Origin of the sequence: Streptomyces sp. NPDC057616, from assembly GCF_042800575.1 — a bacterium.
In the GTDB taxonomy this organism is placed as follows: domain Bacteria; phylum Actinomycetota; class Actinomycetes; order Streptomycetales; family Streptomycetaceae; genus Streptomyces.
Genome location: NZ_JBHVGU010000050.1, coordinates 14075 through 61211, shown reverse-complemented (window position 1 = coordinate 61211; position 47137 = coordinate 14075). Strand labels below are relative to the sequence as shown.

The following is a 47137-nucleotide window of genomic DNA, read 5'->3' as shown; positions in this document are numbered from 1 at the left end:
GGAGGGACGGCGTCGAGGCCGCCCCATCTACGGTGGCCCCGGTCTCTGCCCTCGCCCACGCAGGCGGCGATCGGCCGTCGGCCGCGCTCAGGGCCCGGCCGTCGCGTGCAGGGTCCGCAGCACGTCGTCGTCCGTGAGCTGGTCGAACTCCTCGTAGCAGTTGCCCACGGCCAGGAAGGCGGGCGGGCGCTGCAGGCAGAGCACCTCGTCGGCCTCGGGCCGCAGGCGGTCGGCCGCGTCCGGTGAGCCGACGGGCACGGCCAGGACGAGGCGGGCGGGTTCCCTGCGCCGTACGAAGCGCAGGGCCGCGCGGGCCGTCGAGCCGGTGGCGAGCCCGTCGTCCACGACGATCACGGTCCGGCCCTTGAGCTCGGGCGCGGGACGCCCCTCCCGGTAGAGGTCCTCGCGGCGGTGGAGCTCCTCGCGCTCCCGCTCGACCACCGGGGCGAGTTCCGCGTCACCGAGGCCGAGCTCGCGCAGGGACTGCTCGTCGTAGAGCGGTTCGTCGTCGCCGACGATCGCGCCGACGCCGAGTTCCTCCTCGTACGGGACGCCGATCTTCCGTACGACCAGGACGTCGAGCGGCGCTTCGAGCGCCGACGCCACCTCCTGGGCCACGGTGACACCGCCGCGGGGCAGGGCGAGGACGACGGGATCGCACAGCATGCCCTTCTCCTGCTCGATCCGCAGTCTCGCGGCCAGTTCCCGCCCGGCCTGTTCACGGTCATGGAACTGCATCTGGGTCGCCGCTCCCTTCCCGTCCGTTCGCGCTGGATCATCTTTCGGCTCCGGTCGTGCGGGTACCCGCACGGAGTGAAGTACCTCTGCAGATGATTCCAAGGATCCGCGAAGATGAACCCGTGCCTACCGCGCCGGCGGCCGGACCGCCCTGGTCACCGGCGCCGCCACGGCAGCACCGCCGGGGCGGTCTCGGTGCCCTCGGCCCGGTGCAGGGCGTCGCTGATGGCCTCGCCGATCTCCGCGAACTGCCGCACCTGTTCCGGACTGAGGGCGTCGAACACCGCCCGGCGAACGGCCTCCACATGGCCTGGAGCGGCGCGTTCCAGCAGAGCGCGCCCCGCGTCGGTGAGGACCGCGAGCTGACCGCGCCCGTCGGCGGGGTCCTCGCGCCGGTCCACGAGGCCGAGGTCGCGCAGCCGGTTCACGGCGTGTGTCAGCCGGCTGCGGGTGATCTTGAGCCGCTGGGCCAGTTCGGACATGCCGAGGGAGCCGTCGGGCGCCGCCGACAGATAGGCGAGCAGGCTGTAGTCGGCGTGCGTCACGCCCGCGTCGCGCCGCAACTGCCGGTTCAGATGGTCGCCGAGCAGGGTGGAGAAGTCGACGTAGGCCAGCCAGGCCCGTCGCTCCTCCGCGTTGAGCCAGCGGGGCGTGGTCGACATGGACCCACTTTAGCGCGAGCGAGTTTGAACCTTCAATCACAACCGGCCGGACCGCACCTTGCCGCCCCGCGGTTCACAGGGGGTGCGCCTGGGCACGGATCGAGGCTGGAACTGCACGGGACGAGCCGTACAGATATGGCCAGATTCAACAGCTCATCGTGTGCGGAGTGACATTGTTCGGTCACTGGGCGCTTCTACCAGTGTCGAGTATTTTCGACGGCATTAGGGAGGGATGCGTGTGGGACATCGGGGAGGGATGCGTGTGCGCAAGTCGGGAGGGGTGCCAGTGCTGAGGCGCAAGACGTTGCGGCTTCCCCGGCATCCGGCCTCGGTGGGGCTGGCCCGGTACCGGGTACGCCAGCATCTGGCCGCGTGGGGGCACGCGACGGGGGACGAGATCACGGAGCGGGTGGTGCTGCTGGCCTCGGAGCTGGCGGCGAACGTCGTGCGCCACGGGCCGATCATGGAGCGCGAGTTCGAGATGGCGGTGACGGCGCGGGCCGACGGCTCCTGCTTCATAGCGGTCTCCGACGAGAGCGCGGAGAACCCCGTCCTGCACGAGATACCCACCGCGGAGGACGAGCGCGGCAGGGGCCTGCACCTCGTCGACCAGCTGGCCCAGAACTGGGGCGTACGGCACCGGGGACGGCACGGCAAGACGGTGTGGGCGGTGGTGCGCCACCAGCGTCCGCACGGCGCGGCCCAGACGGCGCAGAAGCGGCAGCACAAGTAGGGGCCCTCCCGGCACGCCCCGGGCTCCGGTTCCCGCGGCGCGGCAGGTGCGCGGGGGGGGGGCGTCGCCGCCGCATGCGGCGGCCGGTCCGGCGGCGGAGCGAGCACCGGGCCGCGCCCGGTACGGTCCTGTTCGCCCTCCGCAGGCGCAGACCGCGCCCGTCCGCCCCACCCACCGCACAGGACCTCGCCCCATGACCGTGTTCCGCATCAGCCCCGCCGTCGCCGACTCCTTCCCCGACGCCCTCGTCGCCCTGGTCACCGCCACCGGCCTGCGCGGGCACGAACCCTGGCCCGCCACGACCGCCGCCCTCGACGATCTGGAGCGGCAGCTCGCCGACGGCGCCTGGCAGCCGGCCGACGAGGGCGATCCCCGTATCGAGGCGTGGCACACCGCCTACCGCTCCTTCGGCACCAACCCCCGCCGCATCCGGCCCAGCGTCGACGCGCTCGGCCGCCGTATGGCGAAGAAGGGCTCGCTGCCGCGCATCAACCCCGCCGTGGACTCGTACAACTCCGTCTCCGTCCGCCACGGCCTGCCGGCCGGCGCCTTCGATCTCGACCAGGTCGCCGGGGACGTCGCCCTCCGGCATGCCGACGGCAGCGAGGAGTTCGTCCCGCTCGGCGAGCCCGGCACGGTGGAGAACCCCAGGCCCGGCGAGATCGTCTACGCGGACGCGGACGGCGTCCTCACCCGGCACTGGAACCACCGCGACGCCCACCGCACCCGGGTCACCGAGGACTCCCGGCGCGTCGCCTTCGCCCTGGAGACCCTGCACGCCACCCGCGACGGCGACCTCCTCAGGACGGCGGCGGACGACCTGCGGTCCCTGCTCGCCCCGCACGCCGAGCAGGTGGCGGTGCACCTCCTGAGCGCCGACCGGCCGGACGTCGACGTCTGACCGGCAGGGCGCCGGAGCCGGCCCTACTGCGCCAACTGCGGGTACAACGCGGCCAGTTCGCCGGACAGTCCCGCCTTCACCTGGCGTGAGACGTCGTCGGCCAGCACCTCGTGGGCTCCGGCCTCGACACCGTCCAGGGCGAGTGAGGCGACCGTGCGGGGGTCCGACTTGGGGGCGTCGATCCGCGTGGTCAGGTCGGTGTCCACGTAGCCCACGTGCAGGCCGGTGACCGCGATGCCGCGCGGCTGCAGCTCCAGGCGCAGGGAGTTGGTCTGCTGCCACAGCGCGGCCTTCGAGGCGCTGTAGGAGCCGGCGCTGCCGAGCCAGGACAGCACCGAGTGGACGTTGAGGATGTGGCCGCCGCCGTTGCGCTCGATGATCGGGGCGAAGGCGCGCGTCACCAGCAGCGGGCCGTAGAAGTTGATGTCGAACTCGCGGCGCACGTCCTCCACGGGCGTGTCCAGGAAGCTCCCGCCGACCGAGTTCCCGGCGTTGTTGATCAGGACGGTGACGTCCTGCGCCTGCTCGGCGGCGGCCGCCACCGAGGCGGGGTCGGTGACCTCCAGTGCCAGCGGGACGGCGTCGGGGTGCGTCACCGTCCGCGGGTCGCGCGCAGTGGCGTACACCTTGCCCGCGCCACGGGCGTACAGCTCCTCCACCAGGGCCTTGCCGATGCCCCGGCTGCCGCCGGTGACGAGGACGACGGCGTTCTTGATAGCGGTCATGACAGAGTCCTTCCAGGGACAGGAAACCGATCGGTTTCACCCTCATGGTAAACCGATCGGTTTCCTGCGCTCAACCCGTCCTGGGTGCCGTCCTCGGCCTCCGCCCGTCCGCCGCCCTCAGCGCCTGTGCGTCCGGCCGATGGCGGCGCGCTCGCCGAGTCTCTTGAGGGCCGTCTCGCTCCAGCGGAGGTTCGCCCGCTCGTAGGCGATCCCGCCCTGCAGGGTCAGGTACGGGCCGATGCGCTCGGCGGTGGCGAGGTACTCCTCCTCGTCGCGCCCGTCGAGCATGCGCTCCTGCATACGCAGATAGCGGGCCAGTTTGGCAGTCGCCCGCTCATGGCGCTCGGCGACCGCGGCCCGTACGGCATCGAACTGCTCGCCCTCCACGATGTCGACGCACTGCACCTTGACCATCAGCTCGTCCCGCATGGCCGGCGGCTTGTCGGGGGCCGTGGCGACGTAGTCGCGCAGAACCCGAAGGCCCGCCTCGGTGAGCGAGAACAGCCGTTTGTTGGGCCGGCGTTCCTGCTGGACGACCCGGGCGGAGACCAGCCCCTCCTGCTCCATCCGCTCCAGCTCGCGGTAGAGCTGCTGCGGGGTGGCCATCCAGAAGTTGGCCACCGAGGCCTCGAAGCCCTTCGCGAGGTCGTATCCGGACGCCTCACCCTCCAAAAGCGCGGCCATCACCGCGTTGCGCAGAGCCATGCGCTCAACGTATCAGCGTGTTGATTAGTCAACAGGTCGACTAGAGCGGTCGCGTGGGGCCTACGACGCCCCCTCGGCGAACGCCGTCACCGGGAGCAGTGCGGGCCGCTTGGCCCGGCGTCCGTCGCCGGACGAGCGACCCCGGACCCGGCGCACGAGCCAGGGGCCCAGGAAGGCGCCCAGCCAGCGCAGTTCGTCGCCGGCGGCCCGCAGTCCCGTGCGCCCCGACAGGTCGGCGGGCAGCGGCCGCGTCCAGCTGTCGTCGCTGCCCGGCACCTCCAGCGCGTGGGCGACCGCGGCGGCGATGCGCGCGTGACCGGCCGGGCTGGCGTGCAGCCGGTCCGCGCTCCAGAAGCGGGGATCTGTCACCGCCGCGTGCGGCGCCGAGTCGGCGACCACGACGTCGTGCCGGCGGGCCGCCTCCCGGATGCGGGCGTTGAGCGCCACGACGCGCGGTGCGAGCGGCCGGGCCAGCGGTGCGATCCGGCCGATGTCGGGGAAGGTGAGCGTCGCGACGCGGGCACCCTGTCCGGTGAGCGCGGCGAACGCGGCCTCCAGGTGGCCGGCCACCTCGTCCGGGTCGAACCGGGGCCGCAGCACGTCGTTGATCCCGGCCACGACCGTGGCCAGGTCGGGCTTCAACTCCAGTGCGGGCGCGAGCTGTTCGGCGCGCACCTGCCCGGCCAGCCGGCCGCGCACGGCAAGATTGGCGTACAGCAGGCCCGGGCTGTCCTGGGCGAGCTGCTCGGCGAGCCGGTCCGCCCAGCCGCGCAGGCCCCGCCCCTCGTCACCGTCGCCGAGCCCCTCGGTCTGGCTGTCCCCCAGGGCGACGTAGCGCAGATATCCACTGGCTGCCACGGCTCGACCGCCTTCCGCCGTCATCACGCACAGGCACCGACTGACCGACTTATTGTTTATTCGCATTGTTGACTATACAGCCGGGAACGCATCTATGCTCCTGCGCATGGTTGAGCATCGCGAGATCGGCGTGAACGGCATCCGTCTGCACATCGCGGAGCAGGGCGAAGGTCCCCTGGTCGTGCTGCTGCACGGCTTCCCCGAGTCGTGGCACTCCTGGCGGCACCAGTTCGGCCCGCTGGCCGAGGCGGGCTTCCGCGTGGTCGCCCCCGACCAGCGCGGCTACGGCCGCAGCGAGCACCCCGCCGACGTGGACGCCTACAGCATCCTGCACCTGGTCGGCGACGTCGTCGGGCTGATCCACGCGCTGGGCGAGGAGAAGGCGTACGTCGTCGGACACGACTGGGGCGCCCCGGTGGCCTGGCACACCGCGCTGCTGCGGCTCGACGTGGTGCTCGGCGTGGCCGGTCTGAGCGTGCCGCCGCCCTTCCGCGGCTCCGAGCCGCCCCTGGCCGCCATGGACCGGCGGTTCGACGGCCGCTTCTACTGGAACTGGTTCAGCCGGCCCGGAGTGGCCGACGCCGAGTTCGCCCGGGACACCCGCACGACGCTGCGGAAGTTCTTCCACATGGGCTCCGGCGACGCGCCCGGCGCGGGCACGGGGCGGCAGCCGCTGATCGAGCCCGGCCAGGGCTGGCTGGAGACCCTGCCGGACCCCGAGGCGCTGCCGGAGTGGTTCACCGAGGACGATCTCGACGCGCTCACCGAGAGCTTCTCCGGAGGCTTCACCGGGCCGCTCAACTGGTACCGCAACATGGACCGCAACTGGGAACTGACGGCCCCGTGGCACGGCGCCGTCGTCACCTCGCCCGCCCTGTACGTCTACGGCGACCGCGACCTGGTGCCCGCCTTCCCCGGCACGCCCGACCTCATCGCCGCCCTGCCCCGCCTGATGCCGAACCTGCGCCGCAAGCCGATCGAGCTGGCGGGCTGCGGCCACTGGACACAGCAGGAACGTCCCGACGAGGTGAACGCCGCGCTCGTCGACTTCCTCACCGAACTCCGGGACGACCCTGCACAGTGACGGCCCCGGCGGCTTCCCGGTACCGGCTGCCGAGCTGCCGGGGCCGCCGTGTCAGTGCACGGACAGCCCGCCGTCGACGAAGACGGACTGCCCGGTGACGTAGGCGGAGGCGCGGCTCGCCAGGAACACGGCGGCGCCCGCGAAGTCCTCGGCCAGGCCGTTGCGGCCGACCATCGTGCGGGCGGCCAGCTCCGCCACCTTCTCCGGGTCGGAGGACAGCCGCGCGTTGAGCGGCGTCATCACGAAGCCCGGCACGAGCGTGTTGCAGGTGACTCCGTACGGCGACCACGCCTCGGCCTGTGAGCGGGCCAGCGACTCGAGCGCGCCCTTGGAGACCCCGTAGGCCCCGCTCTGGACGAACGCGCGGTGCGCCTGCTGCGAGGTGACGTGGATGATCCGCCCGAAGCCGCGCTCGGCCATGCCGGGGCCGAACCGCTGCCCCAGCAGGAAGGGCGCCTCCAGGTTCACCGCCATCGTGGTGTCCCAGACGTCCTCGCCCAACTCCCCCATCGGGGGCCGCAGGTTGATGCCCGCGCTGTTGACGAGGATGTCGGGCTCCCCGAACGCCTCGGCCGCCTGCTCCGCGGCGGCGCGCACGCCGTCGCGGCTGCCCAGGTCGCCCCGCACCCAGGCCGCCCGGCATCCGTCGGCCGTCAACTCGTCGACCGTGGCGGTCAGTTCCGTCTCCCGGCGGGCCACCACCACGACACTCGCCCCGGCACGCGCGAGGGCGCCGGCGATGGCGCGGCCGATGCCGGAGCTGCCGCCGGTCACCACCGCGACCCGGCCGTCCAGCGAGAACAGTTCGGAGAGATACGTCTGCGAGGTCATGCCCGCACCCTAGATCGCCCGTGCGGCCGACCGGATGGCGGCATGGCCGATCACGTGGCGGTGTAGCCGAGCTGGCGCCTCATGTACGGCGTCATCAGCGTCTTCGCCTTGGCCAGCACGGACGTACGGCCGCCGAGGACCGCGCTCTCACCGCCCGGCACGGGCAGCAGGGTCAGCCCGTCGCCCGCCCCGAAGGGCACGATGAGCGGGGTGCGGTGCATCGCCCGGTAGAGGCGCAGCTGCTTGCGGTGCCGGCCCGAACTGGTCAGGTGGGCGCGGATGTTCCAGGCCGCGAGGTCCGCCTGGGCCAGCGCGGCGGGGGTGATCTTGAGTTCGGTGGCGTCGTTGACGTCGCCGACGGCGAACACGTCGAGCCGCCCCTCGACGCGCAGCGTGCGGTCGACCTTGACGTGCCCGGTCTCGTTCAGCCACGCGCCGTGGCCGCCGAGCCGCATCCAGAGGGTGTTGGGCGTGGTGCCGGTCGCCCAGAAGGACAGGTCCGCCTCGATGATCTTGCCGTGGCCGTCGCGGTAGGTGCCGAAGTCGTTGCCGGGCGACATGAACGAGTCCAGGCGTACGTCGACGTCGTGCGACTCCAGCCAGTCGCGCGCCCTGCGTCCGGCGCGCTCGACGCCGGTCGAGTGCAGCAGTGCCGGGCCGGCGTGCGCGAGGGTGACCCGGGCGTCGGGCCGTGCGAGGCGTATCTCCGCGCCGAGTTCCACGCCGGAGGGGCCTCCGCCGACGACGAGGATGTGCTCGGCGGTGGCGATCTTCTGCTGGTGCCCGGCGAGGGCCTTCACCGCCTCGTCGGTGGTGGTGCCGGTGAAGCGGGCCGGTTCGGGGTAGTCGGCGCCGCTGGCGATCACCACCACGTCGTACGGCAGCCGGTCGCCCGTCGCCAGTACGACCTGTCGCTCGGCGGTGTCGATGCGGACCGCCTTGCCCACCACCACACGGCCGTGGCGCAGCAGCCGGTCGTAAGGGATGAAGGGGGTCACCGACCACTCGGGGCGCACGCCCGCGCGCAGGGACGCGATGCGGTGGAAGAAGACCTCCTTGCGGTCCACCAGGCTGACCCGTGCGACCGGGTCCAGCCGCCGGGCCAGCCGGACGCCCGCGTACCCGCCACCGATCACCACTACGTCGCCGTCGTGCACCTCGGGTCTCCCGTGCCTGCGCAGGGAGCGGCGCGAGGTGGACGCACTCGGCCGCTCGGACTGGGGCCGAGCGTAGCGCTTGAAACCTAAAGTTCACCCGGGGGTGTGTGGGCATTCTGTGAAGCGTGGGTCCGGCCCGGACGTCCGCCGCGCGTCAGCCTTCCTCACGGCACAGGCAGAAGGGGTGCCCGGCCGGGTCGAAGAGCACGCGCACGTTCTGCTGCGGCTGGACCGGCGCGAGCACGGCTCCCCCGGCGACGGCGTCGGCGACGGCCTCGTCCAAGTCGCCCACCTGGAAGTCGAGATGCATCATCGGCCGCTGCTCCCCGTCGCCGGGTGGCCACGCGGGCGACCGGTATCCGTCGGCCTGCTGGAAGACGAGGTAGACGGCCCCCTGCGGCGGGGCGACGACCGCCGTCCCGGGCTCCTCGTGCACGATCGGCCACTCCAGAAGCTCCGCGTAGAAGCGGGCCAGGGCTGCGGGGTCCGGCGCTTCGATCGCGGTGCCCCACCACATGCCGCTCGCTCGAGATCGCATACCTGACCTTATCCGGGGCGTCTCGCCGGGCGTGGCGGGTGCAGGCCCTGGTCGGGCAGCCGCTCCAACGTCGCCGCGATCCCCGCCTGTTCGACCGCGTCGATGAGGGCCTGGCCTATGACCGAGACCGGTTCGCGGGCCGGGAGGACCAGGCCGATGCGTTCCGTGCGGACGGGGCGGACCAGGGGGACCGCGTGCATGCCCGGCGGGACGCCGAAGACGTGGAGCCAGGCGTGCGGCACGATGCTCGCCCACTGCCCGGAGCGGACCTGCGCGAACAGGGACGCGATCGAGTCCGTCTCCACGCGGGGGGTCACGGAGACGCCGACCGCTTCGAAGGCCGCCTCCAGGACCTGGCGCCCCTGCATGCCGGGGTGCAGCAGGCAGAGCGGGTGCTGGGCCGCGTCCTCCCAGGAGATCTCCTCCAGGCGGGTGTCGCGGGCGGAGCGCTGGATGAGGAGGACGTAGCGCTCCCGGTACAGCGGCACGAACTTGAAGCCGTGCTCCACGACGGTGCTGTGATAGGTGACGGCGGCGTCGAGCTCGTAGGACCTGAGGCGGTTGACGATGTCCACGGACTGCAGGTCCGCGAAGACCTGGACCGTGGCCAGCGGGTTGGCGGCGCAGAACGGCTGGGTCAGCAGCGCGACCGCCGTGGCCGCGGTCGGCACGGTCCCGATGCGCAGCCGGCCGCTGAGCCCGGCCTGCAGCGCCTGGATCTCGTCCTGCATGGCGTCGCGGTCGGCCAGGATACGCCGGGCCCACAGCACGACACGCTCGCCCTCGGGCGTGAAGCCCTCGAACCGGCGGCCCCGCTGCACGAGCGGGATGCCCAGTTCCTCCTCCAGTTTCCGGATGCCTTCGGACAGGGCCGGCTGGGAGACGTAGCAGGCCTGCGCCGCCTTCGCGAAGTGGCGGGCGCGGGCGAGGGCGACGAGGTACTCGAGTTGGCGGAGCAGCACCCTCCAATGATCCACCGCGGCGCGCCGACCGGCACCGGTGCCGTCCCCGGCGCACCCGTCGCCCCGCGCGGATCGCCCACGCAGCCGTCATCGGTGCCGCCTCTCAACCGATAAGAACTTCCGCTTTGACCTGGGCCGACGCCCTGCCGAAGAGTGGACGCGACGCATGGGCGAGACCGGGGCCCGGCACGGAGAGGGCGTGGTACTCGATGCGGGACTTCGACGAACCGGACGAGGGCGAGCTGTCGGTCTCGGCCCCCAAGACGTGGGCCACCGGCGCTCCCGCCGTCGTCCACGCCCTGAAGTACGCCCTGGGCCAGACCTCGCCGAAGCGGACCGCGCTGACCCTGCTCAGCATCAACCAGGCCAAGGGCTTCGACTGCCCCGGCTGCGCCTGGCCCGAGCCGGCCCCCGGGCAGCGCCACCGCAACGAGTACTGCGAGAACGGCGCCAAGCACATCAGCGACGAGGCCACCTCGCGCCGGGTGACCGCGGAGTTCTTCCGGCAGCACTCGGTCGACGAGCTGAGCCGCAGGTCGGACTACTGGCTCAACCAGCAGGGCCGGCTGACCGAGCCGATGGTGCTGCGCGAGGGCGCGACCCACTACGAGCCGATCGGCTGGGACGAGGCCCTGGACCTGCTCGCCGACGAACTGCGCGCCCTTGACCACCCGGACGAGGCCCTCTTCTACACCTCCGGCCGGCTGGCCAACGAACCCGCCTTCCTGCTCCAGCTGTTCGCGCGCGCCTTCGGCACCAACAACCTGCCCGACTGCTCCAACATGTGCCACGAGTCCAGCGGTTCGGCCCTCGGCGAGACCCTGGGCATCGGCAAGGGCAGCGTCAGCCTCGACGATCTGTACGACTCCGACCTGGTGTTCGTCGTCGGGCAGAACCCCGGCACCAACCACCCGCGCATGCTGTCCGCCCTGGAGGAGACCAAGCGCCGCGGCGGCCAGGTCGTCGCCGTCAACCCGCTACCCGAGGCCGGGCTGCTGCGCTTCAAGCACCCGCAGAAGGCGCGCGGTGTCATCGGCCGCGGCACGGACATCGCCGACCAGTTCCTGCAGATCCGGCCCGGCGGCGACCTCGCCCTGTTCCAGGCCCTGAACCTGCTGCTGCTGGAGGCCGAGGACAAGGAGCCGGGCACCGTCCTGGACCGTGAGTTCATCGAGGCGCACACCACCGGCTACGACGCCTTCGCCGAGCAGCTGCGCGCCACGACGTCCTGGGACGCGGTCCTCCAGGCCACCGGGCTGAGCCGGGACGAGATCGAGCAGGTCCACGAGCGCGTGCTGAACAGCCGCAGCGTCATCGTCTGCTGGGCGATGGGCCTGACCCAGCACAAGCACGGCGTGCCGACCATCCGCGAGGTGGTCAACTTCCTTCTGCTGCGCGGCAACATCGGCCGGCCGGGCGCAGGCGTGTGCCCGGTACGCGGGCACAGCAACGTCCAGGGCGACCGCACCATGGGCATCTGGGAGCGCATGCCGCAGGCGTTCATGGACCGTCTCGGCGCGGAGTTCCGCTTCACCCCGCCCACCCGCCACGGCCTGGACTCGGTCGACTCCATCCGGGCCATGCGCGACGGCCGGGCCAAGCTCTTCGTCGGCGTCGCCGGCAACTTCGTCCGGGCCACGCCCGACAGCGACGCCACCGAGCGGGCGCTGCGCAACTGCCGTCTGACCGCGCACATTTCGACCAAGCTCAACCGCTCGCACGCGGTGTGCGGCCGCGTCGCGCTGATCCTGCCCACGCTCGGCCGCAGCGACCGCGACGTCCAGGCGGGCGGCGAGCAGTTCATGACGGTCGAGGACTCCATGAGCGAGGTGCACGCCACGCGCGGCCGCCTCGCCCCCGCCTCGGAGCACCTGCTGAGCGAGGTCTCCATCATCACCCGGCTCGCCCGGCGGGTGCTGGGCTCCCGACCGGACATCCCCTGGGCGGACTTCGAGGCCGACTACGACCTCGTACGGGACCGCATCGCCCAAGTCGTCGAAGGGTTCCAGGACTTCAACGAGCGGGTACGGCAGCCGGGCGGATTCCGCCTGCCCAACCCGGTCAACGAGCGGGTGTTCCGCACGCCCAGCGGCAAGGCCGTCTTCACCGTCAACGACTTCACCATGCTGGAGGCGCCCAAGGGCCACCTCGTGCTGCAGACGCTGCGCTCGCACGACCAGTGGAACACCATCCCGTACGCGATGGACGACCGCTACCGGGGCATCAAGGGCGGCCGGCGCGTCGTGCTGGTCAACCCGGCCGACCTCGCCGACCTCGGGCTCACCGACGGGGGGCTGGTCGACCTGGTCAGCATCTGGTCCGACGGCTCCGAGCGCCGCGCGGAGGGCTTCCGCCTCGTCGGCTACCCCACTCCCCCGGGTTCGGCCGCCGCGTACTACCCGGAGACCAACGTCCTCGTCCCGCTCGACAGCGTCGCGGACATCAGCAACACGCCGACGTCGAAGGCCGTGATCGTGCGCCTGGAGCGGGCGGAGGAGCGGGTCACGGCCTGACGCGAGGCTTGGCCCCTGGAGGCCGGCCGTCAGGAGTCGAGGTCGTCGGCGAAGTGCCGGTAGCCGTGACGCGTGCGGTGCATGTCCCACAGCGTGTCCGCGAGCACGGCCGGGTCCTTGCGGTGGTGTCCGGGGATGATCGCGCCGGGGATGATCAGCTGCCCGACGTGGATGCCCTCGCCGGCGAGCGTGTCGTGCAGCAGATGGCCGTAGGCGCTCTCGGCGGCGAAGGCGATGGACGTGCCGGCCCGGTCGGCGTGCGGCACGACGGCGCTGCCGCCGTTCACGAACAGCACGGTGCCGCGGCCCAGGGCCCGCATGCCGGGCAGCACCTGCTGCACGGCGGCGACCGGGCCGTAGACGGAGAACTCGATCGGCCCGATGAGGTCGATGTGCGTGGTCTCCAGCACCGGCAGCATGAACTCCCGTTGCGGGACCGGGCTGTACTGCAGGACCTCGATCGGGCCCAGCTCGGTGTGGGCCGTGTCGAGTGCGGCCGCCAGGGCCTTCGGATCGCGTACGTCGGCGGCGAAGCCGCGTGCCGTGATGCCCGCGTCGGCCAGTTCGGCGGCGAGGTCGTTCGCCCGCTGCTGACTGCGGGAGACGAGCGCCACGTCGAATCCCTCACGGCCGAAGCGGCGGGCGGTGGCAGCGCCGAGACCCGGTCCGGCTCCGATGACGGCGATGGTGGTCATGGCGGCACTTCCTTCGTCCGGACGGCTGCGACTGCGGGATCCCACCCGTCCAGCACACCACTTGCCGCACGAGCCCGCTCCCCCGTCACGACATCCGGCACCTGACCGGCACGGATCAGCGACGCACGCGGTAGCGGATGTGGGTGGCCTCCGGGGTGTCGATCACCTGGACGATCTCCAGCTCGACCTCGGACGTCAGCACGTCGAAGAGCCGCCTGCCGCGGCCGAGCAGCACGGGGATCTGGTGGATCTGCACCTCGTCCAGCACCCCGGCGTCGAGCGCGCGCTGCGCCGTGTACGCCCCCCGGACCTGCACGTCCTTGTCGCCCGCGGCGGCCTTGGCCTGGGCCATGGCGCTCTCGATGCCGTCGAGCACGTACGTCACGAGCGGATAGCCCCAGCGGGCGGCGGGTCCGGGCGGGCGGTGGCTGGGCACGAAGATGGGCAGGCCGCCGTGGTCGCCGCCCCAGTGGTCCATGAGTTCGGCGGTCCGCCGGCCGGCGAGGACCGCGCCCGCCGCCGACCATTCGTCCTGGAACCGCGCGGCCACCTCGGACAGCCGTCCGGAGGCGTCGTCGGCGTCCGCCCACTTGTGCAGGCGTTCGCCGTCGTCGCCGCCGAGGAAGTCGTCGGGGTCGGCGATGTATCCGTCGAGTGATACCGACATGTCGAGCACTGAGATGGACACTCCGGCCTCCTGGGTCGTCGATGCGGGTCGTGCGGGCTGTTGTCGTGTAGACCGTCGGCGGCGCCTCAGTTCATCGGCGGTCGCTGTCGGGCCGTCGTCAACCACGCGCCCCGTGCACCACGAGCCCTCACGCACCGCGTCAGCCATTCGGCCGATCCGCCCGGTGGGCGCCGCCCCCTAGGCTGCGCCGGGTGGCGTCGACGACGTCCGGGGCCGACAGCCCTACGGGGCGGGCCGGTTCAGCCGAGCGAACCCGAAGGATCAGCGAACGTGCCGTCGAAGAACAGTCGTCTCCTGCTCGCCTCCGTGGCCCTCGTCGTGGCGGCCTCCGGCCTGACCACGGCGGGACCCGCCAGGGCGGCGACGCGGCAGGCGGCCCCGGAAGCCGCCTCCCCGCCGCAGGTGCGGACGCCCGCCGCACCCCGCCACTACGTGGACGGGCCGGCCGGCTCCCTCCGGGCCGACGGCGAGTGGCACGCGTTCCCGGTCACGTACCGCAACGACTCGGCGGCGGACCGGACGGTCGCCCCGCAGCTGCTGATGGTGTCGCCGGACGGGGGCCCGTATCTGGCCCCGTCGGACATCGTGCTGGAGCGCCTCACGGCCGACGGCTCCTGGGAACCGGTGCGGGTCGGCTCCCGCACCGGCACCCTCTTCACCGACCTCCCCGGCGCCCGGCGCACCCTGCACCCGGGCGAGCGGCTCACCGAGGTCTACCGCCTCACCGTCGTCGCCCCGTCGGCCGAGGGCACGGTCCAGCCGAGGACGGCGCTCTACGACTGAGTCCGGCCGCGTCCACTAGCTGCGCAGGTGGCGGCTCACATCGCCCACCAGGTGGATGCGGACCCGGCGTTCGGCGAACCGCCACCGCCCGTCGCGGCGCACGAAACGGTCGTGGTAGCGGCCCGCGGCGATGGACTGCAGCGGCAGGTCGGGCACGGCCTGGAAGACGGTGACGTAGGAGCGGGCGGCGGCGGTGCCGGTGGCCTCGTCGACCTCCACGGCGATGTTGGTGGTGACGTGGTGGGTGCGCGGCGTGCCGTCCTCGTAGAGGATCACCGTGTCCCGGAGCATCCGCTCGACGGCCGCGCCTCCTTCCAGCGGCGCCCCGCTGCCGACGAACACGGCGTCGGCGAACAGCGCGCCGACACCGGCGAAGTCGCCGGTGTCGACCAGTTCCGCGTACAGGGCGATCAGGTTCGTGACGGCGGAGGTGTCCGCGGCTGCGCTCATGACCTGTGAGGATAGGCGCCCGGGTTCACGAGGGCCGTCCGCCGAACTGCCAGTCGTGGACCTCGACGGCGGCGTACCGGTCCGCCGCCAGGACCGCCCGCGCCGCCTTCTCGTCCGGGGCCCGCAGCAGCGCCGCCGTACCGAGCCAGGTGGCACCGTCGTCCGACAACAGGGGCCCGTACGCGACGAGTCCGTCCGCGTCGTGCGGTACGGCGAGGTCGGCGCCCTGCTCCGGACCGAGGCCCAGCACGAGGTAGCGGTCGCCGCCCTCCCGGCCGCCGGGGAAGTCCCACATGGTGCGCCCCAGCAGGTTGCGCCACCGGCGCAGCATCACGTCACGGTAGACGCCGGCCTGGTAGTTGGGCTCGTCGAAGGCGAACGCGCGGGCGGCGGCGGGACCGGGCAGATCGAGGATGTGCACGCTGCCGCTGGGGGTGTCGCCGTCGGCCGCGAAGGTCGGACCGCGGGCGATCATCTCGGCCGCGTACCGGTCCATGTAGGACCAGTGCTCCTCCGCCAACTCGTGGCGCAGCGCCACGGATCCGGCCCGGTCGCGGTGGTAGCAGAAGTACTCCATGACCACGGAGCCTTTCGCATGACGGGGGGCGCCTCAACCGAGTTCCGGCTCAACGGGCAGCGGGAGCGGTGACGGGAAGGGCGGCGAGCCAGTCCGTCAGGATGCGATTGACCTCCTCGGGGCGTTCCTGCTGGATCCAGTGGCCGCAGCCGTCCAGGAGGTGCGAGGAGACCAGGCCGGGCAACGTGACCGGGAACGCCTCGATCGCGTCGGCCAGCCAGGTCGTGGAGGCGTCCAGGGTGCCGCCGGCGAACAGGGACGGCTGGCTGATTGAGGCGCCGTCGTAGGCCGCGAGGTCCTCCCAGTCGCGGTCCATGTTCCGGTAGCGGTTGAGGGCTCCGGTGAGGCCGGTGCGCTCGAACTCACCGGCGTAGACGTCGAGTTCGGTCGCGCTCAGCCATGCGGGCGGCGGGCCCGCGGGGAACCGGTCGCGCAGCGTTCCGCCCTTGCCGACGAAGTGCGGGTCGGGGGCGCCGGGTGCGGGCATGGTGTCGGCGGACAGCGCGGCGTAGAAGCCCGCGAGCCAGCCGCGGACGTCGGGCTCGATCTCGGCCTCGGCGCGGCCCGGCTCCTGGAAGTAGGAGACGTAGAACTCCTCGTCCCCGCCCATGCCGGCGAAGACGTCGCCGGGGCGGGGCCCGCCGCGCGGGGTGTAGGGGACGCTCAGCAGTCCCACCGCGCGGAAGACCTCGGGCCTGAGCAGGGCGGAGTTCGCGGCGATGGTCGCGCCCCAGTCGTGGCCGACGATCACCGCGGACTCCTCGCCCAGGGCGTGCACGACCGAGACGCCGTCCTCGACCAGTTCGAGCATGCGGTACGCGTCCGTCGCGGCCGGCCTGGAGGAGCGGCCGTAGCCGCGGACGTCGACGGCGACCGCGCGGAACCCCGCCGCGGCGAGGGCGGGCATCTGGTGGCGCCAGGAGTACCAGGATTCCGGGAAGCCGTGGACGAGCAGCACCAGTGGTCCGGTCCCCTGTTCAGCGAGGTGGATCCGGCCCGCCGGTGCGGGGACCAGCCGGTGTGTGATCTCGGGGACGTGCTGCGTCATACGGGCTCTCCTCCAGGACCGTTCCTCTGCCGATGTGCCTCGTCCCTCGATCATGCGGAAGGCCCGGCACGGAGGAGGAGCGCGTTTGCCGATTCGGCAAATCCCGGCGGCGCGGCCTGTCGACTTGATTCACTCGAACTAATGCTCGAATATCTAGGCATGTCTGCAAGACCGGTGGCGAGCGTGGAAGCACAGGTCGGTCCTGCCGGGTCGGCGCACGCCTCGCCGCTCGGAGCCTTGCTCCCGGAGGGACGTGTCCGCCCCGGAACGGCGGTCAGCTCAGGTGGGGACATGCCGCTGCTGCTGGCGCTCGCGGCCGAGGCGTCCAGCGGCACGGTCGGCTGGGCGGCGGTGGGCCTGCCGCAGATGGGAGCGCTGGCGGCGCAGGCCGCCGGGCTGGACCTGACGAGCGGGATGCGGATCGACGATCCGGGGCGTCAGTGGGCGCAGGTTCTCGCCACCGTCGCCGAGGCCGTGCCGGTGGTCCTCGTCGGCCGGCTCGGGCCGGTGCCCGACCGGATCGCCCGCCGGCTGGCGGCCGTGCTGCGGCGCAGCGGATCGGTGCTGCTGGCCGCGGACTCCTGGCAGGGCGCCGAGGTGCGGATGAGTGTGGTGTCCGCGGCCTGGGAGGGCATCGGCGGCGGGCACGGCCTGCTGCGCGGTCGGCGGGTGCGGGTGGCGTCCGCCGGACGCGGCGCGGCGGCCGTGCCGCGTTACGCGGAGATGTGGCTGCCCGGACCCGACGGACAGGTCGCCCCCGTAGCCGGCGCCACGGACACGGCCGAGCGGCCGGTTCGGGCGATTGCGGCGACTCGGCCGGCCCTGCGCGTGGTGGGCTGACCCCGCACGACGCCGCAACGCATCCACAACCGCCTCCCCTGGGAAATGGGTCATTGGGCCAGGCGTTACTGGTTGCCACCACGCATACCGCCGAGCGAATCTGGAGCGGACAGCAGCACCGGAGCGGACGGCGGCAGCAGACGGCGAACGACAGCAGCAGACCGTCGGGAACGGGCCGCGATCCGGCGGAAGGACCGGCCGCATGACACAGGAGCAAGCGCCGCCACTGCACGGTGGTGGCACCACGCCCGGCGCCGCTCTGACCGTGCGGTCGGCGGCCGGCCTGCTGGACGTTCTGTGCCTGTCCGGAGTCCTCGACACCGACGGCGCCACCGCGCTGGTCCAGGACCTGCCCCGCCACGCCGACCAGGCGTCCCGTGCCGGACGGCGCCTCGTCCTGGATCTCACCGACCTCCGGCTGGTCAGCGCGGCGGCCGCCCGGGTCCTCGACACCCGCACGCGCCATCTCGCCGAGAACCCCGTCCTGGTGATCGCGACGGCCCCGCATGTGCAGGCGCTGTTCTCCCCCGCACCGCCACCGGGGCTGCGCGTGCACGCCACGCTCGCCGCCGCGCTCGCCGCTGTCGCCCCCGCGGACTCCCGGGTGGACATGCCGACCGGCGGCGAGGACCTGCAGGCCGAACTGTTCGGCCTGCACGCCAAGATCCGCACCGGACCGCTGATCGGCATGGCCCAGGGAGTCCTGCTCGAGCGCTACGCCCTGGCCGACGCGGAAGCGGCCTTCGGCCTGCTGAAGCAGGCGTCCCAGCGGTACAACGTGCCGATGCGCATCCTGGCCTCGGCCGTCGTGACGGCTCCACCGCCGGGCGCGTCCTCGCCCCAGTGGTTCCCCGGGCGCCTGCGCACCGCGCCGCCCCGGCTGGAACTGCTCGGCAGCCAGGGCCTGCGGGCCGACGACCGCAAGCACGTGCTGCGCAGCCTCGTCTACGAGGCCGTGACGCTCGCGGACGCGGACGGCGCGGAGGTGCACCTGCCCGACCGCGCGCTGGAGAACTCCCTGGTGCTGGAGGCCCAGGCCGGGCTCGACGCCGCCTACCGGGACCGCCTCGCGCTGGTGAGCGGCCCACCCGCCGTGTGCGCGCAGGCCCGGGACCTGGGCGAGCCGGTCTTCGTCGCGGACGTCGCCGCCGACCCCGACCTCGCCGGGGCCGAGGTGGGTCTGGCCGCACTCGCCACCGGCAGCCGCGCACTGTACGCCGTGCCCGCCCTGAGCGAGAGCGGCGACTGCACCGGCGTGATCAGCGTCCACCGGATGCGCCCCGGGCGCTGGATGACGGCCGCGCAGCACACCGCTCTGGCGATCCTCGCGGACGACCTGGCCGCCTGGCGCTCGTGGTACCGGCGCTCCGTCGTCCTCGAAGCGCTGGAGTACATGCACGCGCACGCCGCGCAGCGCGACTGACCCTCCGGGGCGGAGTGGCCCCACTCCCGTGATCGGGTGTGTGAGGCCCCCGCGAAGGGGCTACCCGAAGCGGCGAGGGGTTGGGAGCACAGCTCCTCGGGTTCTCCGGGGCCGCTCCGCCCCGGGGAGCCTCGTTCCCGCCGCGTGAGCGTTGCGCGGCGGGATCTTCACGTTCGGGCCTCGCCGCGGGCCGGCCTCGACGCACACCCCACCCGCCCCACACCCCCACTCACCGCACACCCCGTGTGAACTGGTGCATCCCCTGGGGCGAGCGACTTGATTTAATCGCACACACATTCGAATATCGATCTATGAGCGACGGACGGAGCAGCAGGATCATCGTCGGCTGGGTCCCCGACTTCCCGGTCCTCGCGGCCGGCCCCCAGGGCGCCGAACCCGTCGCGGTCGTCCACCGCGACGAGGTGGTGGCCTGCTCGGCCGCCGCGCGGGCGGCAGGCGTACGGCGGCGGATGCGCGTGCGGGTCGCGCAGTCCCGCTGTGCGCGGCTGCGGGTGGTGGAGCGGGACCTCGCCGCCGAGATCCGCGTGTTCGAGCCCGCCGTCCGCCATGTCGAGGGCACGGTCATGCCGCGCCTGGAGGTGATCCGCCCCGGCCTGATCGCCGCTCCCGCCCAGGGCCCGTCCCGCTACTGGGGCGGTGAGCCGCAGCTGGCCGAGCGCCTGATCGCCGCCCTGGGCGAGGTGGACCTGCCGGCCCGCGCGGGCCTCGCCGACTCGGTCTTCGCCGCGGCCCTCGCCGCCCGCACCGGGGCGGTCGTGCCCCACGGCGGCGAGGCGGCCTGGCTCGCCCCGTATCCGGTCGGCGTCCTGGGTGCGCCCCGGCTGGCGGAGCTGCTGCAACGGCTGGGCATCCGCACGGTCGGCGCGTACGCGGCGCTGCCCGAGGCCAAGGTGCTGGCCCGTTTCGGCGCCGAGGGCATCACCGCCCACCGCACCGCCCGCGGCCGCCACGACCGCCCGCTCGCCGTGCGCTCGGACCCGGAGGCCCACACCGTGGCGTACGCGTTCGAGCCGGCCGCCGGTCTCCTCGAACCCGTGGTGTTCGCCGCGAAGTCGAGCGCCGAGCAACTTCATGAGCGGCTGGCGGCGGCCGGGGTGATGTGCGCCCGGCTGGAGGCCGCCGTGGAACTCGCCGACGGCCGCACCCTGTCGCGGATCTTCCGCCACGAGGGCCGGCTGTCCGCGCTCGCGGTCGCCGAGCGGGTGCGCGGGGTCCTGCAGGCGTGGGCGGACGCGGGACTTCTCGACACCGGCGGGGAACGGGGCGTCGTCCGTCTCGCACTGCGTCCCGAGCAGCTGACCACGGCCACCGGCCGCCAGAGCGCGCTGTTCGGCGAGCGCCACACCCCCGAGGAGATCGAGCGGGCCGCCGCACGGGTGCAGGCGATGCTCGGCCACCGTGCCGTGGTGCGCGTGGAGTTGGGCGGCGGCCGCGGCCCGGCGGACCAGGTCCGCCTCGTCCCCTTCGGTGACCTGGACACCGGCCCGCGTCCGCCGGACGGTCCCTGGCCGGGCCGGTTGCCGACCCCTCACCCCGCCACCGTCTTCCCGCACTGGCTGCCCGCCGATCTCACGGACGCGGGCGGGCGGCGGGTGGCGGTGTCCGGCCGTATGGCCCTGTCCGCCGCCCCGGACCGCCTCGCCGTGGAGGGCTACGGCGACGCCACGGTCGAGGGCTGGGCCGGTCCCTGGCCGGTGCTGGAGTGGTGGTGGGACCACGACCGCTCCCGCCGTATCGCACGCATGCAGATCACCGCCGCCGACGGGCGCGCCTGGCTGCTGGTCGTCGAACACGGCCGCTGGTGGGCGGAGGCGCACTATGGCTGACACCGACATCGAGGGCCGCGGGAAGCGGTAGCCCCGCCGGGCATCGAGCGCTGCAGAAGGTGGATCCCCTCCGGGCGAGGACGGCGCCACGGCGACGAACGGCGTCCCCGGCCGGCGGGAGCCGGCCCGGCGCGCCCTCGCACCCTCGGGCATATGTCCCGGCTCACTAATCTTGTCGCATGGACGCTCAGACCGGACGCACTGCCCAGCCGGTGGACAGGCAGGCCCGCATCCTCGACGCCACGCTGAAGCTGCCGGCGCGGCACGGGATTTCCGGCGTGAGCGACCGTGCCGTGGCCCGCGAGGCGGAGGTGGCGCTGGGCCTCGTGAACGGTCACTACGCCGACAAGACCAGCCTGATCCGCGCGGTGCTCCACCGGATCGAGGAACAGGACGTGGCCCTGCTCGCCGCGGACGCGTCGCTTCCCCCCGGAGAAGCAGGTGCGTCGCGTCCTCCGCCGGGTCGCGGAACCCCGGTTCCTGACCCAGGAGTACCTGTCCCTGCGGCTTCAGCCGTGGGCCCTCGCCCAGGCCCACGAGGACTTCGCCGACATCAACACGACGGCCCGGAAGAAGTACCGAGCCGGACTCGCGGCGTTGATCCGGGCGGCACGGCCGGCCATCACCCGGGGCGACTCCACGCGCCGGGCGGCCGACGTCGACGTACTGCAGAACGGCCCGTGGCTGACGGCCCTCCTCGGCCTCGACCAGGCCTCGATCCGCAGATGCGTCAAGCGCTGCGAGGAGATCGCGCTCACCGACCAGCCCAACGCCTTGAGGACCGATGACTTCACACGATCACTCCACGCCGCCCGCCGTGGCCGTCGACTTCGATCACACCTCGTTCGCCGTGCGCGACGCGATGAGCTGGGCGAGGCGGCTGCGCCGGGAACTCGGCGCCACGCCCGTCATCGGGGAGACCCTCGAGGAGTTCCGCTACCTCCTGTTCTACGTCGGGACCCAACGTGACGGCAGCCGCGTCGAGTTGCTCGAACCGAACGGCCCCGGCTTCCTCAGCCGTTTCCTCGACAGGCACGGCGAGGGCGCGCATCACGTGACCTTCACGGTGCCCGACCTGCGCGAGGCCGTGCGGCAGGCGCGGTCCATCGGCGCCACGGTCGTCGGCGAGGACTACGAGCACCCCGCCTGGCGTGAGGCCTTCCTGCTGCCCGACGCCCGGCTCCGCGTCGTCGTCCAACTCGCCCAGACGGACCGCTCCTACCCGCCCACCGAAGAGCTCCTCACCTCACGCGAGCGCGACGTCACGAGCCTGCCGAGCACCGGCAGTGCGACCGACTCGGACTGGTGGACACCGGTGTGGAGCACCCCTGCCGGGCCCGCCGTCGTCCTCGGGCCGACGCATCTGAGCACCACCGACCCCGAGTTCAGCAGGAACCTCTTCGCGTCCGTACTCGAGGCCGACGTCACCGGGCACGACGACGAACTCCTCTTCACCTGGCCGAGCGGTGCCCTCCGCGTCCGCACGGCCGAACACGCGGGGATCACGGGCGTCGGCCTGGAGGACACGTCCGTGGAAGGCCTGACGATCGGGTCGGTGCCGCTGGGACACCCCGCCGACTTCGGGTGACTTGAGTCCGCTGCGTGCGGCCTCAGCCCTTCACCTCCACATTCGTTCAGTCAGCGCGAGGGGCCGGTCCCACTTGCATCGTTCGTACATTTATTCGAATATGGCGAGTATGGGTACGGCGCGGAAGGGCGGGGGAACGACTGAGGCGCAGGTCATCGGCTTTCCCGTACCTTCCGGCGAGGAGGACGGTCCGGGCTGGGCCGAGCTGCACGTCCACTCCGCCTTCTCCTTCCTCCAGGGAGCCGCCCAGCCGGACGAGCTCGTCGCCGAGGCGGTCCGGCTCGGCATCAAGGTCCTCGCGGTCACCGACCGGGACGGCCTCTACGCCGCCCGCCGCCTGGCCGAGGCCGCGGCACCGGCGGGCATCGGCACCGTCTACGGCGCCGAACTCACCCTCGAAGAACCGGAGTTGGGCACGCCCGTGGTCCTCGCCCGTACCCTGGAGGGCTTCCGGCTCCTGTCGGCGGCGATCAGCGCGGGCCAGCTGGCCGGAGCCAAGAACGCCCCCGTCCACGACCTGCACGCCCTGTCCACGGCGGCGAGCGGCGGGCACTGGGCGGTGCTGCCCGGCTGCCCGGCCCCCGGCACCGAGCGCTGCGACGTCGCCGCGGTCGCCCACCGGCTGGAGCGGCTGACCGACGTCTTCGGCACCGGCAGCGTGTACGCCGAGATCACCGACCACCACCTGCCGCAGGACTCCGTCGCCGCCGATGTCACCGTCGTCGCCGCGCGCCGCCTCGCCCTGCCGGTGGTGGCGACCGGCGCGGTCCACTACGCCGCCCCGCGCCAGGCCCGGCTCGCCCAGGCGCTCGCCGCGCTGCGCCGCCGCGAGACCCTGGACCGTGCCGCCGGCCACCTGATGCCGGCCCCGACCGCGCACCTGCGCTCGTACGCGGAGATGCGCCGCGGACTCGCCCGCCACCCGGGCGTGCTGGAGACCACCCTCGAACTCGGCCGCTCGTGCGTGATCGACCTCGGCGGCCTGCGCCCGCAACTGCCCGGCTTCCCCACCCCGCCCGGCTTCACCGAGAACAGCTGGCTGCGCTACCTCGCCGAACGGGCCTGCGCCGCCCGCTACGGAGAACGCGACGCCCCCTCCCCCGAGGTCGCCGCGGCCTGGAAGCAGCTCGACCACGAACTCGGCGTGATCGGCGAGCTGGACATGGCGGGCTACTTCCTCATCGTCCACGACATCGTCCAGTTCGCCATCGGCCGGGGCATCTGGTGCCAGGGCCGCGGCTCCGCGGCCAGCAGCGTGGTCTGCTACGTCCTCGCCATCACCGCGGTCGACGCCCTCAGGAACGGCCTGCTCTTCGAGCGGTTCCTGTCCGTGGAGAAGGCCGGCCCTCCGGACATCGACATCGACTTCGAGGCAGGCCGGCGCGAGGAGGTCATCCAGTACGTCTACAGCCGCTACGGCCGCGACCACGCCGCGCAGGTCGCCAACGTGATCACCTACCAGCCGCGGCTGGCGGTGCAGGACGCCGCCAGGGCCCTCGGCCATCCGGCCCCGCACATCCGCGAGATGACCCGGCACATCGACCACGGCCCGCCCGCCCCGGACCTCGACCTGCCCGCCGACGTCCGCGAACTCGCCGCCCAACTCCACACCCTGCCTCGGCACATGGGCATCCACGTCGGCGGCATGGTCCTCACCCGGCAGCCGCTCGGCGAGGTGATGCCGCTGGAGTGGGCCACCGCCGAAGGCCGTTCGGTGCTGCAGGGCGACAAGGACGACGTGGCCGCCGCGGGCCTGATCAAGATCGACCTGCTGGGCCTGGGCACGCTCGGCGCCCTGCACACCGCCTGCGACCTGATCGCCGAGCACCACGGGGTGCGCCTCGACCTCACCTCGATCCCGCCCGACGACCCCGCCGTCTACGACATGATCGCCCGCGCCGACACCATCGGCGTCTTCCAGGTGGAGTCCCGCGCGCAGATCAGCACGCTGCCGCAGCTGCGCCCGAGGACCTTCAACGACCTCGCGATCGCCGCCTCGATCATCCGCCCCGGGCCGATCCAGGCCGGCTCCAAACACCCGTTCCTGCGCCGCCGCCGCGGCGAGGAGCCGGTCAGCTACCCCCATCCGCTCGCCCGCCGCGCCCTGGAGAAGACCCTCGGCGTCGCGCTCTACCAGGAGCAGGCCATGCAACTGGCCATCGACTGCGCCGGGTTCAGCCCGGGCGAGGCGGACCGCCTGCGCAAGGCGATGGCCGCCAAGCACGCCCCCGAGAAGGTCGCCGCACTGCGCGACCGCCTCCTCGCGGGCATGGCCGCGAGCGGAATCCCGCCCGCGGCCGCCGCTCAGATCACCTCGATGATCGAGGCGTTCAGCGACTACGGCTTCCCCGAGAGCCACGCCCAGTCGATGGCCCACATCATCTACGCGAGCGCCTGGATCAGGCACTACTACCCGGCCGCCCTCACCGCCGGGATCATGGCCAACCTGCCGATGGGCTTCTACGACGTCCAGACCCTCATCCAGGACGCCCAGCGGCACGGCATCGAGGTGCGCAACGTCGACGTGCGGACCTCCGGGGTGCACGCCACCCTCGAACCCGACGGCGCGGAGGGGAAGTTCGCCATCCGCCGGGGCCTGACCAGCGTGGGCGGCCTCAGCGAGGACACGGCCCGCGCCGTCGTCACCGCCCGTGACGCACGGCCGTTCGGCGGTCTGGAGGACTTCGCCCGGCGCACGCGGCTGCCCGCCCGGCTGATGGAACAGCTCGCCACCGCCGGGGCGTTCGCCGCTTTCGACGACCACCGCCGCAGCGCGCTGTGGACGGCCGGCGCCTTCCCGCGCAGCGTCCAGCCCTACCTGCCCGGCTTCGGCTCACTCGCCCCCGCCCCCGACCTGCCCGTGATGAGCCCGGCGGAGGAGACGGTGGCCGACCTGACCGCCACCGGCGCCAGCACCACCGGCCACCCGGTGCACCACGTGCGGCCGCTGCTCGAACGCCGGGGCGCCCAGACCGCGATGGCCGTCCGCGCCATGGCCGACCAGACCCGCGTACGACTCGGCGGGCTCGCCAAGTACCTGCAACGCCCGCCCACCGCCAACGGGGTGGCCTTCGGCGCCCTGGAGGACGAGACCGGCATGGTCAACCTGGTCTTCTCCCCGCCCGTCTGGGAGCGCTGCCGGCGCGTCCTGCTCGAAGCCCCGGCGGTCCTGCTCGACGGTCATGTCGAGCGCGAGCACGGCTCCTTCAACGTCATCGTCCACCGGGCCGCGAGCCTGGCGGTGCCGGCGTCACCGCGTCCGCCACGCCGCGTGCCCGGTCGCCGATGAGCTCGTCGGCGACCCAGCGGGCGACACCGGCCGGGTAGGGCGACGGCAGCCCGAGGACGATGTGACCGAAGCCGGCGTCGACCGCCTCGGCGATCGCGTCCCGGGTGGGTCCGGGCCGGTCGTAGTCGACGGGCAGGTGCACGGAGCGGGTGATGGTGGCGGGGTCGCGGCCGATCTCGGCGCAGCAGCGGTCGAGGAGCGCGCTGCGGCGCACGACGTCGTCGATGTCGCCGCCCGGGATGTTCCACAGGTCGGCGTGCTCGGCGGCCACCCGCAGCGTAGCCGCCGAACGGCCGCCGATCAGGATCGGCGGGTGGGGACGCTGGACGGGCTTCGGGTTCCCGAACGCCCCGGTGAGCCGCACGTACTCGCCGTCGAAGTCGAACGGTTCGGGCTCGGTCCACAACCGCCGTATCACGGTGCAGGCTTCGGCCAGGCTGCCCACGGCGTGTGCGGTGTCGTGGAAGGGCAGCCCGTGGGCGGCGTACTCGCGCCGGGCCAGTGGATGATCCGGGCGGGAGCCGACGCCGATGCCGAAGTCCAGCCGTCCGCCGGAGACGATGTCGACGGTGGTGGCGATCTTGGCGAGCAGCGCGGGCGGCCGGAACCGGTTGCTGGTCACCATCACGCCGAGCCGCAGCCGGCGGGTCTGCGCGGCCAGCGCCGAGAGCAGCGTCCAGCCCTCGAAGGCCGGCCCGCCGGGGTCGCCGCCGATCGGCATGAGGTGGTCGAACAGCCAGGCGTGCTCGATCTGCACGAGGCCGTCCGCCTCGCTCCAGACGCGCAACAGGTCGTCGTAGCCGACCTGTTGGGGGGCGGTCATGATGCCGAAGCTGGGCCGGGTGGTGTGCGGCATGGAGATCTCAGTCCTCAACGGCGCCGGAGCGACGGGTCGAGCAGCGCGGGCGGGGTGTCGTGCTTCTCGTCCGGGGCGAGGTCGGTGCCGGGAGCGACGATCGCGTCGACGGCATCGAGTACGTCGGCGGAGAGCACGGTGTCCGCGGCGGCGAGGTGGGAGCGCAGGTGGTCCAGGGTGCGGGGCCCGATGAGCGCGCTGGTGACGCCGGGGTGGGCGGTGACGAAGCCGAGCGCGAGCTGGATCATCGTCAGGCCGGCCTCGTCGGCGACGGCGGCCAGCCGCTCCACGGCGTCGAGCCGGGCCCGGTTGGCCGGGACGGCGGTGTCGAAGCGCTGCGGCATGAAGGCCGCGCGGTTCCCGGTGATCTCGCGGCCCTCGCGGATCGCCCCCGACAGCCAGCCCGAGGCCAGCGGGCTCCACACCAGCACGCCGAGCCCGTACTCCTCGGTCACGGGCAGGACGTGGCTCTCGATGCCGCGCTGCAGGACGGAGTAGCTTGGCTGCTCGGTGACGTAGCGGCTCAGACCGTGGTCGCGGGCGGCCCACTGGGCCTGCACGATGCGGTGGGCGGGGAAGGTCGAGGAGCCGAAGTAGCGTATCTTTCCGGCGCGTTGGAGGTCGGTCAGGGCCGACAGCGTCTCCTCGTCGCCGGTCCGCGGGTCCCATCGGTGGATCTGGTAGAGGTCGACGTGGTCGACGCCGAGCCGGCGCAGGCTGTTGTCCAGCTCGGTGACCAGCCAGCGGCGCGAACTGCCCTGGTGGTTGCGTTCGGCGCCCATCGGCATGCCGGCCTTCGTGGCGAGCACGATGTCCTCGCGGCGGCCGGCGATGGCCTTGCCGACCATCTCCTCGGACTCGCCGTCGCCGTACATGTCGGCGGTGTCGATGACGTTGACGCCGGCTTCGAGGGCGGCGTCGACGATGGCGGTGGCCTCGTCCTGGGTGGTGCGCCCGATCCTGCCGAAGTTCATCGCGCCGAGCGCGAGGGAGCTGACCTGCACACCGGTGCGGCCCAAGGTGCGGTACTGCATGAGCGTATTCCTCCATCGAGGCATGCATCGGGGCATGCATCGGGGCACGGCTTGGTGGCCGGGCCCCGGCTCTGCCATCATGAACAAGCGGAACCTTGTTCCGGAAACGACGATACGGAACATGGTTCCGCTTTGGCAAGAGCGACAGTGCGGGAGTGGCAGGGTGAACGACAGCGGCGAGGGCACGGGACAGGCGCCCCGATCCAGGCGGGCGGACGCCCGGCGCAACAAGGAGACGCTGCTCAACGCAGCCGCCGAGGTCTTCGTGACCTCGGGCGTGGAGGCACCGGTGCGCGACATCGCGGCCAAGGCCGGCGTCGGCCTCGGCACGATCTACCGGCACTTCCCGACGCGGGCGGATCTCATCGTCGCCGTCTACCGGCACCAGGTCGACGCCTGCGCCGAGGCCGGACCGGCGCTCCTCGCGAGCAGCCCGACCCCCTACGCGGCACTGCGGGACTGGATCAGCCTGTTCGTCGACTTCCTCGTCACCAAGCACGGTCTGGCCGGCGTGCTGCACTCCGACAGCGCCGGATTCGAGACGCTGCACGCGTACTTCCTCGACCGGCTGGTGCCCGTGTGCGGTCAACTCCTGGACGCGGCGGCCGAGTCGGGCGAGATCCCGTCCGCCCCGGGGGCCTACGAGCTGATGCGCGGCGTCGGCAACCTCTGCGCGGGCGCGGACAACGATCCCCGCTACGACGCCCGCCGACTGGTCGGTCTCCTCATCGCGGGACTGGGCCGGCCGTAGTCGCCGGACCGCGCCGACCGCGGCGGCACCGGCAGCAACGACGGCGGAAAAGGCGGGGCAACAGAAAAGGCAAGGAGGTCAGCCACTCCTTGCCACTCTCAACTTATAGCGCACAGGGGGGCTTGCGGCAAGGCCGGGGTCGTGCCGCACAATCGCAGGCCGAAGCCAGAACCTGCGGAAATGAGGGATTCCCGAGGTGCGCACCTCTTTGTCAGCATTCGATCTGCCCGATCGCCTCTCCGCCAAGGCCGACCCGGCGCTGATCGCCCGCGACGAGCGGCACTTCGCGGCCATCGCGCAGTGCCTGGAGCAGACCGTCGCCGAGCTGTCCGAGCAGCTCGCCGTGGAGCTCAGGGCGCCGGGCGGCCTGGGACGGCAGGCGATGGACCGGGACGCCGAGGTCCACCGGCTGACCAGCCGCCTGCGCACGCTGCGCCGCTTCGGCCTGGACCTGTGCCTCGGCCACATCGTCGCCGCGGACGGCACCGAGCCCCTGTACATCGGCCGTCTCGGCCTCACCGACAGCGAGGGCCGCCGGCTGCTGGTCGACTGGCGCTCCCCCGCGGCCGAACCGTTCTTCGCGGCCACCCACGCCGGCCCCATGGGCCTGGCCAGCCGCCGCCGGTACCGCTGGACCGGCGGCCGGATCAGCGACTACTGGGACGAGGTCTTCACCGCCGACGGCCTGGAGGGACACGCCGCGCTCGACGACCAGTCCGCCTTCATCGCCAGCCTGGGCGGCAACCGGTCGGACCGGATGCGCGACGTGCTGGCCACCATCCAGACCGACCAGGACGCGATCATCCGGGCGGGGTCCCGCGGCGCCCTGGTCGTCGACGGCGGCCCGGGCACGGGCAAGACCGTCGTCGCCCTGCACCGCACCGCCCACCTGCTCTACTCCGACCCGCGGCTCGGGCACCGGCGCGGCGGCGTACTGTTCGTCGGCCCGCACCAGCCCTACCTGGCCTACGTCGCCGACGTCCTACCCAGTCTCGGCGAGGAGGGCGTGCAGACCTGCACCGTCCGCGACCTCGTCACCGAAGGGGCGTCGGCACCGGCCGAGCCAGACCCGGACGTAGCCGCCCTGAAGTCGTCCGCGCACATGGTGAAGGCGATCGAGAAGGCCGTCCGGTTCTACGAGGAGCCGCCCACCGAGGCCATGACGGTGACGGTCGGCTGGGCCGAGATCCCACTGACCGCCGACGACTGGACGGAGGCGTTCGAGGCACCGGAGCCGGGCACCCCGCACAACGAGGCGCGCGAGCAGATCTGGGAGAAGCTCGCCGCGATCCTGCTGGACAAGCACGCCGGCGACGACGTCCCGCCCGAGCAGTTCCTCAGGGCGCTGCGGCAGGACAAGGAGCTGGTCGGGACGCTCAACAGCGCCTGGCCGCTGCTCGAAGCGACCGATCTCGTGGGCGACTTGTGGTCGGTACCCGCCTATCTGCGGATGTGCGCGCCCTGGTTGGAGCGCGACGAGGTGAAGAGGCTCCAGCGTACGGACGCCCAGGCCTGGACCGTGTCCGACCTGCCGCTTCTGGACGCGGCCCGGCAGCGGCTCGGGGACCCGGAGGCGGCCCGGCAGCGGCTGCGGCACGCGGCCGTCCTCGCCGCCCAGCGCGAGCGGATGACGCAGGTCGTCGACAACCTGATCGAGGCCGCGTCCGCCTCCGGCGCCGACACCGACGACGGCGAGGGCCTGGTGGTGATGCTGCGCGGCCAGGACGCCAAGGTCAGTCTGGTCGACGAGTCCGAACTGCCCACCGCCGAGCCTGACTTGCTGGCGGGCCCCTTCGCGCACATCGTGGTGGACGAGGCGCAGGAGCTGACCGACGCGGAGTGGCAGATGCTGCTGCTGCGCTGCCCGTCCCGCAGCTTCACCATCGTCGGGGACCGCGCCCAGGCCCGGCACGGTTTCGCCGAGTCGTGGCAGGAACGGCTCGAACGGATCGGGCTCGACCGCATCGAGGTGGCGTCCCTGAGCATCAACTACCGCACGCCGGAAGAGGTGATGACCGCGGCCGAGCCCGTCATCCGGACGGTGCTCCCGGACGCCAACGTGCCGACGTCGATCCGCAGCAGCGGCATCCCGGTCGCGCACGGATCCGTCACGGAGCTGGATGCGGTCCTCGACAGCTGGCTCGCCGCCCACGACGAGGGCATCGCGTGCGTCATCGGCGCCCCGGCCTTCCGGGCGACGCCCCGGGTCCGCTCACTGCCGCCGGAGCTGTCGAAGGGCCTCGAGTTCGACCTGGTCGTCCTGGTCGACCCGGAGTCCTTCGGCGAGGGGATCGAAGGAGCGGTGGACCGCTACGTGGCGATGACCCGGGCAACCCAACGACTGGTCGTCCTCACCAGCTCCTAACGGCGACTGGTCGTCCTGACCAGCTCGCCATGTGGACGAACTCGACCGCGGGGGAAGGCGGTTGCCGGACCGACCGGCGTACGTCAGGCCCCGCGGTCACGGTCCTGAGCCGGCCGAGGGACTCCGCGCGCTCCCCCATACAAGATCCCGACCTACGCCAACGCGCCCGCGAGGAAGCGCTGTTGCCGGACATGCCGCCGCATGTCACGCCCCCGCGGTCACCGTCTTGAGCTGGTCCAGGGACTCCCGCATCAGCTCCTCCATCGGACGTTCCTCGCCCTCCGCGACCCAGCGCTCGAAGCCGATCTTGAAGACGGCGAGGCCCGCCTCGGCGGTCAGGCTCGCGGCCGGTTCGGCGACGCCTCGGCGGCGCAGCGCGCCGGAGAGCGCGGCCGACAGCGCGGCGAGCTTGATCAGCTCGCGTTCCTGGAGTTCCGCGTTCGCCATGATCACGGCCTGGCGCTTGCGGGCGAAGGGGCGACGGTCGGCGAACATCCCGGAGACCGCGTCGAGCCCGGCCGCCACCATGTCGATCGGCGCCGCGGACTTGGGCGCCTCGGCGACGGACGTCACGAAGAGCTCCTGCAACGCACCGGTGCCGTCGAAGAGCACCTCGCGCTTGTCGGCGTAGTGCCGGAAGAAGGTCCGCTCGGTCAGCCCGGCCTGTTTGGCGATCTCCGCCACCGTCGTGCGCTCGTAGCCGCGCTCGCTGTAGAGCTCCAAGGCCGCTTTGGCCAGGCGTTCGCGTGCGTTCGGCTCCCATCTCACCATGCGCCAGATCCTACGCGATGACAGTCCCTGACATCAGGTGTTAGCGTTGATGACAGTCACTGACATCGACAGTTTGGGGCTTTCCCATGCGCATCTTCGTGACCGGCGCGTCCGGCTGGATCGGCTCCGCGCTCGTTCCCGAGCTCCTCGAAGCGGGTCACCAGGTCACCGGCCTCGCCCGCTCCGACTCCTCCGCCGCCGCCCTCACCGCCGCAGGGGCGGACGTGGTGCGTGGCACCGTCGACGACCTCGAGGTGATGGCCGGCGCCGCCGCCGAGGCGGACGGGGTGGTCCATCTCGCCTTCAAGCACGACATCGCCTTCACCGGCGACTTCCAGGGGGCCGCCGAGGCCGACCGCCGCGCCGTCGACGCCCTCGCCGAGCCGCTGGCCGGCACCGACCGCCCGTTCGTCCTGGCCTCCGGACTCGCCGGTCTGAAGCCGGGGCAGGTGGCGAGCGAGCGGGACAGGCCCACGGTCGACGGTTCGGCGATGTCCATCCGCGCGTCCACGTCCCTGGCGGTGATCGCCCTCGCCGAACGCGGCGTGCGTTCGTCGGTGGTACGGCTCGCCCCGACCTGCCACGGCGAGGGGGATCACGGGTTCGTCGCGTCCCTCGTCGGGGTGGCCCGCGAGAAGGGCGTCTCCGGCTACATCGGCGACGGCACCAACCGCTGGCCGGCCGTCCACCGCCTCGACGCCGCACGGCTGTTCCGGCTGGCGGTCGAGAAGGCCCCGGCGGGGTCGGTGCTGCACGGTGTGGCGGAGGAGGGTGTCGCGATCCGCGACGTGGCCGAGGTGATCGGACGGCACCTCGACGTTCCGGTCACCTCGGTGACCCCGGAGGCCGCACCGGGCCACTTCACCTGGCTGAGCGGCTTCCTCGGCCTCGACGCCCCCGCGTCGAACACCCTCACCCGCGACCTCCTGGACTGGCGCCCTGAGCAGCCCGGGCTCCTGGAGGACTTGGAGAAGGGGCACTACTTTCACGGTGCGTGAGGGGTGAGGGGTGGGGGGTGAGGGGGGCGGGGGCCGGAGCGGCTGACCGCTGCGGCCACTTCCGCCCTCCACCCTCCACCACATCCCCCCAGCACCCGGCCTCGCCCTCGCCCCCCCCCGGCCCCCGCCCTCGCCCGCGCCCTCGCCCCCCGGCCCCCGCCCTCGCCCGCGCCAGTCGTCAGCTCAGCTCAGCTGCCGGCGTACCCGCCGCAGCTCGCGGTCCAGGGCCCAGGCGTCCGCGACCGGGCCCACGTGGGTCAGCTTGTCGGGGTTGATCACCGAGCGGATCGTGCGGATCCGGCCGGCCGAGACGTCCAGCACCATGACGTTGACGACCCTGCCGTCCCGGTCGCGGAAGACCGCGCCCGGCTGGCCGTTGATCTCCCGGGGCTCGATGGTCACGTCGATGCGGGCCATCCAGGGGAAGACGGAGGCCAGCAGCCGGGCCACGTTGTCGGCGCCGACCACGGCCCTGGCCAGCTGCGGAGCCTTGCCGCCGCCGTCGCCGGCCATCGACACGTCCGCGGCGAGCAGGTCCTGCAAGGCGGCGACGTCGCCTTCGCGCAGCGCGTCGAAGAACCGCGACGCCAGCTCCTCCCGCTCGGTGCGGACCGCTTCGAAGCGAGGCCGCCCGTCCTGCATGTGCCGCCGCGCCCGTACCAGCAGCTGCCGGCACGCCGACTCCGTGCGCCCGACCGCCGCGGCGACCTCGTCGAAGCCGAAGCCGAACACCTCGCGCAGCACGAACACCGCGCGCTCCAGCGGACTGAGCCGCTCCAGCAACAGCAGCGCGGCCATCGACACCGAGTCGGCGAGCTCCATCGCCCGCGCCGGATCCTCGTACGGATCGTTCAGCAGCGGCTCGGGGAACCACGGACCGACGTACCGCTCACGCCGCACCCGCGCGGAGCGCAGCACGTCGACGGCGATCCGCGTCACCGTGGTCGAGAGGTACGCCTTGACCGAGACGGGCCGTGTGGCCGTGCCGTCGTAGCGCAGCCAGGTCTCCTGCACCGCGTCCTCGGCCTCGCTCACGCTGCCCAGAATCCGGTAGGCGATCGAGAACAGCAGCGGCCGCAGTTCCTCGAACTCCTCGACCTTGCTCACGTCCACTCAACTCCCCCTGCGCTTCCGTCCGCCGAGATCAAGAGGAACCCGTACCGGTCAGTGGAACTGCCCGGGCTCGTAGTCTCCGGCCGGCTGCCGGCTGATGACATTGAGCCGGTTCACCATGTTCATGAAGGAGACCAGCACCACCAGAGCGGTGAGCTGCTCCTCGTCGTAGTGCTTGGCGGCGTACGCCCACACCTCGTCGCTGACCCCGGTGGCGCCGTCCGCGACCCGCGTCCCCGCCTCCGCCAGCTCCAGTGCGGCGCGCTCGGCCTCGGTGAAGACCGTGGCCTCCCGCCAGGCGGCGACCAGGTTCAGCCGCACCGAGGTCTCGCCCGCCGCGGCGGCGTCCTTGGTGTGCATGTCGATGCAGGCCGCGCAGCCGTTGATCTGGCTCACGCGCAGCGCCACCAGCTCCTGTGTCGCGGCCGGCAGCGGTGCCTCCTTCAGCGCCCTGCCGGCCGGCATGAGGTGCTTGACGGCCTTGCCGGCGGTCGGGCTGGTGAAGTAGTTCACTCGCGCTTCCATGCTGTGCTCCCCTGTGGTCGTCACGGGCTACACCCCTGGGACGAGCTGGTCCGACCGCCTGTGACATGCCCCGATGTGACCTGCGTCTCCTCGCCGACCGTCCGTGTCAGAGGGCGACCAGGCGGCTGCTGTGCCCGCGCAGCCGTACGGAGGCCAGCGCGCCGCACAGGAGCGCCACCCCGAGGAGCGTGGCGCAGGCCGTCGCGGCGGTGTGCGCGTCGCCGTCGAGTGCGGCGCGCAGGCCGCGGGCGGCCCAGTAGCCGGGCGAGGCCGGGGCGACGTGGGCGACCCAGGCGGGCAGCACGCCGAGCGGTACGAGCGCGCCGCCGACGCTGCTGAGCAGCATGCCGCCGAGGTCGTAGGCGGCCGAGAGCTCGCCCATGCTGCGCACCAGAACGCCGAGGAGCGTGCCGAGGCCGAGCAGGGTTCCGCTCCAGCTGAGCAGCACGCCCGCCAGCAGGAACGGATGCGGGACGCTCAGCCCGAAGACGCACACGCCGAAGCCGATGATCAGCAACTGCTGGGCCAGCAGGGCCGCGAGGACCGGAAGGGCCTTGCCGACGAGCATCTCCACCGGATGCAGCGGCGTGGAGCGCAGCCGGTCCCAGGTGCGGCCGATGCGCTCGGCGAGGATCGCGCTGCCCGCGATGCTCAGCGCCAGCAGGGAGAACGTCACCAGCGTGCCCACGACGGCCTGCTGGGTGCCGGCGGTACGGCCCTGGGCGGCCAGATAGAGCGGGCGCAGCAGGGTCATGAAGGCGAGCGGCAGGATCATCCGGCTGAGCAGCGGACCGGGTTCGCCCAGCATCAGCATCGCGTTGTGGCGCACGAGGGCGCCGAGGCGGGTGGCGGATTCACGCGGCGGCATGATCGGACTCCGGCACGGTGGTCTCCAGGGATCGGTAGAGATCGTCCAGGCTGGGACGGCGGACGTCGACGGACGCGGGCGTACGGCCCGAGGTGAGCAGGGCGGCCAGATCAGCACCCGGGTCCGTGGTGGGCTGACGCAGATCGGGTACGGCCGGATCGGCGAAGGTGACGTGGAGTTCGCCGGGCAGGTCGCGGGTGAGCTCCTCCTGCGTGCCCCGCGCGATGACGCGGCCGGCGCGGGCGAGCGCCAACGTGGCGCCGAGATCGACGAGTTCGGGCAGGTAGTGGGTCGTGTAGACGACGGCGGCGCCGGCCGCCGCGCGCGCCTTGACCGCGTTCAGCAGCGCCACGCGGGTCTCCGGGTCGGCCCCGGCGGTCGGCTCGTCGAGCAGCAGGAGGGGAGGGGAGCCGACCATGGCGGTGGCCGCCTGGACGCGGCGGCGCTGCCCCCCGGAGAGGACGCCGACCGGGCGGTCCGCGACAGCGGTCAGGTGCAGTTCGTCCAGGACGCGGTCGATCTCCGCGGCCCGGCGGCGGCCGCGCAGCCCGGCGAGGCCGGCGAGCAGCCGCAGGTTCTCGCGCGCGGTGGCGGTGCCGTACAGGGCCAGCTCCTGGGGAGCCGCACCCAGCAGCCGCCGGGCGGAACGCCCTTCGCGCAGGGCGTCGTACGGGCCGATGCGGATCCGGCCCGCGTCCGGCCGTACGAGACCGGTGACGATCTCCACGAACGTGGTCTTGCCCGCGCCGTTGTGGCCGATGAGCCCGACGATCTCGCCGGGCGCGACCGTGAGGTCGAAGCCGTCGAGAGCACGCTGCCGGCCGTAGCGCTTCACCAGTTCCTGGGCGTCGAGCATCCCCGCCTCCATCGTGTCTACACCGTATACGTCTACACTGTAGACCCATGAGCGGCAGACGGGAAGAGATTCTGGACGCGGCGCTGGACATCGCCGACGAGCGCGGGCTCGACGCCGTGTCGATGCGTGCGCTGGCCGACCGCGTCGGCGTCACACCGATGGCGCTGTACCGGCACGTCAAGGACAAGGCGGCGCTGCTGGACGGCATGGTCGGACGCCTGCTGGCCGCCGTACTGCCGCCGGAGTCGCCCGACGAGCGGAACTGGGAGGAACGACTCGACGCGCTGGCCCACGCCTCCCGCGAGGTGACGCAGCGTCACCCCTGGGCGGCGCACCTGCTGTTCTCGCGGCCGGCGATCACGGCGGACGCCGTGCGCGTGGTGGACATCATCTTCCTCGCGCTCCTCGAGGCCGGGGTCCCGGAAGCCGAAGTGCCCCGGCTGGAGCGGATGATCAGCACCTTCGTGATCGGGTTCGCCGCCTCCGAGGCATCGGGCCGCTTCGCTCCCGGCAGCCTCGATCCACGCGGTCGGCGCGGCCAGCTCCCGGAGAGCGAACTGCCCGGCCACGGCACCCTCGCGCCGTATCTCGACCTGCCCGTCGACCTCACGGCCGAGTTCGAGGCGGACCTGGCCGACATCCGGCGGCTGATCAAGGCGGCGGCGGAACGGGCGGACTGACCGCCGCCGCTCCGCACGCGGAAAGTGCCCTGAACGACAAAGCGCTCTATATGACCTCGTCCGCAACGACGTTGGGGTGACCGTCCGCCACACGGGCCGCCGCACCGGTCTCCACCAGGGCCGCGGCACCGGTCGCCCCACGGGCCGCTGCGCGACGCCGCGGGAAGCGGCCCGCACACCAGGTGCGGGCGGCGCGCGGGAGCCGGTGCATGCCGACCAGGGCGTGGAAGCCGATCAGGATCCACACGAAGTTCGACGTGACCGACGGCCACGCACCGCTGGCGGCGGCCGATACGGCGAGCAGGGCGCCGCCGAGGATGTTCATCGCCTGGAAGAGACGGGAATCGGGTTCGACCCGCCGACGCGAGACGAGGCCGTAGGCGGCTGCCGTGCACAGTGCGCCGGCCCATCCCGCCGCACTGGCCCCTGGAACGAGCATCTCCTGCATGACGCCATCGTGACGGAGCCGCGGGTGTAGTGCAATTGAAGTTGACTACCCCCGGGATTAAGCTGCGGCGAATGGATCTGGATCCGCGGAAACTGGCCGTTCTGCTGGCTGTCCACCGGGCCGGCGGCGTGCTGGCCGGGGCGGCCCTGCTGCACCTGACGCCGTCGGCGGTGTCGCAGCAGATCTCGCGGCTGGAGGACGCGGTCGGCACCGCCGTGCTGGATCGCCAGCCTCATGGTGCGGTGCTCACCCCGGCCGGGCGGGCCCTCGCGGAGGCGGCCGAGCGGATCGAGACGGAGCTGACCGAAGCCCGCAAGGCGCTGTCGGCTCTGCAGGGCGAGGTCGCGGGCACGGTCGTCATCGGCGCTCCGCAGACGTTCATCGGGACGCTGCTCGTTCCGCTCGTGCATCAGTTGCGGGAGAAGTTCCCCGGACTGGAGCTGGCCGTACGGCAGACGGAGGGCGACAGGGGTCAGCAGGAGCTCCGCTCCGGCGCGCTCGACCTGCTGGTCCTGGAGCAGGAATCACCTCTGGGGCGCCGTTCGGTCCAGGGCACGCGTGACGTCCCGTTGCTCGACGAACCGTGGCTGGTCGTCCTGCCGAGCGGCCTGCCGACCCCCACGACCACGGCCGACCTGGAGAACATGACCTGGCTCGCGGTGGACCCGGACTCCGCCGCCCACAACGCCAACTCCCAGCTGCGCGACGGCCTTTCCGTCGCGCAGACCGCCGCACACAGCTACTCCGACTACAACGTCGCCCTGTCCATGGTCGCCGGCGGCCTGGGCATCGCCGTCGTGCCCTACCTGGCGGTGCTGGGCTCCCACCCCGAGGGCATCACCGCCGTCTCGCTGCCCGGGCTCGGCACCCGACGACTCATCGCCCGCCACCGCACGACCCGTTCCGAACCCCGCAAGGAAGTCCTGACCGTCCTGGACGCCATGCTCGCGGCCGCGGGCTCGTTGGAGATGCACCGCCCGGAGTGACGGACGGCACGGACGGAGGGCACGGACGGCCGGCGCGTGGACGGCCGGCGTGGACGGCCGGCGCGTGGACGGCAGGTTCACCGCACACCGCGGGGCCGGTGAGGTCACGGAAACGGCCCGTTCATCACACGATCAACCTGCGGGAAACAAGCCGTTTCTAGCGTGTCCGCCCATGGATTCAGAGTCGTATACGGCCCGGACACGCGTCGGCGCACCGAGCACCACCGCGCCCTGCCCGCCCACGCCGCCGGCTCGACGGCCGTCGTGACCGAGCACACCCGCCGCGCCAGGACGGCAGGCGCCCTGGCGGCCGGGACCGACGCGATGCGGCCTCCCGCCAACCGGCTCTGAGAACAGGGGAGTTCCCCCTGTCCCGATGCCCCGGCTGCCGACGACGCCACTCCGGGACGCTCACCGCTCACCGCCCCGCCCCCCACCGGAGCACCACTCCACCCCGAAGGGCCGACCATGAGTGCAACCCAGTCCCCGCAGACCGCCACCGCACCGGAAGCCCCACCCGGCCAGGCGACCAAGGAGACCCTGGAGGACTACACCCTCCGCTTCGCACCGCGCAGTTACCGCCGCTGGACCCCGATGGTCGTGGCGACGACGGCGCTCGGCGGCATCGCCTACATGGCCGACTTCTCCATCGGCGCCGGCATCGGCCTGGCGCACGGCACGGGCAACGCGCTCGTCGCGATCGCCGTCGCCGCGGTCGTCATCTTCGTCACGGGCTTCCCGCTCGCCTACTACGGCGCCCGCTACAACATCGACCTGGACCTGATCACCCGCGGCTCCGGCTTCGGCTACTACGGCTCGGTCCTCACCAGCGTCATCTTCGCCAGCTTCACCTTCATCTTCTTCGCCCTCGAGGGCTCGATCATGGCCCAGGGCCTCAAGCTGGGCCTGGGCCTGCCGCTCTGGCTGGGCTACGCCGTCTCCACCCTCATGGTGATCCCCCTGGTCATCTACGGCATGAAGGCGCTCAGCAAGCTCCAGGTGTGGACCACCCCCGTCTGGCTGCTGCTGATGGTCGGCCCGCTGATCTACCTGATCGCCACCGACCCCGGCACGGTCGACCGCTTCCTCTCCTACGCCGGCACCGACGGCGACGGCGGTGTGAGCATCGCGCCCGTCCTGCTCGGCGCGGGCGTCTGCCTCTCCCTCATCGCACAGATCGGTGAGCAGATCGACTACTTGCGCTTCATGCCGCCCAAGACCGAGGCCAACAAGCGCACTTGGTGGACCGCGGTGGTCATGGCGGGCCCCGGCTGGGTGGTGCTCGGCGCGCTGAAGCAGGCGATCGGCGTCTTCCTCGCCGTCTACATCCTCGCCGAGGTCGGCGCCAAGGCCGCCCCCGAGCCGATCCAGCAGTTCCGCGGCGCCTTCGACGCGATGATGCCGTCCTGGATGGTCGTTCCGCTGGCCGTGGCACTCGTCGTGATCAGCCAGATCAAGATCAATGTCACGAACGCGTACTCCGGCTCGCTGGCATGGACCAACTCCTTCACCCGCGTCACCCGGCACTACCCCGGCCGCATGGTGTTCGTCCTGGTCAACCTGGGCTTCGCGCTGGCCCTGATGGAAGCCGACATGTTCAGCTTCCTCAACAGCATCCTCGGCTTCTACTCCAACTGCGCCATCGCCTGGGTGGTCACCGTCGCCACCGACATCGCCGTCAACAAGTACCTGCTCAAACTCTCCCCGCTCCGCCCGGAGTTCCGCCGCGGCATGCTCTTCGCCGTCAACCCGGTCGGCGTCGTGGCCTTCGTCGCCGCCTCCGGTCTGTCGATCGCCATGTACTTCCATCTGCTCGGCGACACCCTCCAGCCCTACTCCCCCGTCGCCGCGGCCGTCATCGCCTTCGTCCTCACCCCTCTGATGGCCGTCGTCACCAAGGGCCGGTACTACCTGCGCCGCATCGACGACGGCATCGAGGAGCCCCTGCTCGACGCGGAGGGCAACCCGACCGCGACGACGTACGACTGCCACGTCTGCCACCAGTCCTACGAGCGGCCCGACCTGACCGCCTGCGCGACCCATGACGCGGTCGTCTGCTCGCTGTGCCTGAGCACGGACAAGGTCGGCGACCATGTGCTGCCGGCGACGGCGTAGCACCTGACGGCGAGCGGGGCGCAGGGCCGCCCCGCTCGTCAAGCGTGAGTGGGGGCGGGCGAGTTCGCGTGCCGCGCGCGGTGCGCCTGGCGCCACGGCCTGACCTCACCGTCATCACCTCCTCCCGACCGCACCTACCGGCACGTCCTTCCTGACCGTCAGGGTCGGCACCTCCTTCCTGACCGTCAGGGCCGGCACTGCGACCAACCCTTCCGGCCAACAGCCCCTCCGCGCACCGGGGCTGGCCGGGTCCTGTCCGCCCACCTGGCTGATCGCGCGTGCGCCAGACGGGCGCACGTGGCGCGCCGTGCCCGGGTGGGGCGCGGCGGGGTGTCGAAGCTGGGGCCGCTCCGAGCCCCCACCGACGCCCCGTCACCAGGAGGTGCGCACCTCAATGCGCCGCATCCTCAAGGCCGCAGGAACCGCCCTGGCCGCGGCGGTCTGCCTGACCGCCGCCGCCCCCGCCGCCTCGGCCGCCCCGCCCAGACCCCACCCGGTCTCCACCTGGGCCCCGTCCACCGTGTCCGCCAACCAGTTCGGATACCTGGGGGCGGTCAGCACCGGCCTCGCCGCGCTCGCCTCGCTGCCGGACCCGGACCGCTCCCCGGCGGGAGCCAACGACTTCGGCTGCAGGCCGTCGGCCGCCCACCCCTATCCGGTGGTGCTGGTCCACGGCACCTTCGCCAACGCCTACGACAGCTGGAGCGGGCTCGCCCCGGTGCTCAAGAACGCCGGCTACTGCGTCTTCGCCCTCAACTACGGCGAGAGCCGGCCGCACGCCCTGATGAAGGCGACCGCCCATGTGCCCGTCTCGGCACGCCAACTGGCCTCCTACGTCGACAAGGTGCTGGCCGCCACCGGCGCCTCGAAGGTCGACCTCGTGGGCCACTCGCAGGGCGGCGGGGTGACGCCCGAGTGGTATCTGCGCTTCAACGGCGGGGCCGCGAAGGTGCATCAGCTCGTGGGCATCAACCCGAGCAACCACGGCACCAACACGTCCGGCCTCGCCAACCTCCTCGACGCCGTACTGGACGTGGCGGGCCGGGCCGGCAAACCGCTCGGCCTGGACAGCCCCGCGGCCAGGGACCAGACGACCGGCTCCGCCGTGCTCCAGCAGCTGTATGCCAAGGGCGACACCGAGCCCGGCGTCGGCTACACCACCCTCGTCACGCGCACCGACCTGGTGGTGACCCCCTACACCAACCAGTTCCTCAAGGCCGGCCCCGGCGCGACCGTCCACAACATCCTGCTGCAGGACAAGTGCCCGCTGGATCTCACCGGTCACGTGGGTGGCATGTACGACCCGAACATCAACCGGCTGGTGCTCAACGCCCTCGACCCCGCACACGCCGAGCCGGTGCGCTGCGCCGTCATGCCCGTCCCGGTGTAAGCCCGGCCGCGCCTCCGGGGACCTCGTCCGGGCTCCGGAGGCGTGGTCCGTAGCCGGGCCGTGACTCCGTTGGACTGTCAGGGTGGTGGACGCGTCGCCCGGGCACCGTGCACCCCGGGAAGCGCGGTGTCGGCTGCTAGCTTCCAGAGCTGTCGGAGGGTCCCGTTCATCTCGTACGGAGACGGGGCCATTGCTATGAGCTGAGGCGAAATTGACTGGTACGACAGAAGATTCGGACAGCCCGGCAGTTGCCCCCTTCAAGCGCAGGAGTTTCCTGGCCACGGCCGCTCTCGCGGCCGGCGCTCCGGTCGCGGCCGCCGGTACCGCGCAGGCCGCGGCACGAACGGCGAGCGCAGCGCCCACCGCACCCGGCCAGCACTCCGTGGCACGCCTGCTCGCCGTACCCGAGGACGGCCGCGGAATGAGCTGGCTGCGCAACGCCCTCCAGGTCGCGGTCTCCCTCGAACTCGCCACGATCCCTCCCTACTTGTGCGGCTGGTGGTCCATCAAGGACCGCGGCAGCGAGGCCGCCCGGCTGATCCGGCGCATCGTCGGCGACGAGATGTTCCACCTCGGCGTGGTCTGCAACCTCCTGGTGTCCGTGGGCGGACGGCCGCAGATCAAGGCGGCGGCGTCCACCTACCCCGGCCCGCTCCCCGGCGGCGTACGCCCCGGAGTCACCGTCTATCTGTCAGGCCTGACCCGGTCCTTCGTGCACGACGTGATGATGGCCATCGAGGCCCCGGACCGACCGCTCGCCCGCAGCCTGGAGGCCGAACCCAGCGTCGGGACCTTCTACGGCGACATCCTGCAGGCCTTCCGCACGGTGGCACCGGACCTCCAGGAACGAGGACAACTGTCCACGCGCATCGGCTCCGACGTGCTGGAGCCGGTGCGGACCCCGGACGACGTCATGCGCGCCATCGAGATCATCAAGGAGCAGGGCGAGGGGACCAGCAGCTCTCCCGCCACGGCCTTCGAGGACGACTACCCCGCGCACTACTACGCCTTCGGCGAGATCTACCACGGCCGGCGGCTGCGCGAGAACGACGGCGACTGGGAGTTCTCCGGCACGCCCGTGCCCTTCCCCGACGCGCGCCCCATGGCCCCGGTCCCGGTCGGCGGCTGGTCCGACGCGCCGGGCGAGGTGCGCCGGCTCCTGGACGGCTTCGACGCCACCTACCACTCCGTCCTGCAGAACCTGGAGCTGGCCTGGGCCGGTGGTGGCCACCGCACCCTGCGCACGGCCATCCACACGATGCGCGGGCTGGAGCACCCTGCCGTGGAGCTGATGGAGCGCTCGATCACCGACGCGCCGGGCAACTACGGTCCGCAGTTCCGCCCCTTCTGATCGGTTCGGGCCACGGCTGCTCTGCCTGATCCCGCCTGCTCCTGACCGGAGTTGCCCGCCTCTCTGCCCGCCCCGCTTCCGGCTAGTGCTGCTCGCCGCCGACACGGCGAGGGCCGACCGGGGCGGGGCGCAGACGTGGCAGGAGCGCCGGGACGCGGGCGCGGTAGGCGTCGTAGGAGGCGCCGAACTGATGGGCCATCAGCCCGTCTTCTCTGCGCACCCGGCGCAGCAGCCACGGCACGGCGACCGCCACGCACGCCGTCCAGACGCCGAACCCGCAGGCCAGCATGGCGCCGACGACCAGGCCGAGGAGGCCGGTGTATATCGGGTGCCGGACCAGCCGGTAGGGGCCGTCCGTGCGCAGTTCGTGGTGCTCCTGGACCATGGGCACGCTGGCCCACATCGTGCCCAGGACCCAGCGGGCCCACAGCAGCAGGGCGGTGGACGCGACGGCCAACAGGCCACCTATGAGGGCGATTTCGGGCTGCCAGTACTGCAAGTGGTGCCAGAAGCCCTGCGAGTGCCTGATCACGGCGGCGAAGATCCAGACGCCCGCGACCAGCAGTATCCGGCGAGGCAGCTCGCGACGCAGTCCGCGCATCCAGCCGCGCGGGCCGTCCTGGCTCTTCATGCCGAAGTAGACGGCGCCCGCGAGCCAGGCCGCGGCGAAGACCACGAAGCAGACGCCGATCAGAACGACGAGTGCCGAGTGCAGTGAACTCATGCCTCAAGGGTGCTCCGAGCGGTGAGCCGATCACCACCACCCACGGGTCGATGGACGCGTCTCCACCCGGGGATGGAGGAAAACCCCCAGACCCGGCGGCGGGCCCGCCGGATGGTGACGATCTTGCCCGGCCGGAAGTCTGTACGTGATCGCTCCACGCGCCGTGTTCACCGACCAAGGGGACCACTCATGCAGACCCGCCGTGCCGTTCTCATGTCGGCCGCCGCCTTCGCCGTGTCCGCCCTCCCGGCATGCGGCGCGTCCGCGTCCGCCGCGCCCACGTCTCCGGCGTCGTCCGCGACGCCGGCGTCACTCGCTTCGCGCAGGAACGGGCTGGTGCGGCTGACGCTGCCCGGGCCGAGTGGTCCGTACCCGGTGGGGACGGTCTCGCTGCACCTCGTGGACAGCGACCGCGCCGATCCCTGGATCACCTCGCAGCCGTACCGCGAGCTCATGGTCGACGTCCGCTACCCGGCCCGGACCGTCGCCGGGCACCGGCGCGCGCCGCAGATGCTGCCCGGCGCTGCGGCCGGCTTCGCCGCGCTGAACAGCTTCAACGGCGTGCCCGCCGAGAAGGTCGACTGGGCGGCCACCCGGACCCATGCCCACGAGGGAGCCCCGATCGAGCGCGGCAGCGGGCCGTTCCCGGTCGTCCTCTACTCACCCGGCGCCGGCGACCCCCGCACCCTGGGCACGACCCTCTGCGACGACCTCGCGTCGCGCGGCTATGTCGTGGTGAGCGTGGACCACACCTACGACGCCTCGGCCGTCGAGTTCCCCGGTGGCCGCGTCGAGGACTCCGTCCTGCCCGCCGAGTACGCCAAGGCATCCCCCGACGAGGAACGCATCAGGGCGCTGCTGAGGAAGACGATCGGCGTACGGGTGGCCGACACCCGCTTCGTGCTGGACGCACTGCCGAGCGCCCTCCCGCGGGCCCTGCGCGGCATGCCGGACTTCGGCCGTGTGGGCATGTTCGGCCAGTCGGCGGGCGGCTTCACCGCCATGCAGACGATGCACGACGACCCGCGCATCGCCGCCGCGGCGGACCTGGACGGCCTTCTTGCGCACCAGCAGGAGGACGGCACTCCCGGCCACCTGTCCACCGTGGCCGCCGACGGCGTGGACCGTCCCTTCCTGCTGATCGGCAAGGACGGCAACGATCTGCGGACCGTGCCGTCCTGGAAGGCCGTGTGGCGGCACAGCCGCGGCTGGCACCGGGGCCTGGACCTGCGCGGCGCGGAGCACGCCACGTACACGGATGCCGTAACCCTGGTCCCGCAGATCGCCCGGCGGCTGGGTCTGCCCCGCACGACCGTCGTGAAGAACATCGGCACGATCGCACCGGACCACGCCATCAGCGCCGAGCGGGCCTACATCACCGCCTTCTTCGACCGCTGGTTGCGCGGCCGGGACGATCACGGGCTGCTGGACGGGCCGTCCGGCTGCTATCCGGAGGCGCGGTTCTTCTGACGGTGCGAGTGGTTCGCGTCAGGGGGCGTCGACACGCCGTGTTGATCGTCCGCCGGCCGCCGGGTTGTGCTACGGTTTCCGAGTTGCAGTTGTGGTACCCATGAACCTATGTGCGCCTGACGGGAATGCTTCTCCTTCAGGCGCACAGTTTGTTTTTCCGGCATCTCCGGATGGGGCCATTTGCCTACAGAAGGAGAAAGTCATGGCACAGGGCACCGTGAAGTGGTTCAACTCTGAAAAGGGTTTCGGCTTCATCGAGCAGGACGGCGGCGGTCCGGACGTCTTCGCCCACTACTCGAACATCGCGACCCAGGGCTTCCGTGAGCTCCAGGACGGTCAGCGGGTCTCGTTCGACGTCACGCAGGGCCAGAAGGGCCCGCAGGCGGAGAACATCGTCCCCGCCTGATCGCAGGACGCGTACCCGCTCACCGGGGTCCGCACCTTTATGGTGCGGACCCCGGTTTGTGCTGTTTCCAGGAAGGCAGACAACCGAATGTCCCGCAGGTCCCAGAAGCCGAACCGGCGCGCCTCGTCACCCGCACCGTCCGCGCAGTCGCCGCGGGAATTCCGGCTGCCCGAAAGCACGACACCCGCACTTCCCGCCGTCGAGGACTTCGCCGGTATGGACATGCCCGCGGCGCTGCTGAAGACCCTCACCGCGGAGGGGGTGACCACCCCCTTCCCCATTCAGGCCGCCACCCTGCCGAATTCGCTGGCCGGACGTGACCTGCTCGGGCGTGGACGCACCGGTTCCGGCAAGACGCTCGCGTTCGGGCTGGCGCTGCTGGCGCGTACGGCCGGGCTGCGGGCGGAGCCCAGGAAGCCCCTCGCCCTCGTGCTGGTGCCCACCCGGGAACTGGCCCAGCAGGTGACGGACGCGCTGACGCCGTACGCAACGGCCGTGAACCTGCGGCTGACCACCATCGTCGGCGGGCTCTCGATCACCAAGCAGGCCGGTGCGCTGCGGCGCGGCGCGGAGGTGGTCGTGGCCAGTCCCGGCAGGCTCAACGACCTGGTGGAACGCGGTGACTGCGTGCTCGACCAGGTACGCATCACCGTGCTGGACGAAGCCGACCAGATGACCGACATCGGCTTCCTGCCGCAGATCACCAAGCTGATGCAGCAGGTACGGCCCGACGGGCAGCGGATGCTCTTCTCCGCCACCCTGGACCGGAACATCGACCGCCTGGTGAAGCAGTTCCTGAAGGACCCGGTGGTGCATTCCGTGGACCCGTCCGCGGGGGCCGTGACCACCATGGAGCACCACGTGCTCCATGTGCAGGACGAGACGGACAAGAAGGCCGTCACCACGCGCATCGCGGCCCGTGACGGCCGGGTGATCCTCTTCCTCGACACCAAGAGATCCGCCGACCGGCTCGCCAAGCGGCTGCTCGCCGTCGGCGTGCGCGCGGCGGCGCTGCACGGCGGACGCTCCCAGCCGCAGCGCAACCGGACGCTGGAGCAGTTCAAGAACGGCCAGGTCACCGCGCTGGTGGCGACGAACGTCGCGGCCCGGGGCATACACATCGACGACCTCGACCTCGTCGTGAACGTCGATCCCCCCACCGACCACAAGGACTACGTCCACCGGGGCGGCCGCACGGCCCGTGCCGGCGGGTCCGGCAGCGTCGTCACGCTCGTCCTGCCCGACCAGAAGCGGGACGTCAGCCGGCTCATGTCGGACGCGAACATCCGTCCCCGGACGGCGCGGATCACGTCGAGCGACGCCGAACTGACCACGATCACCGGTGCCCGCGAGCCGTCCGGCGTGGCCGTCACCATCCAGGTCCCCGAGCCGCAGCCTGCGCCGAAGGCGTCGCGCCCGGAGCGGAAGACCGGCACGGGCACGAGCAGGCGGTCCGGCCGCCGCAGGAACGGCGGGGCCCGAGCCGGGGCCACGGCGGGTGCGGTCGCCGGGGCGGAGGGGCGGGAGTCGGGTCGGCGGGGTGTGGCCGGGGCGGAAGGCCGCGGATCCGGCCAGCGGACCGCCGCCGGTGCGGAAGGCCGCGGATCGGGACGGCGCACCTCGGCGGGTGCGGCGGGTGGTGGCGCTACGTCCGTCCCCGGTCAGCGCGGCTCTGCCCGTCGGGCGGGGTCCGGCGCGGCCAAGAACGGTGCCGCCGGAGCGGGCGGGCGTGGCGCCGAGCGTCAGTCCGCGGGCGGCGCGGCGGCCGGCGGCACCAGTGGCAAGGCCGGTCGCG

The 47137-nt window shown here is 72.4% G+C and carries 46 protein-coding genes and 1 pseudogene; 23 read left to right on the top strand and 24 right to left on the bottom strand.

Features of this window, described 5'->3' with window-relative positions; translation table 11 throughout:
* Window positions 1-87: 87 nt before the first annotated feature.
* Together ACFU97_RS40665 and ACFU97_RS40660 are read right to left on the bottom strand one after the other, a co-directional pair.
* Complete coding sequence (locus tag ACFU97_RS40665; RefSeq protein ID WP_384266839.1) at window positions 88-738, bottom strand: phosphoribosyltransferase; 651 nt, start codon at window positions 736-738, stop codon at window positions 88-90.
* 155 nt (window positions 739-893) lie between these two features.
* Window positions 894-1400: a MarR family winged helix-turn-helix transcriptional regulator gene (locus tag ACFU97_RS40660; RefSeq protein ID WP_384266837.1), complete on the bottom strand. Its 507-nt coding sequence runs from the start codon at window positions 1398-1400 to the stop codon at window positions 894-896.
* Between the two features lie 286 nt (window positions 1401-1686).
* Here ACFU97_RS40660 and ACFU97_RS40655 point away from each other — a divergent pair, with 286 nt between their 5' ends.
* A complete protein-coding gene (locus tag ACFU97_RS40655) occupies window positions 1687-2133 on the top strand; it encodes an ATP-binding protein (RefSeq protein ID WP_384266835.1) in 447 nt (148 codons plus the stop codon).
* Between the two features lie 193 nt (window positions 2134-2326).
* Window positions 2327-3034: a B3/4 domain-containing protein gene (locus ACFU97_RS40650; RefSeq protein WP_384266833.1), complete on the top strand. Its 708-nt coding sequence runs from the start codon at window positions 2327-2329 to the stop codon at window positions 3032-3034.
* A gap of 23 nt (window positions 3035-3057) precedes the next feature.
* Here the strand turns inward: ACFU97_RS40650 and ACFU97_RS40645 are convergent, their stop codons facing one another.
* The 3 genes from ACFU97_RS40645 to ACFU97_RS40635 form a co-directional block, all read right to left on the bottom strand.
* Window positions 3058-3759: an SDR family oxidoreductase gene (locus tag ACFU97_RS40645; protein ID WP_384266830.1), complete on the bottom strand. Its 702-nt coding sequence runs from the start codon at window positions 3757-3759 to the stop codon at window positions 3058-3060.
* A gap of 117 nt (window positions 3760-3876) precedes the next feature.
* Window positions 3877-4464, bottom strand: a complete 588-nt coding sequence (locus ACFU97_RS40640; protein ID WP_384266828.1) for a PadR family transcriptional regulator — start codon at window positions 4462-4464, stop codon at window positions 3877-3879.
* Window positions 4465-4524: 60 nt separating this feature from the next.
* Window positions 4525-5322 (bottom strand): SGNH/GDSL hydrolase family protein, encoded by a 798-nt coding sequence (locus ACFU97_RS40635; protein WP_384266825.1) that lies wholly within the window; start codon window positions 5320-5322, stop codon window positions 4525-4527.
* A 106-nt stretch (window positions 5323-5428) separates the two neighbouring features.
* Here ACFU97_RS40635 and ACFU97_RS40630 point away from each other — a divergent pair, with 106 nt between their 5' ends.
* Window positions 5429-6406 (top strand): alpha/beta fold hydrolase, encoded by a 978-nt coding sequence (locus tag ACFU97_RS40630; protein ID WP_384266823.1) that lies wholly within the window; start codon window positions 5429-5431, stop codon window positions 6404-6406.
* Between the two features lie 51 nt (window positions 6407-6457).
* Here the strand turns inward: ACFU97_RS40630 and ACFU97_RS40625 are convergent, their stop codons facing one another.
* The 4 genes from ACFU97_RS40625 to ACFU97_RS40610 all read right to left on the bottom strand — a co-directional run bounded on the left by ACFU97_RS40625 (window position 6458) and on the right by ACFU97_RS40610 (window position 9894).
* Window positions 6458-7237 carry an SDR family NAD(P)-dependent oxidoreductase gene (locus ACFU97_RS40625; RefSeq protein WP_384266822.1) on the bottom strand — a complete coding sequence of 260 codons (780 nt, stop codon included), beginning with the start codon at window positions 7235-7237 and terminating at the stop codon, window positions 6458-6460.
* Between the two features lie 50 nt (window positions 7238-7287).
* Window positions 7288-8394 (bottom strand): NAD(P)/FAD-dependent oxidoreductase, encoded by a 1107-nt coding sequence (locus ACFU97_RS40620; protein ID WP_384266820.1) that lies wholly within the window; start codon window positions 8392-8394, stop codon window positions 7288-7290.
* A gap of 154 nt (window positions 8395-8548) precedes the next feature.
* The gene (locus ACFU97_RS40615; protein ID WP_384266817.1) at window positions 8549-8932 is read right to left on the bottom strand and encodes a VOC family protein; all 384 of its coding nucleotides are present in this window, start codon (window positions 8930-8932) and stop codon (window positions 8549-8551) included.
* A gap of 8 nt (window positions 8933-8940) precedes the next feature.
* On the bottom strand, window positions 8941-9894 hold the full coding sequence (locus ACFU97_RS40610; protein ID WP_384266814.1) for a LysR family transcriptional regulator: 954 nt from the start codon (window positions 9892-9894) through the stop codon (window positions 8941-8943).
* Between the two features lie 209 nt (window positions 9895-10103).
* On the opposite strand from ACFU97_RS40610, the gene ACFU97_RS40605 reads away from it, so the two are divergent.
* Entirely contained in the window at window positions 10104-12407 is a 2304-nt protein-coding gene (locus ACFU97_RS40605; RefSeq protein ID WP_384266812.1) for an FdhF/YdeP family oxidoreductase, read from the top strand.
* A gap of 29 nt (window positions 12408-12436) precedes the next feature.
* On the opposite strand, the gene ACFU97_RS40600 is transcribed toward ACFU97_RS40605, so the two are convergent.
* On the bottom strand, window positions 12437-13102 hold the full coding sequence (locus ACFU97_RS40600) for an SDR family NAD(P)-dependent oxidoreductase (RefSeq protein WP_384266810.1): 666 nt from the start codon (window positions 13100-13102) through the stop codon (window positions 12437-12439).
* Window positions 13103-13217: 115 nt separating this feature from the next.
* Window positions 13218-13790 (bottom strand): dihydrofolate reductase family protein, encoded by a 573-nt coding sequence (locus ACFU97_RS40595; RefSeq protein WP_384266808.1) that lies wholly within the window; start codon window positions 13788-13790, stop codon window positions 13218-13220.
* Window positions 13791-14060: 270 nt separating this feature from the next.
* Between ACFU97_RS40595 and ACFU97_RS40590 the strand changes: the two genes are divergently transcribed.
* Window positions 14061-14573 carry a signal peptide protein gene (locus ACFU97_RS40590; protein ID WP_384266806.1) on the top strand — a complete coding sequence of 171 codons (513 nt, stop codon included), beginning with the start codon at window positions 14061-14063 and terminating at the stop codon, window positions 14571-14573.
* A 15-nt stretch (window positions 14574-14588) separates the two neighbouring features.
* On the opposite strand, the gene ACFU97_RS40585 is transcribed toward ACFU97_RS40590, so the two are convergent.
* The 3 genes from ACFU97_RS40585 to ACFU97_RS40575 are packed head-to-tail and all read right to left on the bottom strand — an operon-like array spanning window position 14589 to window position 16648.
* Window positions 14589-15023, bottom strand: a complete 435-nt coding sequence (locus ACFU97_RS40585; RefSeq protein WP_384266803.1) for a nuclear transport factor 2 family protein — start codon at window positions 15021-15023, stop codon at window positions 14589-14591.
* A 25-nt stretch (window positions 15024-15048) separates the two neighbouring features.
* Window positions 15049-15600, bottom strand: coding sequence for a YciI family protein (locus ACFU97_RS40580; RefSeq protein ID WP_384266801.1), 552 nt, complete (start codon window positions 15598-15600; stop codon window positions 15049-15051).
* Between the two features lie 49 nt (window positions 15601-15649).
* Window positions 15650-16648: an alpha/beta fold hydrolase gene (locus ACFU97_RS40575; RefSeq protein WP_384266800.1), complete on the bottom strand. Its 999-nt coding sequence runs from the start codon at window positions 16646-16648 to the stop codon at window positions 15650-15652.
* A gap of 291 nt (window positions 16649-16939) precedes the next feature.
* Between ACFU97_RS40575 and ACFU97_RS40570 the strand changes: the two genes are divergently transcribed.
* From ACFU97_RS40570 to ACFU97_RS40555, 4 genes and pseudogenes are all read left to right on the top strand, one after another.
* A complete protein-coding gene (locus ACFU97_RS40570) occupies window positions 16940-17488 on the top strand; it encodes a hypothetical protein (protein ID WP_384266797.1) in 549 nt (182 codons plus the stop codon).
* 202 nt (window positions 17489-17690) lie between these two features.
* Window positions 17691-18911: an ANTAR domain-containing protein gene (locus ACFU97_RS40565; RefSeq protein WP_384266795.1), complete on the top strand. Its 1221-nt coding sequence runs from the start codon at window positions 17691-17693 to the stop codon at window positions 18909-18911.
* 311 nt (window positions 18912-19222) lie between these two features.
* The gene (locus ACFU97_RS40560; RefSeq protein ID WP_384266793.1) at window positions 19223-20758 is read left to right on the top strand and encodes a DNA polymerase Y family protein; all 1536 of its coding nucleotides are present in this window, start codon (window positions 19223-19225) and stop codon (window positions 20756-20758) included.
* A 179-nt stretch (window positions 20759-20937) separates the two neighbouring features.
* Window positions 20938-21069: pseudogene (locus ACFU97_RS40555) on the top strand (hypothetical protein); the annotation flags it as partial.
* 198 nt (window positions 21070-21267) lie between these two features.
* On the opposite strand, the gene ACFU97_RS40550 reads toward ACFU97_RS40555, so the two are convergent.
* Window positions 21268-21552, bottom strand: coding sequence for a hypothetical protein (locus ACFU97_RS40550; protein WP_384266844.1), 285 nt, complete (start codon window positions 21550-21552; stop codon window positions 21268-21270).
* Here ACFU97_RS40550 and ACFU97_RS40545 point away from each other — a divergent pair.
* Window positions 21543-22346, top strand: coding sequence for a VOC family protein (locus tag ACFU97_RS40545; protein WP_384266790.1), 804 nt, complete (start codon window positions 21543-21545; stop codon window positions 22344-22346). The two genes, ACFU97_RS40550 and ACFU97_RS40545, sit on opposite strands and share 10 nt — an antisense overlap.
* A gap of 109 nt (window positions 22347-22455) precedes the next feature.
* Complete coding sequence (locus ACFU97_RS40540; RefSeq protein ID WP_384266788.1) at window positions 22456-25635, top strand: error-prone DNA polymerase; 3180 nt, start codon at window positions 22456-22458, stop codon at window positions 25633-25635.
* Here the strand turns inward: ACFU97_RS40540 and ACFU97_RS40535 are convergent.
* Both ACFU97_RS40535 and ACFU97_RS40530 read right to left on the bottom strand, forming a co-directional pair.
* Window positions 25559-26491, bottom strand: coding sequence for an LLM class flavin-dependent oxidoreductase (locus ACFU97_RS40535; protein WP_384266787.1), 933 nt, complete (start codon window positions 26489-26491; stop codon window positions 25559-25561). The two genes, ACFU97_RS40540 and ACFU97_RS40535, sit on opposite strands and share 77 nt — an antisense overlap.
* Before the next feature lie 14 nt (window positions 26492-26505).
* The gene (locus ACFU97_RS40530) at window positions 26506-27525 is read right to left on the bottom strand and encodes an aldo/keto reductase (protein ID WP_384266784.1); all 1020 of its coding nucleotides are present in this window, start codon (window positions 27523-27525) and stop codon (window positions 26506-26508) included.
* A 163-nt stretch (window positions 27526-27688) separates the two neighbouring features.
* On the opposite strand from ACFU97_RS40530, the gene ACFU97_RS40525 reads away from it, so the two are divergent.
* Both ACFU97_RS40525 and helR read left to right on the top strand, forming a co-directional pair.
* Window positions 27689-28276 carry a TetR/AcrR family transcriptional regulator gene (locus ACFU97_RS40525; RefSeq protein ID WP_384266781.1) on the top strand — a complete coding sequence of 196 codons (588 nt, stop codon included), beginning with the start codon at window positions 27689-27691 and terminating at the stop codon, window positions 28274-28276.
* Window positions 28277-28484: 208 nt separating this feature from the next.
* Window positions 28485-30641 carry an RNA polymerase recycling motor ATPase HelR gene (gene helR / locus ACFU97_RS40520; protein WP_384266779.1) on the top strand — a complete coding sequence of 719 codons (2157 nt, stop codon included), beginning with the start codon at window positions 28485-28487 and terminating at the stop codon, window positions 30639-30641.
* A gap of 204 nt (window positions 30642-30845) precedes the next feature.
* Here the strand turns inward: helR and ACFU97_RS40515 are convergent, their stop codons facing one another.
* A complete protein-coding gene (locus ACFU97_RS40515; protein WP_384266777.1) occupies window positions 30846-31412 on the bottom strand; it encodes a TetR/AcrR family transcriptional regulator in 567 nt (188 codons plus the stop codon).
* Window positions 31413-31498: 86 nt separating this feature from the next.
* Here ACFU97_RS40515 and ACFU97_RS40510 point away from each other — a divergent pair, with 86 nt between their 5' ends.
* Window positions 31499-32410 carry an SDR family oxidoreductase gene (locus ACFU97_RS40510; protein ID WP_384266775.1) on the top strand — a complete coding sequence of 304 codons (912 nt, stop codon included), beginning with the start codon at window positions 31499-31501 and terminating at the stop codon, window positions 32408-32410.
* A gap of 183 nt (window positions 32411-32593) precedes the next feature.
* Here the strand turns inward: ACFU97_RS40510 and ACFU97_RS40505 are convergent, their stop codons facing one another.
* The 4 genes from ACFU97_RS40505 to ACFU97_RS40490 form a co-directional block, all read right to left on the bottom strand.
* On the bottom strand, window positions 32594-33517 hold the full coding sequence (locus tag ACFU97_RS40505; protein WP_384266773.1) for an RNA polymerase sigma-70 factor: 924 nt from the start codon (window positions 33515-33517) through the stop codon (window positions 32594-32596).
* A 57-nt stretch (window positions 33518-33574) separates the two neighbouring features.
* Window positions 33575-34048, bottom strand: coding sequence for a carboxymuconolactone decarboxylase family protein (locus tag ACFU97_RS40500; protein ID WP_384266771.1), 474 nt, complete (start codon window positions 34046-34048; stop codon window positions 33575-33577).
* 106 nt (window positions 34049-34154) lie between these two features.
* Window positions 34155-34916 carry an ABC transporter permease gene (locus ACFU97_RS40495; protein WP_384266769.1) on the bottom strand — a complete coding sequence of 254 codons (762 nt, stop codon included), beginning with the start codon at window positions 34914-34916 and terminating at the stop codon, window positions 34155-34157.
* Window positions 34903-35772 (bottom strand): ABC transporter ATP-binding protein, encoded by an 870-nt coding sequence (locus ACFU97_RS40490; RefSeq protein WP_384266766.1) that lies wholly within the window; start codon window positions 35770-35772, stop codon window positions 34903-34905. Before ACFU97_RS40490 ends, ACFU97_RS40495 begins: the two co-directional genes overlap by 14 nt.
* 47 nt (window positions 35773-35819) lie before the next feature.
* Here ACFU97_RS40490 and ACFU97_RS40485 point away from each other — a divergent pair, with 47 nt between their 5' ends.
* Entirely contained in the window at window positions 35820-36452 is a 633-nt protein-coding gene (locus ACFU97_RS40485; protein ID WP_384266764.1) for a TetR/AcrR family transcriptional regulator, read from the top strand.
* A gap of 46 nt (window positions 36453-36498) precedes the next feature.
* Here the strand turns inward: ACFU97_RS40485 and ACFU97_RS40480 are convergent, their stop codons facing one another.
* Window positions 36499-36900 carry a hypothetical protein gene (locus ACFU97_RS40480; RefSeq protein WP_384266762.1) on the bottom strand — a complete coding sequence of 134 codons (402 nt, stop codon included), beginning with the start codon at window positions 36898-36900 and terminating at the stop codon, window positions 36499-36501.
* A 71-nt stretch (window positions 36901-36971) separates the two neighbouring features.
* Between ACFU97_RS40480 and ACFU97_RS40475 the strand changes: the two genes are divergently transcribed.
* From ACFU97_RS40475 to ACFU97_RS40455, 5 genes are all read left to right on the top strand, one after another.
* Window positions 36972-37886, top strand: a complete 915-nt coding sequence (locus ACFU97_RS40475) for a LysR family transcriptional regulator (RefSeq protein WP_384266760.1) — start codon at window positions 36972-36974, stop codon at window positions 37884-37886.
* 162 nt (window positions 37887-38048) lie between these two features.
* The gene (locus ACFU97_RS40470; protein ID WP_384266758.1) at window positions 38049-38237 is read left to right on the top strand and encodes a hypothetical protein; all 189 of its coding nucleotides are present in this window, start codon (window positions 38049-38051) and stop codon (window positions 38235-38237) included.
* 117 nt (window positions 38238-38354) lie between these two features.
* Window positions 38355-40001 carry a purine-cytosine permease family protein gene (locus tag ACFU97_RS40465; RefSeq protein WP_384266756.1) on the top strand — a complete coding sequence of 549 codons (1647 nt, stop codon included), beginning with the start codon at window positions 38355-38357 and terminating at the stop codon, window positions 39999-40001.
* A 394-nt stretch (window positions 40002-40395) separates the two neighbouring features.
* Window positions 40396-41391 (top strand): esterase/lipase family protein, encoded by a 996-nt coding sequence (locus ACFU97_RS40460; protein ID WP_384266753.1) that lies wholly within the window; start codon window positions 40396-40398, stop codon window positions 41389-41391.
* A gap of 211 nt (window positions 41392-41602) precedes the next feature.
* Window positions 41603-42742: a ferritin-like protein gene (locus ACFU97_RS40455; RefSeq protein WP_384266751.1), complete on the top strand. Its 1140-nt coding sequence runs from the start codon at window positions 41603-41605 to the stop codon at window positions 42740-42742.
* A gap of 82 nt (window positions 42743-42824) precedes the next feature.
* On the opposite strand, the gene ACFU97_RS40450 is transcribed toward ACFU97_RS40455, so the two are convergent.
* Entirely contained in the window at window positions 42825-43466 is a 642-nt protein-coding gene (locus tag ACFU97_RS40450) for a methyltransferase family protein (RefSeq protein WP_384266749.1), read from the bottom strand.
* A gap of 189 nt (window positions 43467-43655) precedes the next feature.
* On the opposite strand from ACFU97_RS40450, the gene ACFU97_RS40445 reads away from it, so the two are divergent.
* From ACFU97_RS40445 to ACFU97_RS40435, 3 genes are all read left to right on the top strand, one after another.
* Window positions 43656-44936: an alpha/beta hydrolase family protein gene (locus ACFU97_RS40445; RefSeq protein ID WP_384266746.1), complete on the top strand. Its 1281-nt coding sequence runs from the start codon at window positions 43656-43658 to the stop codon at window positions 44934-44936.
* 202 nt (window positions 44937-45138) lie between these two features.
* Window positions 45139-45342, top strand: a complete 204-nt coding sequence (locus ACFU97_RS40440) for a cold-shock protein (protein ID WP_384266744.1) — start codon at window positions 45139-45141, stop codon at window positions 45340-45342.
* Between the two features lie 87 nt (window positions 45343-45429).
* A partial coding sequence (locus tag ACFU97_RS40435) for a DEAD/DEAH box helicase (RefSeq protein WP_384266743.1) occupies window positions 45430-47137 on the top strand: 1708 nt, incomplete at its 3' end.

Coding starts and splice junctions, on each gene's coding strand:
- ACFU97_RS40665 (WP_384266839.1), bottom strand. CDS start 738: ATGCAGTTCCATGACCGTGAACAGGCCGGGCGGGAACTGGCCGCGAGA.
- ACFU97_RS40660 (WP_384266837.1), bottom strand. CDS start 1,400: ATGTCGACCACGCCCCGCTGGCTCAACGCGGAGGAGCGACGGGCCTGG.
- ACFU97_RS40650 (WP_384266833.1), top strand. CDS start 2,327: ATGACCGTGTTCCGCATCAGCCCCGCCGTCGCCGACTCCTTCCCCGAC.
- ACFU97_RS40645 (WP_384266830.1), bottom strand. CDS start 3,759: ATGACCGCTATCAAGAACGCCGTCGTCCTCGTCACCGGCGGCAGCCGG.
- ACFU97_RS40640 (WP_384266828.1), bottom strand. CDS start 4,464: ATGGCTCTGCGCAACGCGGTGATGGCCGCGCTTTTGGAGGGTGAGGCG.
- ACFU97_RS40630 (WP_384266823.1), top strand. CDS start 5,429: ATGGTTGAGCATCGCGAGATCGGCGTGAACGGCATCCGTCTGCACATC.
- ACFU97_RS40625 (WP_384266822.1), bottom strand. CDS start 7,237: ATGACCTCGCAGACGTATCTCTCCGAACTGTTCTCGCTGGACGGCCGG.
- ACFU97_RS40615 (WP_384266817.1), bottom strand. CDS start 8,932: ATGCGATCTCGAGCGAGCGGCATGTGGTGGGGCACCGCGATCGAAGCG.
- ACFU97_RS40605 (WP_384266812.1), top strand. CDS start 10,104: ATGCGGGACTTCGACGAACCGGACGAGGGCGAGCTGTCGGTCTCGGCC.
- ACFU97_RS40600 (WP_384266810.1), bottom strand. CDS start 13,102: ATGACCACCATCGCCGTCATCGGAGCCGGACCGGGTCTCGGCGCTGCC.
- ACFU97_RS40585 (WP_384266803.1), bottom strand. CDS start 15,023: ATGAGCGCAGCCGCGGACACCTCCGCCGTCACGAACCTGATCGCCCTG.
- ACFU97_RS40580 (WP_384266801.1), bottom strand. CDS start 15,600: ATGGAGTACTTCTGCTACCACCGCGACCGGGCCGGATCCGTGGCGCTG.
- ACFU97_RS40575 (WP_384266800.1), bottom strand. CDS start 16,648: ATGACGCAGCACGTCCCCGAGATCACACACCGGCTGGTCCCCGCACCG.
- ACFU97_RS40570 (WP_384266797.1), top strand. CDS start 16,940: ATGCCGCTGCTGCTGGCGCTCGCGGCCGAGGCGTCCAGCGGCACGGTC.
- ACFU97_RS40565 (WP_384266795.1), top strand. CDS start 17,691: ATGACACAGGAGCAAGCGCCGCCACTGCACGGTGGTGGCACCACGCCC.
- ACFU97_RS40560 (WP_384266793.1), top strand. CDS start 19,223: ATGAGCGACGGACGGAGCAGCAGGATCATCGTCGGCTGGGTCCCCGAC.
- ACFU97_RS40545 (WP_384266790.1), top strand. CDS start 21,543: ATGACTTCACACGATCACTCCACGCCGCCCGCCGTGGCCGTCGACTTC.
- ACFU97_RS40540 (WP_384266788.1), top strand. CDS start 22,456: ATGGGTACGGCGCGGAAGGGCGGGGGAACGACTGAGGCGCAGGTCATC.
- ACFU97_RS40535 (WP_384266787.1), bottom strand. CDS start 26,491: ATGCCGCACACCACCCGGCCCAGCTTCGGCATCATGACCGCCCCCCAA.
- ACFU97_RS40530 (WP_384266784.1), bottom strand. CDS start 27,525: ATGCAGTACCGCACCTTGGGCCGCACCGGTGTGCAGGTCAGCTCCCTC.
- ACFU97_RS40515 (WP_384266777.1), bottom strand. CDS start 31,412: ATGGTGAGATGGGAGCCGAACGCACGCGAACGCCTGGCCAAAGCGGCC.
- ACFU97_RS40510 (WP_384266775.1), top strand. CDS start 31,499: ATGCGCATCTTCGTGACCGGCGCGTCCGGCTGGATCGGCTCCGCGCTC.
- ACFU97_RS40500 (WP_384266771.1), bottom strand. CDS start 34,048: ATGGAAGCGCGAGTGAACTACTTCACCAGCCCGACCGCCGGCAAGGCC.
- ACFU97_RS40495 (WP_384266769.1), bottom strand. CDS start 34,916: ATGCCGCCGCGTGAATCCGCCACCCGCCTCGGCGCCCTCGTGCGCCAC.
- ACFU97_RS40490 (WP_384266766.1), bottom strand. CDS start 35,772: ATGCTCGACGCCCAGGAACTGGTGAAGCGCTACGGCCGGCAGCGTGCT.
- ACFU97_RS40485 (WP_384266764.1), top strand. CDS start 35,820: ATGAGCGGCAGACGGGAAGAGATTCTGGACGCGGCGCTGGACATCGCC.
- ACFU97_RS40480 (WP_384266762.1), bottom strand. CDS start 36,900: ATGCAGGAGATGCTCGTTCCAGGGGCCAGTGCGGCGGGATGGGCCGGC.
- ACFU97_RS40475 (WP_384266760.1), top strand. CDS start 36,972: ATGGATCTGGATCCGCGGAAACTGGCCGTTCTGCTGGCTGTCCACCGG.
- ACFU97_RS40465 (WP_384266756.1), top strand. CDS start 38,355: ATGAGTGCAACCCAGTCCCCGCAGACCGCCACCGCACCGGAAGCCCCA.
- ACFU97_RS40460 (WP_384266753.1), top strand. CDS start 40,396: ATGCGCCGCATCCTCAAGGCCGCAGGAACCGCCCTGGCCGCGGCGGTC.
- ACFU97_RS40450 (WP_384266749.1), bottom strand. CDS start 43,466: ATGAGTTCACTGCACTCGGCACTCGTCGTTCTGATCGGCGTCTGCTTC.
- ACFU97_RS40445 (WP_384266746.1), top strand. CDS start 43,656: ATGCAGACCCGCCGTGCCGTTCTCATGTCGGCCGCCGCCTTCGCCGTG.
- ACFU97_RS40440 (WP_384266744.1), top strand. CDS start 45,139: ATGGCACAGGGCACCGTGAAGTGGTTCAACTCTGAAAAGGGTTTCGGC.